The sequence below is a fragment of the Corynebacterium sp. HMSC070H05 genome, from assembly GCF_001837615.1.
GTDB classification, from domain to species: domain Bacteria; phylum Actinomycetota; class Actinomycetes; order Mycobacteriales; family Mycobacteriaceae; genus Corynebacterium; species Corynebacterium coyleae.
The window spans coordinates 1-41,292 of record NZ_KV833285.1 but is presented as its reverse complement, the minus strand read 5'-3'; the positions used below and the strand labels follow the sequence as shown (position 1 = coordinate 41,292).

The window sequence follows — 41,292 nt, the reverse complement described above, 5'->3', positions numbered from 1 at the left end:
TCCATGTCCAAAAAGTCATGAGACATGACAGAGCCGAACTAGACGATCAGCGCGCCCCGGTTCCCTCAAAATGCACAATATATTGCGCAAAGACCCCCTTTACAGCGCAGCAGTCGGGTGCAATATTGCCTACATGGGGGATTTACAGAAGAAACGCGAAGCAGAACTCGAACTCATTCAAGACGTCGCAGCAAAGTCCAGATCTGCAGTAATCACAGGTCCAGCCGCGGCCAGGTGGCTAGGACTCTCGACATACAACTGGGTCACCACAGTCGACCTCGCACTACCAGGAGAAACGAGGCCGTGGAAGCGCGGCGATGCCCATCGCATCTACAGAAGTGGAATCCTCACCGACCAGGAGTACCTCGTACACAAGGGGGTTCGCACTGCGACGGCGATCAGGGCGATGTTCGACTCGTTCAGGTACCACGGGCGCACCGAGGCGCTGGTACAGATCGAGTCGGCGAGGTGGAAGCACCGCCACCTGACCACGGAATACCTGCTGGATAAAACGGAAACGCTGCCGAAAGCACGCGGAATCGCGGGGTTCCGAAAACTCATCGAACACGCGACGGATACGTCAGCGAGTGCGTTGGAGACGATTGTGCGCGACGCAATCCTGCGTGCGATCGCAGACGGAACGCTTACCGGGGTGGTCACGCTCGAGTTCCAGGTTGGCCTGCAGATCCGGGAACGTGACGGCCGCCCGATGATGGCCTGGGCGGACATACTGATCAACGGGTTTCTCGTTGTGGAGGCAGACGGTCTCGAGAAGACGAGCGGGGTAATGGGAGATGCAGCGAGCATGCTTCGCGACGAACGCGAGCGCGAAACCCAGCTTCAAAACCAGGGCGCAGTTGTCAGGCGGGTGAGGTGGGACCGTGCAACGTCCACTGAGTTCATCGCGTCGCTGCAGACTGTGATCGACAGCAGCCCCGGCGTGAGGGAGTTACCGAATCGGGTGGACGTGAACTATCGCGACTGGTTGGAGGAGTTAGAACAACGCGCGGCATAATCTGCTCGTGCTCAAACCGCGCACGCCACCGCCTATGTATGCTCTACGTCACACTCATAACCTAGGAGGACACTATGTGGTTTGACGGATATCTACGGCAATTCGGAAACCGGCTGGAGGACTTCCTTTCAGTAGCAGTCCCCGAAGCGCTCGCAGAATTGACGCCTTCCCAACGGGAGCAAGTTACCAATGGCGTAGACGAGTTTCCCTTTGAAATCGTGCTCGAAATTCTCAACGCTAAACACAGCCATGAAGACACCGTCTCCCGCATCCTGGCCATAACCGGAACATGGATGAATGCCGCATCAGGGAGCCAGTGGACTGTTGGTCCTCTCAGCAGCACTGCTTACTCTGAGCGAGTAGGTGTAGGTGTTAGGTGGGGCGAGCTCGCAATTTCACCGTTGTTAGGTATCTCGGAGAACCTTGTCGATACATTTCCCACCTGGCCGGGCGTACTCATGGAATTTGCTCGCATGCAAGAGGACGATCGCGACTATTTCCGCCAGAGAATGCAGGAAATCCTCGAAGAGACCTAGTACCAGCGCTCGAGGACTGCGGCGACGCCGTGTTCGTCGTTGGTGGCGGTGACGTGGTCGGCGGCGTCTTTGAGTTCGGGTTTGGCGTTAGCCATGGCCACGCCGGTGCCCGCCCACTGGATCATCTCCAGGTCGTTGGGCATGTCGCCGAACGCGATTGTCTCGGCGGAGGTGAGGCCGTAGCGGTCGGCGAGGTATTGGGCGCCGGTGGCTTTGTTGGCGCCGGGTCGCGAGATTTCGATGAGGCCTTCGTCCATGGAGTAGGTGACGTGGGCGACGGTGTCGTCGATAAGCGGTGCGATGATGTCGTACATCTCGGCGGAGGTCATGTCGGGGCAGCGGACCAGCAGTTTCGCGGCGGGCACTTCGATGAGCGTTTGCTTATCGACGACACCAAACCGACTATCCCACGCATCCGGGTTGTACTCCGGCGTGATCAGGAAGCATTCGTCCTCCGGGTCGAGGGCCGACGAACCGACGCGTTCGACGCCGTAGCCGTGGTAAACGCCGGCAAGCGCCCGTTCGACGTCGTGGAGGATTTCGCCCATGGTGTCGGGGCTGAGTTCGTGGGCGTGGAGGACGCGGTCCTCGGTGGGGTCGTAGACCACGGCACCGTTGGCGCACACGCACACGGGTGCCACCGGGAGCTGCTCGAGCACCGGGATGAGCCAGCGGTGGGGACGGCCGGTGGCCAGGCCGAAGTGAGCGCCGCTGGAAATCGCACGGGACACCACGTTACGCAGGCGCGGGGTGACGCGACCGGCGGAGGTGATGAAGGTGCCGTCAATGTCAGAGATGATCAGGCGGGGTGCGGTGTCCGGCAGCGAGGTGGTCATGGTTTCCGGCCCTTCTTCGCGGCTTTCTCGGCGCGTTCTTCGGCGTGGATCCGGTCGGCCTCCTCAATGGTGGGTGCGGTGCCGCCGAGGGCGGCGGGCAGCCAGGGCTCACCTGTGCCGGGGCCGGCGAGTGCGGTGTATTCGGTGCGGGATTCGTCGAGAAGCAATTGCATCTGGCGTTTGAGTTCCGCGGTGTCGGCCTCGGCGTCCCCGGTGAGTTCGACGGGTGCGCCGTAGCGGACGATGACCGGCACATTGCGGAAGTGTTTCGGCAGGTCCTTGGTCCAAATGCGTTGGGATCCCCAGATCACACACGGGATGAGCGGCACACCGGCTTGATGGGCGATGCGTGCGGCGCCGGTTTTGAAACTGGCAAGTTCGAACGAGCGGGAGATGGTCGCTTCCGGGAAGATGCCCACCAGGTTGCCGCTGCGAAGTCGCTCCACGGCGGGCGCGATGGCGGTGCTGCCATGGGCGCGGTTGACCGGCACGTGATGCATCTTGCGCAGCAGACGCCCGAGGACGGGTACGTCGAAGACTTCCTGTTTGGCCATGAAGCGCACGAGGCGCTCGCCGCGCAGGTAGGGGCCGGTGCCCATGAGGATGAAGTCGGCGTAGCCGGTGTGGTTACCGGCGATGAGCGCGCCGCCCTCGGTGGGGATATGTTCCGCACCGATGACGGTGACGTCGATGTTCAACGCCCGCATCGCGCGCCGCAGCGTACCCACGAGGCCCTGGTAGAACCGCTCCACCGCCTCGATGCGGTGGGCAGGAGTTTCGGTAAAGCGGTGCGGGACGTTGAATCCGCGGTAGGCGCGCAGTTTCATTAGGGCGTGAGCACTTCCTTGCCCACCCACGGACGCAGCGCCTCAGGCACGCGCACGGAACCGTCGGCCTGCTGGTTGTTCTCCAGGATGGCGACGAGCCAGCGGGTGGTGGCCAGGGTGCCGTTGAGGGTTGCGGCGATCTGGGTCTTGCCGTCGGCATCGCGGTAGCGCGTCTGCAGACGACGAGCCTGGAAGGTGGTGCAGTTCGAGGTAGACGTCAGTTCGCGGTAGGTGTTTTGCGACGGCACCCACGCCTCCGTGTCGTACTTACGAGCTGCCGAGGAGCCCAGGTCGCCGGCGGCGACGTCGATGATGCGGTACGGCACCTCAACGGCGGCAAGCATGTCGCGCTCCAGGCCAAGGAGCTTCTGGTGCATCTCCTCTGCGTCTTCCGGCTTGCAGTACGCAAACATTTCGAGTTTGTCGAACTGGTGGACGCGCAGAATGCCCTTCGTGTCCTTGCCGTAGGAGCCGGCCTCGCGGCGGAAGCAGGAGGACCAGCCGGCGTAGAGCAGCGGGCCATCGGACAGGTCGATGATCTCGTCCTGGTGCAGGCCGGCAAGCGCGACCTCGGAGGTGCCGACGAGGTACATGTCGTCGCGCTCCAGGTAGTAAATCTCCTCGTCGTGCGCGTCGAGGAAGCCCGTGCCCTGCATGATGTCGGGGCGTACCAGCACCGGCGGGATCATGAGCTTGAAGCCAGCTTCGCGGGCCTTCTGCGCGGCGAGCATGAGCATGCCCAGCTGCATCCAGGCGCCGTCGCCGGTGAGGTAGTAGAAGCGCGCGCCGCCAACCTTGGTGCCGCGCTTCATATCGATCAGCCCAAGTGGCTCAGCAAGGTCCAGGTGGTCCTTGACCTCAAAGTCGAACTCGGGGACCTCGCCGACGTGCTCGAGCACCACGAAGTCCTCTTCGCCGCCAGCCGGGGCGCCCTCGATGACGTTGGCGATGGAGTACTGCAGCTTCTCCAGCTTCTCCTGCGCCTCGGCTTCCGCTGCCTCAGCTTCCTTCACGCGGGCCTTCAACTCGTTAGAGCCCTCCAGCAGCGCCGGGCGGTCCTCCGGGGCGGCCTGGCCAATCTTTTTACCGAACGCTTTCTGCTCGGCGCGCAGCTCATCCGCTGCTTGGATCGCAGAGCGTCGGGCTTCGTCGGCGGCCAGGAGCTCGTCGACAAGCGCTGGGTCCTCTCCGCGAGCTCGCTGGGACTCACGGACTGCCTCGGGGTTTTCGCGCACACGCTTCAGATCAATCACAGTTGCATACCTTACCTTGTCCGCCGACGCGCGTACGCCGATCCGCAATCCGGTCATAACCAGTGCGCTATGGTGGCCTTATGCCCACCCGGATCACAGACGGCCCCGTGCCCAAGCATGAGCAGCTGCGCGCGATTATCGACGAACTGATCTCCACCGAGCTCTCCCCCGGCGACCCCCTGCCTGGCGAGCGGGCATTAGAAGAGGCCTACGGCGTATCCCGCATCACGGTGCGCCGCGCGATCGGGGATCTTGTGTCCGCTGGACGTTTGCGCAGGGTACGCGGCAAAGGCACGTTTGTGGCGCCTGCCCCGCTGGTGAGCCGCCTGCACCTGGCGAGTTTTTCGGACGAGATGCGGGCGCAGCGGGTGGAGGCGTCGTCGAGAATCTTGCTCTCTGAGCGCACCACCCCGCCGGACGCGGTGGCGACGTTCTTCGGCACCCCGCCGACCACTGAGCACATCCGCCTGCGGCGCTTAAGGCTTGGCGACGGCGAACCGTACGCCGTCGACGACGCCTGGTACAACTCCATCCTTGTGCCTGACCTGCTGGAAAACGATGTCTACCACTCCGTTTACACCCTGCTGGAGAACGAATACGGGCTGGGCATCACAGAAGCGGAGCAGACCGTCACCGCCGTCACGGCCGGCCCCGACAACGCACCGCTTCTCGACGTCACCCCGGACACCGCCCTGCTCCACATCCTGCGCTACGCCCGCAGTGGCGGCAGCAACGTGGAGTATTGCTCCTCGGTGTACCGCACGGACCGCTACCGGCTGACTACACGGGTCGCCCGCGAAGTGGAATAATGGTGCGCCATGGCTTCGAAACAGACCGCGCTGCGCGCCTTTCTCATCGCCACTCTGGCGGGCACGGTGGGCGCTGGCACCTACGGACTGACCGCCGATAGTTCCGGCTCCGCGAACCCGGCGGGCGGCTCGTCTACCTCGAGTTCTGTTGCGGAGGCGGCGTCGTTCACCACCGCCGACGCCGGCTCGTGTTTGACGTGGCAGGTCGCCGAAGACGGCACCCATACCAACTTTGAGCAGGCGGATTGCGCCGGCGAGCACCGCTTCGAGGTTGCCGCGCGCGAGGACCTGGCCACCTACCCCACCTCCGAGTTCGGGCCCGAGGCGCCGCTGCCAAACCAGACCCGCCAGGCCCAACTGCGCGAGGAGCTCTGCGGCGCGGCGACCCTGCGCTACCTGGACGGCAAGTACGACCCGAACGGGCGTTACTCCATCGCTCCGATCCTGCCGCCAGCCGACGCCTGGCAAAACGGGGACCGCACCATGCTGTGCGGCCTGCAAGAAACCGACAGCAACGGCGAGCCGGTGCTCACCTCCGGCAAGGTTGCGGACGCGGACCAGGCCCGCGTGTTTGAGGCCGGCGAGTGCGTGGCCATCGACGCCGCCAACTCCCTGTCGGTGGTGCCATGCGACAAGCCGCACCAGTTGGAGATCACCAGCCGCGTCAACCTGGCGAAGCACTTCGCGGACCACACCCCGTCCGTCGAGGAGCAGGACAAGTACCTCGGCGACGTGTGCACTCAGGCCGCGCAGGATTACCTGGGCAGCGAGGAGGCGCTCTACCAGATCGCGCTGCGCCCCTTCTGGACCTCGCAGACCCCGGCCGCCTGGGAGGGCGGTTCCCGCAGCGCCAATTGTGCGTTGATGTTCTCGCGCCCGGAGGGCCAGTTTGCCAACCTCACCGGCTCTGCAACGCAGGGTCGCGAGCATTTGCGTATCGACGACGCCCCGCCACCCGAACGCCCCGAACGACGCCCGTTGCGCTCTGAGCAGCAGGCGAACCAGTCGCAGGCTCCAGCCCCTGAGGCTCCAGCCCCGGCTCCGGGTGCCGAGGCGCCTGCGCCGGAAGCGCCTGCCCCCGAAGCGCCTGCGCCCGAAGCGCCTGCGCCTGCACCTGAGGCTCCGGTGCAGTTCTGATGATGGCCCCGGTCAGCGACGAACTGTTCGAGGAGATGATCAACGACGCGTTGGACACCATCCCGGACCGCTTCGCCGAACACATGCAGAACATGGTGATTTTGGCCCGCGACTTCAACCCCGACGACCCAACACTGCTCGGGCTTTTCGAGGGCGTGCCGCTGACCGAGCAGCACTCCAACCATTCCGGGTTCCTTCCCGATGCGGTGTTCATCTACAAAAACGCACTCGAAGCCATCTGCGCTGACGAGGAGCAGTTGCGCCACGAGGTGAAGGTGACTGTCCTGCACGAGGTCGGCCACTACTTCGGGCTAGAGGAACACGAGCTGCACGCCCTCGGCTGGGGTTAGGCCTTCGGCCAGCTCCCGAGCATGCGTATCTGCGTCGCCTGCTCCCCCACGGCGGCAATCGCCTGGGCGATGGGGTCGTCGTCAATGTGGCCCACAAGGTCGACGAAGAAGTTGTACGTGTTGGGCTCTTTGCGGGTCGGGCGCGACTCGATGCGCGACATGTCCACCCCGCGCACCGCGAATTCCTGCAGCGCGCCGACCAGCGTGCCGGGCTTGTTGGGGGTGCGGAAGACGATGGCGGTGCGGTCGTTGCCTGTTGCGGCAGGTACCTTGCCTTGCTTACCGACGAGCACAAACCGCGTCCGCGCCGTCTCCATATCCGCCACCCCACGAGCGTGAACGTCCAGGCCCAACAGGTCCGCGGCGCGCTCGGGCGCGGCCGCCACGTCCGCTTTACCGTCGGCCACCATCTTCGCCGCGGCCGCGTTCGAGGACGCCGGGACGAACTCCACGCCCGGCGCGTGCTCACCAACCCAACGTTTGACCTGGCTGTACGCCACCGGGTGGGTGGTCAGGCGGCGGGCGCTGTCAAGGGTTTCGCCCGCGCGGGTCATGATGGCGAACGCGATGGACAATTCCGTCTCGGCGTAGATCTGCACGCCGGGGGTGTCCACGAGCGCGTCGGCGGTGGTGGTCACCGCGCCGTCGACGGAGTTCTCAATCGCGCACACCGCCCAATCGGTCTTGCCTTCCGCGACCGCTTTGAGCGCCGCCGCAGGCGAGTCGACCGGGACGAACTCGGCTTGGCCTGTGGAGTCGAAGCGGCGCGCCGCCTCCTCGGTGAAGGTGCCCTCGGGTCCGAGATACGCAATTCGTGTCATTTCTTCTCCTGTGCTGTTTCTTCAGCGAGTAGCGCGTAGGTGATCAGCCAGTGTGTGGCCATGAAGTTGGTGCCGGTGAGGTGGGGCACGGTGGCGTCGATAAGCATTTGCGTGCCCTCTGGCCTACCGATGACCCGCAGCAACCACGCCCGCATCAACATCAACCCGAGCAGATGGGCCTGCTGGCCGTCCTCGGGGTCGTTGACATGGATCTGGGTGGCGTAGAACTCCAGCGCGCCCGGGGTGAAGAAGCCGTCCAGCCAGGCGGGGAAATCCTCGCCGAGCACGCGCTGCATCAGGGCCGCCTGCGCCAGCCCGTTGGGGACGAAGTCGTGGCCGGACAGTTCCCAGGTGTGCGGGTAGGCGTGGTCGGTTTCGAACCAGGTGCGGGCGGTGTCGTCGCAAAGCAAGCGGAGCTTGTGGAGGCCGAGCGCGTCGGCGGCGTCGATGATCAGTAGCAGGGCGAGTGCGGAGTTGCTGTGCACGCCGTGGCGCACCGGCAACTGCTGCGTGCCCAGCCACGCGGTGATGTTCTCCTCCAGTTGGCGGGCCAGCGGCGCCATCGCGGCCTCCCATGGGGTGCCGAGCGTGACCTTGCACAACTGCAGCGCCCACGCCCAGCCATACGGCCGCTCGTACAGCGGGTGCTCGCGCAGGTAGGCGGCCTCGGCGGCGATGTTGTCGGCGGTCAGGCGCTGGTTGAGCAGGGCGGTGAGCGAGGGGTCGTCGACAAGCTTGTGCAACTTCACCCCGCTGGCCAGCATGTGCACGCACGAATGCCAGTCGAAAGACCCCCAAAACGCCGGGTGCAGGCGGCGCGGGGTGACATCCGTGTCGGCCGGCCCGAGGCTCGCGTGGTGCATCGCCGCCGGATACTCCCGGCCGACGACCTCGACGACAGTGCGCGCCCACATTTCGTGCATGGCGCTAAAGTTACCGCATGCAACGGCGCCTGAAGATAGAGATCCTGCTGGTCCTCGCCGTCACATTCGGCACCGCGGGCCTGCGCGCAGCCCTGCGCCTGATCGACTCGCTGCTCAAAGCCCCGCTCAACCAACAAACCACCACAATTTACGACGCCACCTCCACCATCCCGTGGCTCGACCTCGCCCTCCAGGCATGCTCGGCGCTGACCCTGTTCGCGTGGGGTGGACTCGCATGGTTTCTTCTCGACGACCGAACGCACCCACCGCGCCTACCTCGCCTCCCCGACCTCGCCCGCGGCGCCGGATTCGCAGCCCTGATCGGCCTGCCCGGGCTCGCGTTTTACGTCGCCGCCGTACACCTCGGCCTGTCCAAAGTTGTCGTACCGACCACCGAAGCCGTGCAGGTCCCGACCTCCCTGCTGTGGTCGTTGGCCAACGACTTCGGCGAAGAAATCGTCGTGGTGATGTACCTGGTCACCCGCCTGCGCCAACTCGGGTGGAAGCCCTGGCAGTTCATCGCCGCCTCAGCCGTACTGCGCGGGTCCTACCACCTGTATCAGGGCATCTCGGCGGGCCTGGGCAACATCGTCATGGGCGTGGTGTTCGCCTGGTACTTCCACAAAACCGGGCGCATCTGGCCGCTGATCATCGCCCACTTCCTCATCGACACCGTGGCGTTTATCGCCTACCCGCTCCTCGACCTGTCGTGGCTCGGAATCTAACCACACGCGTCACACTGGTTACACTGTTTTTATGTCAACGACGCCCCACTCCAACGACCCCCGCGACAACGCGGGCGAGTTCGTCCTGGGCAAAGACGGAAAACCCCTCGTCGACCGCTACGGCCGGCCCATCCGTCGCCGGCCCTCGCAGTCTGCGCGGCCTGCGGATTCCCGTGCTGAGCGGCCCGCACGGCCCGCCGAGCGACCCCCGCGCCGCGAAGAGTGGCGCCGGGAAGAGCGCCGCGTCGAACCCGGCCACACCGTGTACGAGTCTCGTCCCACCTACGAGCCGCGCCGCGCACCCCAGTACCCTCCGCGCGAAGCTTCACGGCCGGTGCAGTACCGGCCCGGACAGCGCCCAGCGCAGGGCCAGTACAGGCCCGCGCAGCGTCAGGCACCCCGTGATGAACGGCCGATGCCGCTGCAGGTGTCGAAGAGGAGGGAGAGGTCGGCGGGGCGTCGTCGTCAAGCAAAACGCCCTGGATGCGGCAGCATCATCGCCCTCATCGTCGTGATCGCGCTCGCGTCCGTCCTCCTTACCGACGCCCGCCTCAACCGCGTCGCCGCACTCCCCGACGAACAAATCGGCAATACAGCCGGCACCAACTGGCTCCTCGTCGGCTCCGACTCACGCACGGGCCTGAGCGAACAGGACGTCGAACGACTCGGTACCGGCGGTGACATCGGCTCCACACGTACCGACACCATCATGCTGCTCCACCTGCCGCTGCGCGGCAAAGCAACCCTGATGTCTATCCCGCGCGACTCCTACCTGCCAGTTCCCGGATACGGCTACGACAAGATCAACGCCGCGTTCGCCCTCGGCGGGCCCGAACTTCTGGTGCAGACCGTGGAGCAAAACACCGGGCTACACATCGACCGCTACGCTGAAATCGGTATGGGCGGCATCGCCGGAGTTGTCGACGCCGTCGGAGGCGTGGAAATCTGCGTCGCCGAACCTATCGACGACCCCCTCGCCAACCTGTTCGTCGAGCCCGGCTGCCAAGAGATGGACGGCCCCACCGCACTCGGCTACGTACGCACCCGCGCCACCGCCCAAGGCGACCTGGACCGCGTCGTCCGCCAACGCGAATTCCTCAGCGCATTGACCTCACGAGTGTTCTCACCTGCGGTGTTCCTCAACCCGTTCCGTGTTGGACGCCTGCTATGGGTCGCGCCAACCCTGCTCACCGTCGGTTCCGGCGACCACGTTTGGAACCTCGCCCGCATCGCCTTCGCTATGCGCGGCGGCCTTGACACCGAGACCGTGCCCATCGGCGGCTTCGACGACACCGAAGTGGGCAACGTGGTGCTCTGGGACGACGAGGCAGCCGAAGCCCTGTTCGCCCGGCTGCGGTAGCGGCTGGTTGGCGGCCGGTTGGCGGGTGGGCCGGCTGCGCCTCCTTTCCCCCGCCCCCGCCCCTCCCACACATGGTGAGAACACAACGGTGAAGACGCGTAAAAACTCGCAAGCTCTCCGTTGCGTTCTCACCATCTGTGGTGGTGGGGTCGGTGGGGGCGGCGTCGCAAAGCTAAACGGCGCCTCCTACACGGTGCATTTCGTCGAAAATCAGCGAAATGAGCTGTGTTGGATGTACCGTTTGGGGCCAGCACCCAACCGAACCACCCCGCCACGCACGAAAAAGCCGGCCACCGGGCGCAAACCCGGGGACCGGCTTAGAGCAGTAAGCGCTTACTGCTCGTCTGGTCGCACGACCGTCGAGCCAGAGCCAGCACCAGCAGCACCTGCGGTGCCTTCAACGCCTGGCCACTTGCCGGCGGCGATGAGCTCGTTTTTGCGCTCGATCCAGAAGTCAGCGTTCTTGATGCCGAGTGCTTCGGGGTCGAAGTGCGGGTCGATACCGGCCTTCTTCTGGCGGCGGTAGTCCCACAGGCACTTGAGGGCCGGGACCTGCAGGAAGAGGATGGCGACGATGTTGAGCCATGCGGTTGCGCCCACGCCGATGTCGCCGAGTGCCCACGCGTTGCCCGGGGTAGTGGTTGCGCCGATGAACACCGCAGCGATGATCAGGACGCGTAGGCCCCAGATGATGGCCTTGCGGGCGCCTTCGTTCTTTACCCAGCGGTTGAGGTAGACGGAGTTGGTTTCTGCCATGTAGTAGTACGCCAGCACGGTGGTGAAGGCGAAGAACATGATGGCCAGCGCGATGAAGGATGGGCCGAGGCCGGCGGAGAAGGAGTTCAGGCCTTCTTGGACGAAGCCGGGGCCGACGGGCACGCCGTCGGGAAGCGAGCCGTCGTAGACTACGGCGCCGTCTTCGGACTGGCCTTCGAACACCTTGTACATGTCGGTGGAGATGATGATGAAGGCGGTTGCGGAGCAGACGAAGAGGGTGTCGATGTAGACGGCGAATGCCTGGACGAAGCCCTGCTTGGCCGGGTGGGAGACTTCGGCGGCTGCTGCGGACTGCGGGCCGGTGCCCTGGCCTGCTTCGTTGGAGTAGATGCCGCGTTTGACGCCCCACATGATGGCTGCGCCGAGCATGCCGGAGAATGCTGCTTCCTTGTCAAAGGCGGAGCGGAAGATGATGCCGAAGACTTCGGGGATGTCGGAGGCGTTGGCGAAGAGGACGACGATGGCGATGATGATGTAGATGGCGGCCATGAACGGGACGACCATGGATGCGAAGTTCGCGATGCGCTTCACGCCGCCGATGATGATGAAGGCGAGGAGGATCGCCATGACGGCTGCGGAGATCTTGACGTCGATGCCCCATGCGTTGTCCACGGCTGCGGCTACGCCGTTGGCCTGGATGCCGGGGAGGAAGTAGGAGGTTGCCAGCAGCATGCAGATTGCGAAGATGATGGCGTAGACCAGCATGAATGGTGCGGCGGTGGTGTGCTTGTAGGCCTTTTCGATGTAGTAGGCCGGGCCACCACGGTATTCGCCGGTGTCGCGGTCGGTTTCCTTGTAGATCTGGGCGAGGCAGCACTCGATGAACGAGGTTGCGGAGCCGAGTAGGGCGACGAGCCACATCCAGAAGACTGCGCCGGGGCCACCGAAGGCGATGGCGGTGGCGACGCCGGCGATGTTGCCGACGCCGACACGGCCGGCCAGGGAGATCATCAGGGATTGGAACGAGGAGATGCCTTCCTCGGACTTTTCGCCGGATTTCAGTTGGCGGATCATGTCCGGCAGGCAACGGATCTGCAGGAACAGGGTGACGAGTGTGAAGTATGCGCCTGCGCCGAGGCACAGGAATACCAACCAGTTGGACCAAATGAGGCCATTGAGGGTGTCGATGAACCCTTCCATGGCGCCCTCCTTTTGTTTGTGTGCTGGGGTTTTCTTGAACGTCGTTTCAAGTAACTAGAGAATCTAGACCATCACTTTGTGCCGTGTGTCACTTTTTGTGTAAAAATTATTCTTCGGCACCAAAAATATTCGGCCCCAATTGTTGGGCAGACGTTGCGGACGCCGCTGCAGTATTGAAAGGATGTTTATGGAACCCGCTGGTAAGCGCACGAATCGCTTGCGTAAGTACTCGCCTGCTTGGCCGGTCAAAGATTTGCCCGCAAGTTCGCATGTGCTTGACGACGACTCCACGCCCCCGGCTGATACCAATCCCGACATCACCCCCGATGCGGATGTGAAGCCGAAGGCGGCGTGGCGTTTCTTTGTCTACAGCGCCATCGGTATCTTCGCGTTCTTCGTGCCGTTTTCGGTGAATGGTTCGAAGTCGACGATTTTGTTGGATCACATCGTCACGTGGATCACGACGACCCTCGGCGAGGGCACCCGTTTCCTGGCGCTGGCGGCGATCATCGCTGGCACGATCTACCAGTTCGTCTCCGGTCGCTGGAAAGAGGACTACGCACGCATGGCGTTTGCGGCACTGTCTGTTTTGGCGATTGTGCTGTGCGCGATGCTGACGTTTGGGTTCGGCCCGGAGTGGCTGTTCAACCCGGACATTGGCCCGTTCATCCTGGATAAGTTGGTGATCTCGGTCGGCCTGCTGATTCCGGTCGGCGCGATCTTCTTGGGTTTGCTGGTGGGCTTTGGCCTGATGGAGTTCATTGGCGTGATGGTGCAGCCGATCATGCGCCCGGTGTTCCGCACTCCGGGCAAGTCTGCGGTGGATGCGGTGGCGTCATTCCTTGGTTCCTACTCGCTGGGCCTGTTGATCACGGATCGTATGTATAAGAACGGCAGCTATAACGGGCGTGAGGCGTCGATTGTTGCTGCAGGTTTTTCTACGGTGTCGGCCACGTTTATGGTGATCGTCGCTAAGACGCTCGACATCATGGAGCACTGGATCGCGTACTTCTTTATCGCCTTCATCATCACGTTTATCGTGACGGCGATTACGGTGCGCATCCCTCCGATTTCGCGCATTCCGGAGGATTATTACCCGGGGGCGACGCCGCATCCGGAGAAGGAGATCACCGGTAACCGTTTCAAGGCGGCGTGGCGTGAGGCGAAGATTGAGCTCAACCGTGCGGATTCGCTGGGCAAGGTGTTGTGGTCGAATTTCCGCGACGGTTTGGTCATGGCGGTGCAGGTCACGCCGGGCATCATGTCGGTTGGCGTGATTGGCTTGGTGCTGGCGACGTACACCCCGGTGTTCAAGGCCGTTGGCGTGGTGTTCTACCCGGTGGTGTGGTTGCTGCGCCTGCCGGATCCGTGGGCAACCTCGGGTGCGCTGGCGACCGGCTTGGCGGAGATGTTCCTGCCGGCCACGCTGACGGCGGGTTCGGATGACATGGTGTTGAAGTTCACCATTGCTGTGGTGTGCGTGAGCCAGATTTTCTTCTTCTCGGCGATGGTGCCGGCGGTGTTGGCGACGGACATTCCGCTGAACATCGTGAAGATGGTCATCATTTGGTTCATCCGCGTGGTGCTCACCGTGATCATTACGGTGCCCGTCGCCTACCTGCTGTTCTAAGGGGCTTTTGCTTAGCGACGACGCCCTGCCGTCGCCGTTACCGCATCGTCGATAAGCCGTGCTGCGGCTTTGGCGGTGCGGTTATCTACGTCGAAATCGGGGTTGAGTTCGACAACATCCAGCAGCGCGACGCGGCCGGTGGCGGCGACGGCGGAGACCATGGCGCGCAGTTTCGCGTAGTCCACGCCGAAGCCCGCGGGGGCGGACACACCCGGCGCGACGGCGGCGGGAAGGACGTCGAGGTCGATGGAGAGGTGGATCGGCAGGTCGCCGTCGACGGAGGCGAGGGCGCGGTAGACGGCTTCGCGCATCGACATTTCAGCAAGTTCGGTGTCCAGCACGGTGGTCACACCGAGGTCGTCGGCGGTGTCGAAGAGCACCTTGGTGTTGTTGGGCTGGGAGATGCCGAAGACGGAGTAGTCGAAGTCGCTGCCCGCTAGGTCGGCGATCTGGCGGAAGGGTGTGCCGGAGGTGGGTCGGCTGGCGGTGCGCAGGTCGAAGTGGGCGTCGAAGTTGATGATGTGCATCGGGCCGATGGCCTCGTAGGCGCCGCGGTGGGTGGCAAAGGAGGTTTCGTGTCCGCCGCCAAGCACGACGGTCATGCCGTCTGCGCCTTGCGCGGTGACGAGGTCATACACCTTGTCGGAAAGGGTCCGTTGCGCGGTTTCGAGGTCGTCGTTTTGGGTGGTGACGGTGCCGGCGTCGATAAGCGTGCGCTCGTCGTGAATAGCGAGGGAGCCGAGTGCGGCGCGCAACGCGTCGGGGCCCTGGGCGGCGCCTTGGCGGCCGCCGTTGCGCTCAACGCCTTCGTCGGAGGCAAAGCCGATGAGGTGCACGGCTCCTTCGTGCGGTTCGGCGTTGGTGGAGACCTCGCTGTGCCAGCGGGCGTGCTCGGCGCCGGGGCCGTCGTCGCGGCCGGTCCAGTCGGGTGCGGGTGCGAAAAGTGGTGCTGTGACTGTATTCATGCCACACGAGCCTAGCGTCGGGGCATACTGAGAGGCGATGAATAAGCCCCAGGTTCCCGCTGCGCACAATGTGCTGCGCATCCTGTCGCTGCTGTCCACTACAGATGCGCCGATTTCTGCGACCCGTATTCAACGCGAGTTGGAGCTGCCCCGTTCGACGACGTACCACTTGCTGCGCGAGTTGGAGGATTCTGGCTTTGTAGTGCACCTGAAAAACCCGGGCACGTACGGGTTGGGGTTGGCGGCGTATCGCATGTCGCAGGCGTACACCACGCAGCAGCCGTTGGTGCGGCTCGCGGCGAAGCCTCTCGCCCGTATTGCTGCGCTTGCTGGGGGTTCGGCTCACCTGACGCGCCTGGCCGGGTCGGAGATTGTGTACCTGCACGAGGTGCGTGCGCCGGGGGCGGTGTCGTTGGTGACGGAGGTTGGTGTGCGTTTGCCAGCGTTGGCTACGGCGTCGGGTCGCATCATGCTTGCGTATTTGCCGGATGCGGAGTTGCGCGCGGTGTTCACGTCCTCCGGCGAGCGCCGTAGGTACAGCGAGGTCAAAGCGCAGCTTATCGACGTCCGCGAGCACGGCTGGGAAGGCGAATGCGAGGAAGTCTCGCGCGGGCAGGAGTCCGTGGCGGTTGCGGTGTTGGACCATCTGGAGCGACCGGCGGCGGCGCTTGCGGCGACGTTCCCGGTGGGAAGCACCGATAAGCAGGCACTTTTGGGGGCTTTGGAGGATGCCTCGGCACGCTTGCGCACGCAGTTTTTTGGTAATCGTTGAGCACTACACCGGTGTGATCTAGCATCGCACGCATGACAACTATTACCCCCGTCACAGTAGGCATCGGCGCGCTGTCCGTTGAGGACGTCGTCGCCGTCGCGCGCTACGGCGCAAACGTTGAGATCGATCCGGCGGCGCTCGAGGAAATCGCCGCTACCCGTGAGCGCATCGAGGAGCTCGCTGCGGACCCGACCCCGGTCTACGGCGTCTCCACTGGCTTTGGCGCCCTGGCCACGAAGCACATCCCGGAAGATATGCGCGCGCAGCTGCAGGTATCGCTGGTGCGCTCCCACGCCGCGGGCTCCGGCCCGGAGGTGGAAAAAGAAGTCATTCGCGCGCTGATGCTGCTGCGCCTGTCCACGCTGTGCACGGGCCGCACGGGTGTGCGCCCGGTGGTGGCGGAGACCTACGCCGCCGCGCTGAACGCTGGGATCACGCCGGTGGTGCGCGAGTTCGGTTCGCTGGGCTGCTCCGGCGACCTGGCGCCGCTGGCCCACTGCGCCCTGGCCCTGCTGGGCGAGGGCGAGGTCCGCGTCAAGGGTGGCGAAATCGTTCCGGCCGCTGACGCCCTTGCCCAGGCCGGCATCGAGCCGTTGGTTCTGCGCGAAAAGGAAGGCTTGGCGCTGATCAACGGCACCGATGGCATGCTCGGCATGCTGTGCCTGGCCATCGCGGACCTGCGCGAGGCGGCCAAGGTTTCGGACATCGCAACCGCGATGAGCGTGGAGGGTCTCAACGGCACGCTGTCTGTTTTCGACGACGACCTGCAGCAGCTGCGCCCACACCCGGGCCAGGCGGATGCCGCGTACAACATCCGCACCATTGCGGCAGATTCGCCGATTCTGACAGCTGCGCTCGAGGGCTTCAAGGCTAACGACGTGCAGGATGCGTACTCGATCCGTTGCACCCCGCAGGTCGCCGGCGGTTTCCGCGACACACTGACGTACGTGACCACGGTGGCGGACCGCGAGCTCGCCGCCGCGAACGACAACCCGGTGGTGGCCAAGGACGGCCGTGTCGCCTCGAACGGCAACTTCCATGGCGCACCAGTGGCGTACGTGTTGGACTTTTTGGCGATTGTGGTGGCAGATTTGGCGTCGATTAGCGAGCGCCGCACGGACCGCTTCCTCGACCCGGCGCGCAACCGCGGCCTCAACGCATTCCTCGCGGGCGACCCGGGCGTGGATTCCGGCCACATGATCGCCCAGTACACGCAGGCAGGCATTGTCGGCGAGCTCAAGCGCAACGCGGTGCCGGCGTCTGCGGATTCGATCCCGTCGTCCGCGATGCAGGAGGACCACGTTTCCATGGGCTGGTCGGCGGGCCGCAAGCTGCGCCGCAGCATCGATGGCCTGCAGCGCGTGCTTGCAGTGGAGATCCTCACCGCCGCGCGTGCGCTGGACATGCGCGAGGGTGAGCCGTCCGTCGGCACCGGTGCAGCTCTGGCCACGCTGCGTAAGCATGTGGAGGGCCCGGGCACCGATCGTTTCCTGGCCCCGGAGATTGAGCATTCCGTGCATTTGGTCAAGGGCGGCGATTACGTCACGGCCGTTGAGGCGGTTGTGGGCACACTTCGCTAAACCGCACTACTCAACGGGCGGCGCCGCAGCATCGGCGCCGCCCGTTTTCTATTACGCATCACCAATAGTCTGGGAACCCAGACAACTGGCGACACTGCCCCCTTTGTTACCACGGGAAACTCCATACACTGTCGCCTACATCATTAACCCCCGCAGATTGTGATTGGAGTCTCATCATGGCTGGCCGGTACCCGAATGGCGATTTCTACGACTTTGAAAGCGAACTGTCCACGGAGGAAAAGGACATCCTCTACAACGTCCGCGATTGGGCAAAGGAGAAGGTGCTTCCGATCGCGGTGGACTACTGGAACCGTTCGGAGTTCCCGCACGAGCTGCTGCCGTCGATAGGCGAGCTCAACATCATCAGCCTCGTGCGCGGCCAGGGTCGCTCCCGCCTACTCGCAGGCCTCGTCGCGGCGGAGATTCACCGCGCGGACGGTTCCGTAGGCACGTTTTTCTCCGGCCAGGACGGCCTGTTCACCGGCAGCATCGAGCTGCTCGGCTCCGAGGAGCAGAAGGAGCGCTGGCTGCCGGACCTCTACGCCGTGCGCAAGACTGGCGTGCTTGCGATCACGGAGCCGGAGGCCGGCTCCGACGTCGCCCAGGGCATGCGCACCACCGCCACCAAGGTGGATGGCGGCTGGATCCTCAACGGCGCGAAGCGCTGGATCGGCAACGCCACCTTCTCCGACTACGTCGCCGTCTACGCCCGCGACCCGGAGGATGAGCAGGTCAAGGGCTTCATCGTGGACACCACGTCCGAGGGCTACACGGCCACACTGATGGAAAACCGCATTGCCATCCGCGCGGTGCAAAACGCCGACATCACCCTGGACAACGTGTTTGTTCCGGACAGCGACAAGCTCGAGGGGGCGAACTCGTTCAAGGACATCAACAAGGTGTTCAAGAGTGCACGCTCCACGGTGGGTTGGCAGGCCGTCGGTACGCAGATGGGCGCGCTCGACGTGGCACTCGGCTACGCGGATGAGCGCATCCAGTTTGGCAAGAAGATCTCCTCGTTCCAGCTCAACCAGAACAAGCTGGCCACCATGCAGGGCAACCTCGTTGCCTCCGAGTCGATGATGGCCCAGTTGGCCCGCATGGAGGACCGCGGTTCCGCGAACAACGAGCAATCCGCGCTGGCCAAGGCGTTCACCTCGAAGCTAATGCGCGAGACGGTCGCGCTCGGCCGCGAGATCCTCGGCGGCAACGGCCTGATCTCGGATTACCGCATGGCGAAGATCTTCAACGACGCCGAGGCCATCTACTCCTACGAGGGCACCTACGACATCAACCAGCTCATCGTCGGTCGTTCCATCACGGGCGAATCGGCCTTCGTCTAGTCCACGCAGGAGGCAACACTATGAATGCACCACTCTCTGGAATCCGTGTCCTCGACCTTTCCCGCGTGCTCGCGGGACCGTTCTGCTCCATGATCTTGGCGGACCTCGGTGCTGAGGTGATCAAGGTGGAGTCGCCGTGGGGTGACGATTCGCGTCAGTTCGGCCCGTTCGTCGACGGCACGTCCGCCTACTACCGCCTGTTCAACCGCTCGAAGATGGGCATCACGCTGGACTTCAAGAACGACGACGACAAGGAAGTGTTGCGTGATCTGGTCCGCCGCGCTGATGTGGTCGTCGAAAATTTCCGCCCTGGTGTGCTTGAGAAGCTCGGCCTTGCGCCGAAGGATTTGCTGGAGATCAACCCGCGCCTCGTGGTCACGAGTATCTCCGGCTTCGGCCAGACGGGCTCGCTTGCCAAGGAACCGGCGTACGACCTGGTTGCGCAGGCGATGAGTGGCCTGATGTCGATTACGGGTTGGCCGAACAGCAAGCCGACGCGCGTGGGCATCTCGCTGGGTGATCTCATCCCGGGCCTCTACGCCGCGATCGGCACGGTTTCGGCGCTCTACCAGCGCGAATCCAGCGGTACCGGCCAGCATTTGGATCTCGCGATGTACGACTCGCTCATCTCCGTCATGGAGTCCGTGGGCATGCGCGCGCTTTACGACGACACCCCACCCACCCGCATCGGCAACGACCACGGCCTATCAGCGCCGTTTTCCACCTACGCCACGAAGGACGGCGACGTGGTCATCGCGATCACCACGAATCGCCTGTTCGAGCGCCTTTCCAACGCGCTTGGCATGCCGGAGTTGGCAACCGACCATCGCTTCGCGGAACCGGAGGCCCGCTCCGAAAACCGCGTTGCGCTGCGCGAACTGATCGAAGAAGCGCTAAGCACGAAGACACGCTCGGAGACCATCGCCCTGTTTGAAGAGCATGGCGTGCCCACCGCCCGCGTGTACGACCTGGACGAGGCGCTGCGTAGCCCGTTCGCCCAGGAGCGTGGCGTGGTGGTTGAAGAAACGGATGGGTTCCGCACCCTCGCCTCCCCACTCAAACTCGCCGGCATGGAAAAGCCGACGCCGGCGCCGGAGTTGGGGCAAGACAACGAACGTATCCAGTCCTGGTTGAGCGAAGATCCGCGCACCACCTGAGTTCCGTAAAGGAGCAGCACCATGGATAAAACGCAGACCCCACGTCGTGGTGGCAGCACCCGTTGGATTCCGGGCGACAATATTGCCGCCGTCCCGTCCCTTCCGCCCGAGCATGAGGTAGACAGCGCAGAGCCGAAGAACAAGTGGAGGTTTTTCCTCTACAGCGCGATCGGTTCCTTTGCGTTTTTCGTCCCGTTTACTGTCGGGGAGAAGAACACGATTCTGTTGGACCACATTGTGGGCTGGCTCCAGTCCTCACTTGCCGGCGCCCTGCCGTACATCACCCTGGTGATGATCACCGCCGGCGCCGTCTACCAATTCGCCACCGGTAAGTGGCGCGAGGATAAAGCGCGTGCCGTGTTCGCGTTCCTCTCCGCGTTGGCGGTGGTGTTGTGCGCGATGCTCGTGTTCAACTTCGGCCCCGCATTTCTTTTCGACGAACGCCTCGGCCCCTTCATCCTGAACAAACTCGTCATCCCCGTCGGCCTGCTTATCCCAGTGGGTGCCGTATTTTTGGGTTTGCTGGTTGGCTTCGGCCTGATGGAATTCATCGGTGTGATGGTGCAGCGGTTCATGCGGCCGGTGTATCGCACCCCGGGTAAGTCGGCCGTTGACGCAGTGGCGTCGTTTTTGGGGTCATACTCGCTGGGCCTTTTGATTACCAACCGCGTCTACCGCACCGGCGGCTATACGGCGCGCGAAGCGTCGATCATCGCGGCTGGGTTCTCCACCGCATCGGCGACGTTCATGGTGGTTGTGGCGCGAACGCTGGACCTGATGGAGATCTGGGGCGTGTACTTCGCGGTCACCCTCATCGTGTGTTTCCTGGTCACCGTGGTCATCGTCCGCATCCCGCCGCTGAGCACGATCCCGGACGACTACTACCCCGGTGCCACCCCGCAGCCGGAAGAGCGCGTGGAGGGCAACCTGATTGCTGCCGCATGGAAGGAAGCGAAGGCGTTCTTGGCGCAGGCGGAGTCGCTGCCGAAGACCATTTGGCGCAACTTCAAAGACGGCGTGATCATGACCATCCAGGTCATCCCGGGCATCATGGCTGTTGGCATCATCGGCTTGGCGCTGGCGTTCTACACCCCGGCATTCAAGATTCTGGGCGCGCTGTTCTACCCGCTCGCGTGGGTGTTCCAGTTGCCGGATCCGTGGCTCGCGTCCGAGGCGTTTGCCATCGGCCTCTCCGAGCTGTTCCTGCCGGCAACGTTGGCGGCTGGCAACGAGTCTGACGTACTGCGCTTCACCGTTGGTGTGGTCTCCATCAGCCAGGTGTTCTTCTTCTCCTCGATGATCCCGGCGGTGCTGGCCACGGACATCCCGTTGAAGATCAGCCACATGGTGATCATCTGGTTCCAGCGCGTGGTGCTGTCCATCATCCTGACGGTGCCGATTGCGTACCTGATCTTCTAACCCCCACTGCCCGGTCTGTCTCGTATCCGAGACAAACCGGGCAAAAACTGTATTCCAGCAACCACATTGCTCCCTTATCCTCAATGTAACGCGGGTTACATTCCTGTCGGATTGTGGTCCTGCATCACGAAACTCAATGAGCCGTAGAAAGGATTCCCATGGCGAAGAACTGGTCCGAAGGTGCACGCGAGGTCCGCTCCCCGCGAGGCACCGAGATCACTGCAAAGTCCTGGCAGACCGAGGCCCCGCTGCGCATGCTGCAGAACAACCTTGATCCGGAGGTTGCGGAGCGCCCCGATGATCTCGTCGTCTACGGCGGCACCGGTCGTGCGGCACGTAGTTGGGAGGCCTTTGACGCGATCGTCGATACGCTGAAGGACCTCGAGTCCGACGAGACGCTGCTGGTCCAGTCTGGCAAGCCGGTCGGTGTATGGAAGACCAACGAGTGGGCGCCGCGCGTGCTCATCGCCAACTCCAACCTGGTGGGCGACTGGGCGAACTGGGAGCATTTCCGCGAGCTCGAGGACGAGGGCCTGATGATGTACGGCCAGATGACGGCCGGTTCCTGGATCTACATCGCAACCCAGGGCATCCTGCAGGGCACCTACGAAACCTTCGCGGCTGTGGCGAAGAAGCGTTTCAACGGCACGCTCGCCGGCACCCTGACCCTGACCGGCGGCTGCGGCGGCATGGGTGGCGCACAGCCGCTGTCCGTCACCCTCAACGGTGGTGCCTGCCTCATCGTCGATGTTGACGAGGGCCGCCTGAAGCGTCGCCAGGGCAAGCGCTACCTCGACGAGGTCACCACCGACCTCGAGGAAGCGATCAAGCTGGTCACCGACGCGAAGAACGAGAAGCGCGCCCTGTCCGTGGGCCTCGTCGGCAACGCATCCGAGGTCTTCCCGGAGATGCTGCGCCGCCAGCGTGCGGGCGAGTTCACCGTGGACATCGTCACCGACCAGACCTCCGCACACGACCCGCTGTCCTACCTGCCGAGCGAGATCCCGTTCGCCGACTGGCACACCGAGGCAGACGCCGACCCGACCACCTTTACCAAGAAGGCCCGCGAAGCCATGGCCGCACAGGTCCAGGCAATGGTCGAGTTCCAGGACGAGGGCGCCGAGGTGTTCGACTACGGCAACTCCATCCGCGACGAGGCCCGCAAGGCCGGCTACTCCCGCGCGTTTGAGTTCCCGGGCTTCGTCCCGGCCTACATCCGCCCGCTGTTCTGCGAGGGCCTTGGCCCGTTCCGCTGGGTTGCACTTTCCGGCGACCCGGAGGACATCAAGGTCACCGACCAGGCCATCAAGGAGGCTTTCCCGGACAACGAGCACCTGCACCGCTGGCTCGATGCGGCCGAGGAGTACGTGGAGTTCGAGGGCCTGCCGGCACGTATTTGCTGGCTGGGCTACGGCGAGCGTGCCAAGGCCGGCGTGATCTTCAACAACCTGGTCAAGGAAGGCAAGGTCAAGGCACCGATCGTCATCGGCCGTGACCACCTGGACTCCGGCTCCGTGGCGTCTCCGTACCGCGAGACCGAGTCCATGCTTGACGGCACCGACGCTGTGGCTGACTGGCCGCTGCTCAACGCCATGACCGCTGTGTCCGGCGGTGCGACCTGGGTGTCCATCCACCACGGTGGCGGCGTGGGCATGGGTCGTTCCATCCACACCGGCCAGGTCACGGTGGCTGACGGCACCGAGCTCGCCGAGGCGAAGCTCAAGGCTGTGCTCACCAACGATCCGGGTATGGGCGTCATCCGCCACGTGGATGCCGGTTACTCCCGCGCCAACGAGGTCGCGCAGGAGCGCGGCGTGCGCATCCCGATGAAGTTCCAGGCACGCGACTAATCACGCGCCGTAGAGCGCTGACGTTTCCCCCACGGGCGCGTCAGCGCTTTTCGTTACCCTGGGCCCCACGAAGCCCCCGAAGAAAGGCACCCATGAGCACCTTTATTACTGGCATTTCCGAGCTGCGCACGGTCTCCGAGCTCGGCACCATTAAGAACGCAGCATTGCTTATCGACGACGACGTGATCGCCTGGGTCGGCCCCGCCGACGAAGCCCCCGCAGAGGCGAAAAACGCTGCCGAAACCGTCGACGTTGGCGGCCGCGCAGTCCTACCCGGCTGGGTGGATTCCCACTCCCACATGGTCTTCGACGGCAACCGCGCCGAAGAGTTCGAGGCCCGCATGGCCGGCGAGTCCTACGCCGCCGGCGGCATCGCCGTGACCATGGAGGCAACCCGCTCCGCAGGTGAGGAGCGCCTGGATAAGTTGGTGGCGGAGCGCGTCGCCGCAGGTCATGCGGGCGGCACCACCACGTTTGAGACCAAGACCGGCTACGGCCTGAACGTTGAGTCCGAGGCGGAAGCGGCTCGCGTTGCTGCCCGCCACGTGGATGAGGTGACGTTCCTCGGCGCACACCTGGTCCCGCCAGGGGCGGACGCTGACGAATACATCGACGAGGTCGTCGGCCCGATGCTGGATGCGGTGAAGGACCACGTGCAGTGGATCGACGTGTTCTGCGAGCGCGGAGCGTTTAACGAGGAGCAGTCCCGCCGCGTCCTCGAGGCCGGCAAAAAGGTTGGCCTGGGTGTGCGCGTGCACGGCAACCAGCTTGGGCAGGGCCCGGGCGTGAAGCTTGCGGTGGAGATGGGCGCGGCCAGCGTGGACCACGTCAACTACCTCTCTGATGAGGACTTCGAGCTGCTGGCCGGTTCGGACACCGTAGCCACGCTGCTGCCTGCCTGCGATCTGTCCACCCGCGAGGATCTTGCACCGGGGCGCAAACTTATCGACGCCGGCGCCACCGTCGCCATCGCATCCAACCTTAACCCGGGTACGTCGTTTACGTCCTCGATGAACTTCTGCGTGACCACCGCGGTGCTGCAGCAGCACCTCACCCTCGACGAGGCGATCGAGGCCGCCACCACCGGCGGCGCGAAGGCGCTGCGTCGCCACAACGTCGGCGACGGCAAGGACCCGCAGGGCCGCCCGGCCAAGGGCACGCTGGTGCCCGGCGCGGCCGCCGACCTGCACATCCTGGATGCAGAAAACGCCATCAACCTGGCCTACCGCCCAGGCATGGCGATTACGTGGCAGACCTGGGTGGCAGGCAAGAAGGTCTACGGCTAGCTAGATGGTCACCTGACGGGACTTAATGTTGTCCAGTTGTTTGCGCTCGTCTGCAGATAATGCAGCGTCGTTGGCGTACTCGGCGGTGATCTTCTTATCCAGTTCCGCCAGCGCCGCCTCGTAGGAGTCGGCCGCCACGGACGGGTCGAGGTCGAACACCGGAACAACCAGGCCGTGGGTGCGGAATGCGCCGGCGAACTTGGTGTCCTCGCCCAGGTTCAGCTCGCCACGTGCCGCGATGCGTGCCAGTGCGGACAGCATCTGCGCCTCGTTATCTTCGGTGCGCACCCAGCGGATGTGTGCCTTGCCGCCGCCCGGGTTAACCCACCAGATTGCGCCCGGCAGGTTCTCGCCGATCTTCTCAGACGGCAGGACGGCGTCGTTGGCCTGGCGCAGCGCCTGCTGGATCTGCGGCGGGACCGAAGCCCCCTCCGGGAACCACCAGGAGAAGTCCTGGTAGGTGGTGATGTCCAGGGTGGCGTCGTCGCTAAGAAGCTCCGACAGCTCCGGCTGCGAACCGTCGGCGACGGTGGACTGCAGCGTCTCGCCCGGCTTCGCATTCACAACCCAGTTCAGGGCGTACGCGAGGTCGCGGCCCGGGTTCTGGGAGTGGGAGGTGACCTGAAGCGCGACGAAACGCTCGCCGCCCTGGTCCTCCTCGCGCACGAGCGCAGCTCCCGCGCCCGGCAGGACGGTCACGATGTTGACCGGGGTGCCCTTCACATCCACCGTGGTCACGGCAGAGGGGACGAACTCCTGCAGCGCAACCAGGTCGGCTTCTGCTGCCAGACCGCCGTACGGGCGGGGGTCCTTCTGGAACTTCTCGCGCTCAGCGGCGCGGGCTGCGAGTTTTGCCTCGCGGCGCGACATGCCCTCGGGCAGGTCTGCGCGGTTCTTCTTTTTCTTCGGTTTGCGTTGCACCATGCGCGCAATCGTACCGGCGTGCACGACACCGGCGGGCAACAAGCTAGTCAGACACAACAGCGGTGTGGTTGCCAAAGATCTCCAGGGCAAGATCGGGAAGGTCCGTTGCCATCACATCCACGCCCTTGTCAGCGCACCACTGCATACCGCGAGGCGTGTTTACGGTCCAGGTGTACGTCTTCAAACCGCGGTATCCCAGCAGTTCCGTGCGCAGCTGCAGGTGCTGCAGCGCGGGGCCCACGCCGTACGGGCGGGAGAACATGCGGTTCTTCTTGTTCCACTTCATCTCGCGCACGCGGAACAGGTAGAAGGTTTCCAGTTCGGGTGCCATGTCGGTGAAGTAGCGCACCGCGCGGTGGGAGAAGGACGCGAGGTGGATGTTCGGGGAGTCGTCGAGACGCGCGTACCTGAGCATGCGGAAGGTCTGTTCGTCCACCTCAGGCCCGTGCGGGGTGGGGTGTTTGGTCTCTATGTAAATGTGTTTGTCGGGGTAATCCTGCATGAGTTCGAGCAGTTCTTCCAGCAGCATGATCCGCTGCGGGTCCTCTTTGGTGCCGACGTTCAGTTCGCGCAGGTCGTTGTAGTCGTTGAAGTCGATGCGCCCCGGCACGCCCGCAGTGCGGATCAGGGTGGGGTCGTGGAAGACGACAACTCTCCCGTCACGGGTGAGCCGTACATCGCATTCGATGCCGTGGATTGGAAGTTCGAGCGCCTTTTCAAACGCGCGTTGTGTAAGTTCTGGGTGGGCTCCGGAAAATCCCCGGTGGGCGACGATTTTTGGTGTGGTGTTGTGGCTCACGGCCCACAGGCTACTCGCCCTTGTGCCCGCCCGCGAGTGTAAGAAGTTTGGGACAATAGCAAGCGTGCTTATCGACGACACCCGCAACGCCATCCGCAACATCACCGCAAAACTGCCCGACGCGGTATGGCGCGCACGCCAGCGGTTTTCGTTCAGCCGCGACGGTTGGCTGGCGGTACCGATTGGTGCGGTGCAGGTGTTGGGGGACCTCTCCCCCGCGATCCGCCTGCTTGGCCCGCACCGGCTGCCGCCGGCGTTTCGCTCTGGCCTGGTCGGCGCGGAGGTGGCCACGTGGGGTGCGGTATCGCCGTCGTTGCTGCCGCACAACTGGTGGGCAACGGCGGCGAACGTGGCGGTGCTCCAGGGCATCGGCCACGGGGTTGCGACGGGCCTTGCGCGCGCGTTCGGGCCGACGACCCCACCAACCGGGACTGGACGTTTGCCCCGCCCAGCGCGTGTTGCGATGACGGCGACCACGGTTGCGGTGTTCGCCACCTCGATCCGCCGGCGCATTCGGCTGAAGCGCCTGGTACAAAGCGACGACACGTTCCGGGCCTCTGACCTGGCGGGCGGCGTGATGCTGGGCACGCTCGGCTACGGCACGGTGTTGCTGGTCGGCGATGCGATCCAGTCCTTCATCGACGCGCTCAACGTGCTGCTGGGCAAGAAGTTGCCGCCGGTGGCGTCGTGGCCAATCGCCATCGTGGGCGGTGGTGTGCTGCTGGTGTTAGTGAGCGACCGGGTGGTGCTGCGTCGGTTCCTCTCCAATGCGAGCCGGCGTGCCTTTGAGCTGGACCGTGAGTACATGCGTGGCGCGGTGCAGCCGCATCGCCCACAGCGTTCGGGTTCGCCGGAGTCTTCGGTGGATTGGAACCTCATGGGCCGCCAGGGCCGCGCGGTGGTTTCCGGCGGCCCGCGCAAAGAGGACATCGAGCGTGTCCTTGATCGGGAGGCACGGGAGCCGATCCGTGTCTTCGTCGGCCTGGATCTGGAGCGTGAGCAGGACGAGCCGGACTTTGAGCAGATGGCGCGCCTGGCCATTAAGGAGATGCATCGCACCGGCGCGTTTGAGCGCTCCCACATCGCGGTGATGTCGGCAGCCGGCACGGGCTGGATCAACGACTTCCACACGTCAGGGTTCGAGTTTGTCACCGGCGGCGATAGTGCGATCGTCGCTATGCAGTACTCGTATCTGCCCTCGGCGTATTCGTACCTTGCGGACCGCACGAACCCGGTGCGCTCCTCGCGCATGTTGATCGAGTACATCCTGCGCGAACTGGAAAACATCCCAGAATCCTCCCGCCCGAAACTCTTCGTCGGCGGCGAATCGCTCGGCGCCTACGGGGTGTCCGACGCGTTCGAGTCCATCGACGAACTCTTCGAGCTCACCTCTGGCGCCGTGTTCACCGGCACGCCCGGCTTCGCCCGCAACCACAGCGAGCTAACTAAGCAGCGCCAAAAAGGTTCTCCGGAGCGCCTTCCGCTTATCGACGACGGCCTCCACGTCCGCTTCACCGCCCACCCCGACCACCTCAACCACGACTTCCAAGGCGACGCCTACGCGCAGAAGTGGGAGGCCCCGCGCGTCGTGTTCGCCCAGCACGCCTCTGACCCGGTGGTGTGGTGGGACCACAGCCTGGCGTGGCGCCGGCCGGACTGGCTGAAGGAGCCGGGCTCGCGCGGGGTTCCGGCACCGAAGGCGCAGCACTTGGATGCGCTGCACACGATGCGGTGGATGCCGTTGGTCACCTACTGGCAGGTCGCCATCGACCAGTTGTCCTCCAAGGACTACCCGTCACCCCACGGGCACAACTACCACGAGGAAACCGTGGCGTATTGGAACGGCGTCATCCACGGCGAAGACTCAGGGGTGGCGCTTTCCAAGGACGAGATCAAGCGCGTGGCCGCCTGGATCCACAACGACGCCACCAAACTGCGCCGCCCCGTCGGAGGGTTCCCCTCCAAGCACGGCTACTAAATGCCGCAGGCCACGCCGGTGGAGTGGTGCGGGCAGTAGCCGTTGGGCACCTTGTGCAGGTACTGCTGGTGCTCCTCCTCAGCGAGGTAGTACGGCGCGCCGGCGCGCACTTCGGTGGTGATGTCGCCGTAGCCAGCGCTGTTCAGGTCCGCCTCGTACTGGCGGATCCACTCGCGGATCTGCTCGGCCTCTTCCTCTGTGTCGGTGTAGAAGGCGGAGCGGTACTGGGTGCCCACGTCGTTGCCCTGACGGTAACCCTGGGTGGGGTCGTGCGCCTCGAGCGCAATCTTGACGATCTCCTTCAGCGAGATCACCTCCGGGTTGTAGACCACCTCCACCAACTCCACGTGGTTGGTCTGGCCGGAGCAGACTTCGCGGTAGGTGGGGTTCGGGGTAATGCCGCCGCCGTAGCCGACCGAGGTCGATTCAACACCGTCGAGCTGCCAGAACATCTTCTCCGCACCCCAGAAGCAGCCAATCCCGATGAGGATGCGCTTCTGCCCCTCACGCCACGGGCCGGTAATCGGGGTGGTCAGCACGGCGTGCGGGCGGGGGTTGGCAAGGACGGGTTCGGGGCGGCCGGGGAGGGCCGTGGTGTCGTCGACAAGCTTTGGCTCAGGTGCGAAAAGAAATCCCATATCTGCTGTAACGAGTTTGGGCACAACACTGTTCCCAAATTTTCTCTACGATGGTTGCCGTACACGAAATCAAACGAAAGGAAACCATCATGGCTGTTTACGTGCTTCCTGATCTCCCGTACGCATACGACGCACTTGAGCCGCACATCTCCGCAGAGATTATGCAGCTGCACCACGACAAGCACCACGCTAACTACGTCAACGGCGCAAACACTGCACTCGAGGCTCTTGAGGCAGAGCGCAACGGCGACGCAAACGCCGATAAGATTCGCGCACTGACCAAGAACCTTGCGTTCAACCTCGGTGGCCACACGAACCACTCCATCTTCTGGAAGAACATGGCACCGAACGCTGGTGGCAACCCGACCGGCGCAATCGCCGAGGCTATCGACCGCGACTTCGGCTCCTTCGAGGGCTTTAAGAAGCAGTTCGCTGCCGTGGCTAACGGTCTGCAGGGCTCCGGCTGGGCAGTGCTTGGTTACGACCACATCGCTGGCCGTCTGATCATCCAGCAGATGACCGACCAGCAGGGCAACATCTCCGTGGACTTCACCCCGGTCCTGATGCTCGACATGTGGGAGCACGCTTTCTACCTGCAGTACAAGAACGTCAAGGCTGACTACGTCGAGGCTTGGTGGAACGTTGTCAACTGGGACGACGTCAACGAGCGCTACGCAAAGGCTTCTGCATAAACCTGCAGCAACCTAGCTCGCACAAGCGCCCGCCACTTCCTTTCGGAGGTGGCGGGCGCTTGTTGTTTTCCCTGTGATACGTCGAGTCCGCATGAACTCAAGAAGCAGTCTAAGTTAGGGTCGCCTTAACTGCAAGTATTTTCGCAAAGTTTTTGTTGCGTAATTCCCCGGCGGGAAGTTTCGTAACATAGACAGGGTGAGAAAAGGCAGTCCTGAATACCGCAAAGCAACGCTGGCAATGCTGGCGTTCGGCCTCGCCATCTTCAACACCCTCTACGCAACCCAGGCCCTGCTGCCCACGCTCACCACCGAGTTGGACATCACCCCCTCCACCGCCGCACTGACGGTCTCCGCCGCCACCGGCGCCCTTGCGCTGTGCGTAGTGCCAGCGTCGATCCTGTCGGAAAAGTACGGGCGCGGACGCGTCCTGGTCATCTCCGCACTGGCCGCCACCGGCATCGGATTGCTCCTGCCCATCGCCCAAAACGCCGAGCAACTCATCGCCATGCGCGCCCTCCAGGGCGCGATGATCGCCGGCACCCCGGCGGTGGCCATGACGTGGTTGTCCGAAGAACTCGACCAGCGGGACTTACCCGGCGCGATGGGGCTCTACATCGCCGGCAACAGCATCGGCGGGCTCACCGGTCGCCTCATCCCGGCAGGGCTTTTGGAGGTCACCTCCTGGCGGTGGGCGCTGTTAGGCAGCGGCCTCGTTGCCTTCCTGCTGGCAGTGATTGCCGTGTGGCTGCTTCCGGAGCAGCGCAATTTCGTACCAAAACTCTCCATCCGGCCGAGCGCGGAAATTCGCGCGATGGCCCGCCACCTGCGCAACCCCCGGCTGCTGGTGCTCTACGCCACCGCGTTCGTGGCCATGGGCGTGTTCGTGTCCATGTACAACTTCTTCGGCTTCCGCGCGGTGCTCGACTTCGGCCTACCCGCCGCACTGTCCGGCCTGGTGTACGTGGTGTACCTGTCCGGCACCTGGTCGAGCGCGCGTGCCGGAGTGCTGCTGAAGCGCCACGGGCACGGGGTGGTGGTGCTGGCATCGTCGATACTCATGCTCCTCGGTGCGCTTGCCGCAGCCAGCGGATCGCTGTGGGTCACGCTGCTTGGCCTGTTGGTGTTCACCGCCAGCTTCTTCGCGCTGCACTCCACGGCGTCCGGTTGGGTTGGGCTCATCGCTGAGCGCGACCGTGCGGAGGCCTCCAGCATGTACGTGTTCTGCTACTACATGGGCTCGTCGATCCTGGGCGCCGCCACCGGGCGCGCGTACGAGGCGTTGCCGTGGGCAGGCTTCGTCGGGGTGCTCGCTGGGCTACTTGCTGCCCTCGTGGCCACGGGTGCGGCGCTGTGGAAGGCGGAGCCCCGCTAAACCCCGCTAAACCTCGCCCAATCGTGGCACGCCCGGCGCGCCGGCGTCGAGGAAGTCGCGCACGGCACGGGTGGCCAGGCAGTCGTCTTCGTTGTAGCGGATGAGCATGTCGCGCGCGTCGATATCGCCAAGCCTGCCCGCGCGGCGCAGTGCCACGGAGCGTTCCCCATCCACGTCGTCGTCTTCCCACGCGAAGCCGACCACAGGCCCGAGTACTTTCAGGCCGAGCCCATCCGTGCCGACGAGCGAACGTCGCACCAGGGCGAACACGTCGACCCAATCCTCAGACGCGATGAACTCCGCAACCTCCGCCTCGTCCACCGAGGCAAACCTGCGTGCCGACGACCGCAGCCAGTGGTTCTCCCCACCCGCCGCATAACAGTAAGCGCGGAAGGTCTGGCCGGCCTCGCGCGCGTCGCGACGCCGCTGCATCAGCCACGACCAGAACGCGTTGAAGTTCGCCTCCTCGGCCGCACCACCAACGTCTTCCCAGGTGACAAACGCGCGGTACTCCTCGCCGTCGTACGCGCCCCACAAGTAGGCGCCCTGGTCGAGGTAGGCCTCCATGTCGATGTCGATCTCCACGTCGGCGCGCGGCACCGGCGCTAACTTCTCACGCCGCAGCACCGGGATACCGGCGCGCCAGGCGCGGGCGATGGCTGCGGGTTCGGCGGGGCCGTCGTCGATAAGCGACTGCACCGTGGTGATCCCTTCCTCGCGCCACACGTCCCCGCGGCCGCCCGGCAGGAGCAGCGAAATGTCATCGAGTTCCTCCAGGCGCGGCTTGCACAGCGGCCAGAATCGGCAGGATGCGCACTGCTTCATCCGCTTCGGCTCGTCCGGGATCTCCACGGCGAGCGCCTCACGCAACTGCGGGACGTAGCGGGCGGGGTCGACGACGTACACGCGCGCCCGATCCTGCCCAACCGCTCCGCCCCGACCATCCGCAAGCGTGCCCAGCAGGACATGCGCCATGGCCAGCCGGTACCCGTCGACCGTGTGGTGGCGGCCCTTCGCCTTCACCGTCATCGCCCGGCCCAGCCCAAGCCGGCCGGTGGGCACCATCAACATCTCGTTCGTCGGATGCTCCCGCGCTACCCGGTGGTTCGAGATGATCACCGGCGCGTACCCGCGGTCGGTGCGCACGAGGATGTCAACCTCCGCGAGTGCAGGCGCCCCATCGATCTCGCCTTCGAGCGCCGCGTTAGTGATCAGGTGTGCGCGCCGCTTCAGCGCCAACCGCGTATCGACGACCCGCGCATCCACCCCCGCACCCGGATCGATATCAATGCGCGTAAACGCCTTTCCACGGCCATCCCCAACCGCCCGCTTCACCGGCAACGCATCGAACACAGCAGCACGACCCCCATCAATCTGCGGTTGGCGCAGCAGCGCATCCGGCAGCTCAGGCGTATCCGGGTGCGCGCGTCGCTGACGCAGCCGGTAGCGGCACCCGACAAGATCGGACGCGCGCACCGGCTGCGCTGGTTGGGCAGTTCCGCCCACGGTGGGAGGTTTCACAATGCCTGCCACGATACCCGGGCGGTGTTGTCGGACCGGCAGGTACAGTTGTTTGGAGTTAACGCAAACGAAAACGCAAGGAGTACCGACCATGGGTGTCCTGGGCATCATCCGCAAAGCACGCCGCAACGTCAAGGCCGAAATTAAGGCCGCTGAGGTGCACGCACGCCAACTGGCCAAGGATCAGGCGAAGGCCGACAAGCGCACCGCCGAACTGCTGGACAAGGCAGAAAAGCGTCTGCTGAAGGAAGAGAAGAAGGGCCTCAAGCGCAAGCGTAAGCACGAAAAGGACCTGGCCAAGGCGCACCTGAAGCGCATCGAAGAAGCCGGCATTACCAAGAAGAAGGCCAAGCAGTGGACCGGCGCCGCCCGCGTCATTGTCCCCATCGCGCTGCCGCTGATCTACAAGGCGCTGACCTCCCTGCAGCAGAACCAGGTCAACGCCAACGCAGCAGGCCTCGGCCTATCCGCAGGTGATCTGGCGCGCCACTCCGGCCGCGGCGCCGAGCTCAAGGCCCGCATCGAGGCGATCCGCGCAAGCGTTGCCGGCTCCAACGACCTCAGCGAAAGCTTCAAGCGTGACGCGAGCGTGCGCCTCGACGAACTCGAGCAGGCCGTCCGCAACGCCGAACACGCCAACCCGGAGCAGCGCCGTCTGGCTCACAACTCCATCGACGAGGACCTCAACGTCCTCGCCGGCGATGTCCAGGAGCGCCTCTCCCGCTAGTTAGAGCACTCCCTGCTCGCGCGCCGACGCCACGGCCGAGGTGCGCGAGCGCACACCCAACTTGTCGTAAATGTGGACAAGGTGGGACTTCACGGTGGCCTCAGACAACATCAGTTCGTGGCCGATCTCCCGGTTCGACGAGCCAGCAGCCACCAGTTGCAGCACCTCCAACTCGCGCGGTGTGAGCGATGAACGCGGCGCACGCTCGCGGGTTTCCAGACGGTCGCGCACCACCGGCGACATGGTGGCATCACCGCGCGCGGTCGAGCGCACCGCCGCGACCAACTCCTCTGGCGGGGCATCCTTGAGCAGGTAGCCCACCGCGCCGGCCTCGATCGCGCCGAGGATGTCCGCATCCGTGTCGTAGTTGGTCACCACCAGCACCTTCGGCGGGTTGGTCATTCGGGAACGGATCTCCGCCGTCGCCTGCGCACCCGTGGTCACGCGCTGGCCTTCCGCACCGGCGCCGAAGCGCAGGTCCATCAACACCACGTCGATGCCGCCGGCTTGCGCTGCGGCGATCGCGCCTTCCGCGGTGGCAACTTCTGCCACGACCTCGATGTCGTCCGCTTCTTCGAGCACGGCACGCAGGCCAAGGCGAACGATCTCGTGGTCGTCTGCCAGCAGGACTCTAATCACCGGGGACCTCCTCGTTTACGTCTTTTGGTTGATATTAACCGGCACGGCGACAGAAAGGGCCGTAGGCCCGCCCGGCGCGGACTCAATGTCCAACTTCCCACCCAGTTCTGCCGCACGCGAACGCATCGCGTCCAGCCCCAAATGCCCCAACCCACTGGGTTTGAGTTCCTGACCGTCCACGTCGAAGCCGCGTCCGTTGTCCACCACGTCCAGGCGCACCTCGTCCGGCGCGTAGGTCAGCGTGATGCGGGTACGGGTGGCCTCGGCGTGGTTGACCACGTTGGACACCGCCCCCTGCGCGATACGCAGCAGGCCGGCCTCCACGCGCATGGGCAGCTGGATAGCCTCGCCGTCTGTCTCCACCTCAATGTCCAACTCGCCTGCCGCGGCAAAGTCACCCGCGACCCGCTCGAGCGCTTCACGTAACGACGACTCCGTCAACGGCGCCGGCGCCAACGCCGCAATCATCGCCCGCGTTTCTGCCAGGTTGTTCGACGCCGCCCGCCGCGCAGTTTCCATCTTGCGCAACGGCTGCGTCGCGTCCACACCCAACGCTTGGATGTCGCGCTCGGCGGAGTGCAGCAGCATCTGAATGGAGGACAGGTTCTGCGCCACCGTGTCGTGAATCTCGTGAGCCAATCGTTCGCGTTCCTGCGCTACACCGGCGGCGCGCTCAGTTTCGGCGAGACGGTCGCGGGTGGCCAGGAGTTCGTCGATAAGCTGCTGGCGCTCTTGGCTGACCTTATTGATCGTGAAAAACGCCCAATCAATCGCCATCACCACCACCGCCGACAGCGCCGGTCCCATCACCCCGCCGAGCGTGAGCCCCGCCGGGATCTGCACCGCGATACTGATCGCCAGCCCCACCACCACCCAGGCGTAGCCGAGCCAGCCGCGCATCGCCCGCAGGTACACGAAGAACAGCACAAATACCCAGTACACTGCCACCGGCGACACCGTCGTATCCGCCACCCACAGCGCAGTCGCGCTAAACGCCCACACGATGCGACCCCATTTGCCCCATCGGTACATCTCCACCATGCCGTAGAACAGCAGAAACGCGAACCCGGCGGTGAGCAAAATGTGCAGCAGCGCCTCGTTCAGCGGCATCCGCGCCAGCGCGCCCAGCGACACCACCATCAGGCACACGGCCAAAATGGTGATGCCGGAATCAAGCGCGCTGTTTTCGGTACGTTTTCCGGGGTGCTGCTCCAGCAGCACTAATCTGGAGCTCATGCGTTCGAGATTACCCATCGTGCTGCTCGTGCTCGCCCTCGCCGGTTGTGGGGAGCAATCGCTTAACGACGACACCCCCACCCCCGAACCCGCACCCGCCCCCGATTCCGGCCTGCCCGTCGAAGCACTGCCGGAAACCGCACGCGACGGATGGCAGGAATGCCCCTACCTGGACACCGAGTGGGTGGCGCGCACCAACGGCCAACGTGTCACCGGGGTGGGCACCGACACCCGCTTCGACACCCCAGCCTGCCAGTTCTGGTCCTACCCGGAAGAACCCCAACTGACCGTGATCGTGCGCCACATGGACTCCCCCGAACAGGCCATGGCTGTGGTGGACTGGGCTACCCCGATCGATTTCACCCAACCCGCTGACCAACCCGAAGGCTGGGACGGCGGCCGCCACGGCGGCGGGGACGTCCCCAACCGCATCGGCGCCGCATACTCCGTGGCCAAAGGCAACGTGGCCGTGACGGTGTTTACTAACCAGGATGAGTCGGTCAAAGCCGAAGCAGTCGCCGTCGAGGCGATCACTAACCTAGGGCTGTAATGAACACCATCAACGTCGCCGCCATCGTATTCACCGACAACGCCGGGCGCGTCCTGTGCGTACGCAAACACTCCAGCCCGCGCTTCCAACTCCCCGGAGGCAAGCCGGAAGGCGGCGAGACCCGCCTGCAAACCGCAATGCGCGAAACCCGCGAAGAAATCGGCATCGACGTCGACCCCGAACACTTGAGCTACCTGGGCACGTTTACCGCCGAGGCCTCCAACGAGCCCGGCCACAGCGTGACCTCCACTGTGTTCTTCCACCCCGGCCTGCCCGCCGACCCGGCCCCCGCCGCCGAGATCGCCGAAGCCACCTGGATCGACCCCACGAACCACGCCGACTTTGAAATCGCGCCCCTGCTGCGCACCCAAATCTTTCCCGCGCTTCACCCCGCGAACATCAACGCCATCGCCGTGTTCGCCGGCGCCCGCGAGGGCACCGACCCGAACAACGCCACGCTCGCCCGCAGTTTCGGCGAGGCACTGGCCCGCCACGACACCACTCTGGTCTACGGCGGATCCAAGCTCGGGTTGATGGGTGAGGTGGCGAGGGGGTCGTCGAAAAGCATTGGCGTCCTCACACACCACCTGGCGCAATACGAGATCCAGTACGACGGGCTCGAGCGCCTCGAAATGGTGGACACCCTCGCCGAGCGCAAAGCACGCATGAGCGAACTTTCCGACGCCATCGTGGCCCTGCCCGGCGGCGCCGGCACCCTCGACGAACTTTTCGACGAATGGACCAACCAACAACTCGGCCTCCACCGCAAACCCATCGGGCTGCTCGGCCGCGACTTCTGGGCCCCCTTCATCGCCATGGTGGACCACATGGTCGCCCACGGCTTTGTGCGCGCCACCGACCGGGCACACCTCATCGTCGCCGACGACCCCGACGAACTCATCGCAGCACTGCGCGCCTGGCACCCACCGGTACCGCGTTGGCTCTAAGGGCTACACCGCGACGTCGTTATACGGCATCTGCGCCGACACCCATGGGTAAATAACCTCCATGAGCAGGAGGAACAGCAACACCAAAATGACGGCGGTGAGCAGCCACTTCACCACCGGCGGGCCGGGCAGTTTACGCCACAACGCTGCATACATGGGCTAATCCACCTCCGTCATCGCCGGCGGGAGCGCGCCCGCCTGGTCCTTCGGCGTCACTTCCGTGCGCACCGCGTGAATGATCATGCGCTCGGCGTTAGAGAACTGTGGGTGACACGTGGTCAATGTAATCAAGCCCTCCATGCCGGGCTCCACCTTCGTGGACTTCGACCCAGGCATCGGGTTGACCACCTCAATGTTGCCCGGCAGCGTGATCTCCCGGCCAAGCACGTGCTGGTAATCGCCCGACGCGATGCGCTCATTCATCTGCTCCGGCAAGCATCCGGCGCCCTCCGCGTGACGAGCCGCCGGATCCGGCGACAACGGCATCACCCGGTACGTCACCCATTCGCGCTGCGTCTCCACCACGATCGCGTCACAGGCCTTCAGTGCGCCAAGGTCGTTAAACGGCGCACCCTTGCCCACACGGTGACCGGCAACCGCGAAGTTGCCATCTTGGCCCGGGAACTGCGTATCCGGGTAGTGGCCCGGACCCGTGAGCAACTGCGCCTCCTGCACGCCCTCGACGATGGCGAACTGGTAGTCCTGCCCAAACGCCGGGATATACATCTTCGCAAGCGCGTCCCCCAACTCGGCGTGCTTCGCCTGACGAGGGTTCACCCACTGCTCCTCAAGCTTCGACTGCACCTCGTCCTGCATCTTCGCCGACGCCAAGTTCGTCCAATAGGACTCATAAAACGCGAACAGCAAAAGCAGCACGCCAACCGTCAGCAGGACCTCGCCAATCACCTGCGAGAGACTAATCCGATTCTTCACAGCCCTACCTAAATGGAGTAATCCGGCGGCGGCGCACCCAGCTTCGACTTAGCCAAGGTCTTCGCAGTGTGCAAGGGGGCACTGTCACGCAAAATGCGCGCACCAGCAAGCCCACCCTCCAAAAAGATCAGCAGCTCATCCGTCAACGAGGACGAATCGTAGCCATTCTTCTCATTGAGCAACTCCGTGATCGTGGAATGCATCCACAGGCGATGATTCCTGCAGGTCTCCACAATCCGCTCCTCGGATTCCGTCTCCGGGCGCGGGTACTCGGCCGCAGCGTTGAGGAACGGCGAGCCACGGAACTCCTTCTGGGGCTCCTCCTCGATCGCCATATCGAACAAGGCGAGGATCTTCGAATCCGCATCCGGCGCCTTCGCCGCACGCTCACCCCAACGTGAACGGTACTGCTCGTCGAGCTCCTCCAGGTACGCAACAACCAGGTTGTCCTTCGACCCCAGCAGCGAGTACAACGACGCCTTCGCCACATCCGCCTCACGCAAAATGCGGTCAATGCCGATGACGCGGATGCCTTCTTCTGTAAACAGCTTCGTCGCGGCATCCAGCAGACGCTGCCGAGGACTCGGACGATCGCGACGGCGCGCAGGCGCCTTCTTCTTACTCGTGGCGGCGGCCAATAGGAACTCCTTTCGCGCGCCTAAAACAGGACCATCTCAATATAGACAAAACGGTTCGTCTATTCCAGCGAAAAGCCCCCGGAGCAGCTCACTCCGGGGGCTCAAAGCAGATTGCTTATCGACGACTACCTGTCACCTTATTCACAATCCACAGCAGAATCACCGCACCGATCAGGCAGGTCAGGAAACTAAAGAAGCGTCCACCGCCTTCCACATCAAAGCCGAGCAGGCCAAGCAGCCAGCCGCCGATGAAACCACCGATAACACCGACCAGAATGTTCAGGCCGATGCCCATCTGTGCGTCACGGTTCTGCATCTTGGATGCGATCCAGCCAGCAAGGCCGCCGATAATAATCCAGCCGATAAAACCAAGTGTTGGAGTCATGTTGAAATCCGTCCTTATAAATAGAATTTGTCAGTTACCCCTACCATTGTCCCTCGTTTTTCGGACTTTTGGGTAACGAATCTATTACTCCTCCGGACGGACCACCATCATCGGGCACGGCGCCGACTGCAGCAGCGCACGCGAAGTGGACCCAAGCAGCATGCCCTTGAAGCCGCCGCGCCCGTGCGAACCGGTCACCAGCAACTGGGCGTTCTCTGCCGCGTTGGTCAGTGCGCGCACCGGACGGTCACGTGCAATAACCTTCTTCACCTGGACATCCGGGTACTTCTCGATCAGTTCGGCCAACAACTCGTCGAGAAGCTGCTGCTTATCCTGCTTCACAGCTTCCCAGTGATCCTCAGCCACCGCGTATCCAGCACCAGGGCCCTGGATGTGCGTATCCACCCAAGTGTGCACCGCAACCAGCTCCGCACCACGCGCCGCCGCCTCCTCGAAGGCAACTTCTGTTGCGCGCTGCGAAACCTCAGAGCCATCCACACCGACCACGACCGGGCCGTACTTGTTCTCTTCGGTCACCGCGCTATCCTCGCGCACCACCACAACCGGGCAGTTCGCGTGCGACACCACAGCACCAGAAACGGAGCCCAGCACCATGCCAGACAGGCCGCCCAGACCACGGGAGCCCATCACGATCATCGTGGACTCATTCGACATACGCAGCAGCATGTCAATCGGAGAACCCTCAGCCACCGCGTGGCCAATGTGCAGGTCCGGCGCCACTTCAAGTGCGATATCGCGGGCACGATCCACGGACTGCATCGTCTCGCGCTGGAGTTCGTCGAAAATCTCCGCCGGCGGAACCATGCCCTCCGCGTACAGGAACTGCGGCATGGTGTAGCTCGCAGCCAAACGCAGCGGAATACCACGCTTCATCGCCGTATTCGCCGCCCAACGCACCGCATTATCTGAAGCGGGGCTGCCATCGACAGCAACAACGACGATGTCTTCGCGGGTCTCTTCCTGGGTCATTATCTCAGCCTTTCTGAGCTAGACAGCTGGTTATACCCACATTCTAGTCGCGCAAGCGCAAGTTAGCGGGGAATCTCCACCGGGGTTGCTGCCGGCGCATTCGCCGGATACAGCAAGTTGTAAATCAGGGTCAACGCGTCCGCGATCGCCTTACCAATGCCCTGCGAAAAGAAGCCCATCAATGGCTCAACCAATGCTCCAAGATCCATGCGGGCTAATCTACTACACACTATGGCGAGAAAGAAGGGTCCACCAGCAATGCCGCTGCCACCCCGCGGCGGCCTCGGCGCATCCCGCGCCCGCGTCCCCGAAGGCGACGGCATCCGCGCCATCGACTTCATCTGGCACCTCGTCTCCACTCAGCGCCACCGCCACCCCGAAGACAACTTTTCCGCAGTACAACAGCGTTTCGACGAATCCCTCGTCGTTCACCGCGACACCACCCCAATCTCTCCCGAGGACTGGCTGGCCCCGGGCACCGACGTCTTCTTCTACCGACGTCCCGCCCCCGAAACCGCCGTCCCCTACGACATCGTTCCAGTCTTCGAAGACGACAACATCCTCGTCGTGGACAAGCCACCATTCCTGGCGACGATGCCGCGTGCCTCCCACATCACCGAAACCGCCACCGTGCGTCTCCGTCGCGCCACCGGGAACGAAGAACTCACCCCCGCTCACAGGTTGGACCGCGGCACTTCTGGTTTGCTGCTGTTGACCAAACGCCGCGAAGTCCGTGGCGCCTACCAGGAACTTTTTGCCCGCCGGGAGGTGGACAAGATGTACGAGGCGATCGCACCGTATGTTGCACTGTCCGTACCTGCAGACTGGTCCCACCACCTGGTCAAGGTTGCTGGCGAAGCCGCTGGTTCTGTACTCGTGGGTGAGGAGCCGAACTCCCACACCGAGGTAGCTTCCGTTACTCGGCTGCCTGCCGAGCAGGAGCAGGGGTTGCAGTCACTCTATGGCGTCACCGTTCCTCTGGCACGCTACGTCCTCCACCCAACGACCGGCCGCACCCACCAACTGCGCCTCCAGATGATGACCGAAGCCGCCCCCATCCTTGGCGACACCATCTACCCAGTCCTACTCCCCGCCGACGCCGAAGACTTCTCCCGCCCCATGCGTTTACGTTGCATCGGCTTAGGGTTCGTAGATCCATTGACCGGCGAAGATCGCTCCTTCGCACTGAACTAGAGGCGGGAAGGCCTGACAGCTCCTTCGTTGGCCAGTCCGGCTGTCACAATCTGTCGGGACCATTTCTGACTTACCGGAACCCCGAATGCAAAACTGCACATCACACCTTTCGCTGACCTGGGCGGAGTGTAAAACCCTGCAGCCGATGAGGCATCATTTTGCATCGATAGCTGTTCGCGCCAGACATGAAGTATCTACGGGCGGGTGGAAACCGCTTGGCTCCGCATTGCGGACTAGTGGGGGTGTACCCATTAACTATGCAGCGGCATAGTCATGCCCGATCCCCTCCTTACTCTGCATTGCGGACAAGTGGGTGGACACCAACTATGCAGTGGCATAGTGAGCCTCATTCCGAATCTCACTTCGCGTTGCGGACAACCTGGTGGACACCAACGATTCTGTTGCCTCAGCCAGGTCACGGGCGGTTGGGAACCCAGCCGTTGACTATGCAGTGGGATAGTGACGCCGGTTTTGTCGTTGATTCCGCATTGCAGACATTCCGACTCCGCATTGCGGACAAGTTGGTGGTCACCAACGAAATGTAGAGGGATGGGAATGTGAAAAAACACCCGTAGATGAAACTGGGTGGTTTCGTCTACGGGTGTTTGTGTGTGAAGT

41 protein-coding genes are annotated in these 41,292 nt (G+C 63.9%); 22 read left to right on the top strand and 19 right to left on the bottom strand.

The annotated features are described in order from the left end of the window. Positions 1 to 133: 133 nt before the first annotated feature. Both HMPREF2617_RS02225 and HMPREF2617_RS02220 read left to right on the top strand, forming a co-directional pair. The gene (locus HMPREF2617_RS02225; protein WP_168168322.1) at positions 134 to 1,015 is read left to right on the top strand and encodes a hypothetical protein; all 882 of its coding nucleotides are present in this window, start codon (positions 134 to 136) and stop codon (positions 1,013 to 1,015) included. Positions 1,016 to 1,089: 74 nt separating this feature from the next. Then, positions 1,090 to 1,551 (top strand): hypothetical protein, encoded by a 462-nt coding sequence (locus HMPREF2617_RS02220; RefSeq protein WP_070839565.1) that lies wholly within the window; start codon positions 1,090 to 1,092, stop codon positions 1,549 to 1,551. On the opposite strand, the gene HMPREF2617_RS02215 is transcribed toward HMPREF2617_RS02220, so the two are convergent. Genes HMPREF2617_RS02215 through serS form a run of 3 tightly spaced genes read right to left on the bottom strand, consistent with a single transcriptional unit; the run spans position 1,548 to position 4,467 of the window. Then, positions 1,548 to 2,387, bottom strand: a complete 840-nt coding sequence (locus tag HMPREF2617_RS02215; RefSeq protein ID WP_070839562.1) for a Cof-type HAD-IIB family hydrolase — start codon at positions 2,385 to 2,387, stop codon at positions 1,548 to 1,550. The genes HMPREF2617_RS02220 and HMPREF2617_RS02215 overlap by 4 nt on opposite strands. Beyond that, the gene (locus HMPREF2617_RS02210; protein ID WP_070839560.1) at positions 2,384 to 3,214 is read right to left on the bottom strand and encodes a lysophospholipid acyltransferase family protein; all 831 of its coding nucleotides are present in this window, start codon (positions 3,212 to 3,214) and stop codon (positions 2,384 to 2,386) included. The genes HMPREF2617_RS02215 and HMPREF2617_RS02210 overlap by 4 nt, the downstream gene beginning before the upstream one ends. Further along, the gene (gene serS, locus HMPREF2617_RS02205) at positions 3,214 to 4,467 is read right to left on the bottom strand and encodes a serine--tRNA ligase (RefSeq protein ID WP_070839557.1); all 1,254 of its coding nucleotides are present in this window, start codon (positions 4,465 to 4,467) and stop codon (positions 3,214 to 3,216) included. Before serS ends, HMPREF2617_RS02210 begins: the two co-directional genes overlap by 1 nt. An 80-nt stretch (positions 4,468 to 4,547) precedes the next feature. On the opposite strand from serS, the gene HMPREF2617_RS02200 reads away from it, so the two are divergent. From HMPREF2617_RS02200 to HMPREF2617_RS02190, 3 genes are read left to right on the top strand one after another with little or no spacing between them, the layout of a single operon-like run. Beyond that, on the top strand, positions 4,548 to 5,276 hold the full coding sequence (locus tag HMPREF2617_RS02200) for a GntR family transcriptional regulator (RefSeq protein ID WP_070483168.1): 729 nt from the start codon (positions 4,548 to 4,550) through the stop codon (positions 5,274 to 5,276). Between the two features lie 9 nt (positions 5,277 to 5,285). Beyond that, a complete protein-coding gene (locus HMPREF2617_RS02195) occupies positions 5,286 to 6,413 on the top strand; it encodes a septum formation family protein (protein WP_070839555.1) in 1,128 nt (375 codons plus the stop codon). Between the two features lie 2 nt (positions 6,414 to 6,415). Beyond that, positions 6,416 to 6,763 carry a metallopeptidase family protein gene (locus HMPREF2617_RS02190; RefSeq protein WP_070568884.1) on the top strand — a complete coding sequence of 116 codons (348 nt, stop codon included), beginning with the start codon at positions 6,416 to 6,418 and terminating at the stop codon, positions 6,761 to 6,763. On the opposite strand, the gene pheA is transcribed toward HMPREF2617_RS02190, so the two are convergent. Both pheA and HMPREF2617_RS02180 read right to left on the bottom strand, forming a co-directional pair. After that, on the bottom strand, positions 6,760 to 7,584 hold the full coding sequence (gene pheA, locus HMPREF2617_RS02185) for a prephenate dehydratase (RefSeq protein ID WP_070839552.1): 825 nt from the start codon (positions 7,582 to 7,584) through the stop codon (positions 6,760 to 6,762). The genes HMPREF2617_RS02190 and pheA overlap by 4 nt on opposite strands. Next, positions 7,581 to 8,507 (bottom strand): DUF2891 family protein, encoded by a 927-nt coding sequence (locus HMPREF2617_RS02180; protein ID WP_070839549.1) that lies wholly within the window; start codon positions 8,505 to 8,507, stop codon positions 7,581 to 7,583. The genes pheA and HMPREF2617_RS02180 overlap by 4 nt, the downstream gene beginning before the upstream one ends. 17 nt (positions 8,508 to 8,524) lie before the next feature. Between HMPREF2617_RS02180 and HMPREF2617_RS02175 the strand changes: the two genes are divergently transcribed. Together HMPREF2617_RS02175 and HMPREF2617_RS02165 are read left to right on the top strand one after the other, a co-directional pair. Continuing rightward, positions 8,525 to 9,232 carry a CPBP family intramembrane glutamic endopeptidase gene (locus HMPREF2617_RS02175; protein WP_070839546.1) on the top strand — a complete coding sequence of 236 codons (708 nt, stop codon included), beginning with the start codon at positions 8,525 to 8,527 and terminating at the stop codon, positions 9,230 to 9,232. Positions 9,233 to 9,263: 31 nt separating this feature from the next. Then, positions 9,264 to 10,592, top strand: coding sequence for an LCP family protein (locus HMPREF2617_RS02165; RefSeq protein WP_083323165.1), 1,329 nt, complete (start codon positions 9,264 to 9,266; stop codon positions 10,590 to 10,592). Positions 10,593 to 10,925: 333 nt separating this feature from the next. Here HMPREF2617_RS02165 and HMPREF2617_RS02160 read toward each other — a convergent pair whose 3' ends face one another. Further along, the gene (locus HMPREF2617_RS02160) at positions 10,926 to 12,509 is read right to left on the bottom strand and encodes an alanine/glycine:cation symporter family protein (protein ID WP_083323164.1); all 1,584 of its coding nucleotides are present in this window, start codon (positions 12,507 to 12,509) and stop codon (positions 10,926 to 10,928) included. Between the two features lie 187 nt (positions 12,510 to 12,696). Between HMPREF2617_RS02160 and HMPREF2617_RS02155 the strand changes: the two genes are divergently transcribed. Continuing rightward, positions 12,697 to 14,139 carry a YjiH family protein gene (locus HMPREF2617_RS02155; protein WP_083323163.1) on the top strand — a complete coding sequence of 481 codons (1,443 nt, stop codon included), beginning with the start codon at positions 12,697 to 12,699 and terminating at the stop codon, positions 14,137 to 14,139. 11 nt (positions 14,140 to 14,150) lie between these two features. Here HMPREF2617_RS02155 and hutG read toward each other — a convergent pair whose 3' ends face one another. Next, a complete protein-coding gene (hutG, locus tag HMPREF2617_RS02150; protein WP_070483180.1) occupies positions 14,151 to 15,104 on the bottom strand; it encodes a formimidoylglutamase in 954 nt (317 codons plus the stop codon). A gap of 37 nt (positions 15,105 to 15,141) precedes the next feature. Here hutG and HMPREF2617_RS02145 point away from each other — a divergent pair, with 37 nt between their 5' ends. The 7 genes from HMPREF2617_RS02145 to hutI all read left to right on the top strand — a co-directional run bounded on the left by HMPREF2617_RS02145 (position 15,142) and on the right by hutI (position 24,511). Next, on the top strand, positions 15,142 to 15,876 hold the full coding sequence (locus tag HMPREF2617_RS02145; protein WP_070839540.1) for an IclR family transcriptional regulator: 735 nt from the start codon (positions 15,142 to 15,144) through the stop codon (positions 15,874 to 15,876). A 32-nt stretch (positions 15,877 to 15,908) separates the two neighbouring features. After that, the gene (hutH, locus tag HMPREF2617_RS02140) at positions 15,909 to 17,456 is read left to right on the top strand and encodes a histidine ammonia-lyase (RefSeq protein ID WP_070615634.1); all 1,548 of its coding nucleotides are present in this window, start codon (positions 15,909 to 15,911) and stop codon (positions 17,454 to 17,456) included. Positions 17,457 to 17,632: 176 nt separating this feature from the next. Further along, positions 17,633 to 18,799: an acyl-CoA dehydrogenase family protein gene (locus HMPREF2617_RS02135; RefSeq protein WP_070422648.1), complete on the top strand. Its 1,167-nt coding sequence runs from the start codon at positions 17,633 to 17,635 to the stop codon at positions 18,797 to 18,799. A 20-nt stretch (positions 18,800 to 18,819) separates the two neighbouring features. Continuing rightward, positions 18,820 to 19,956 (top strand): CaiB/BaiF CoA transferase family protein, encoded by a 1,137-nt coding sequence (locus tag HMPREF2617_RS02130; RefSeq protein WP_070839538.1) that lies wholly within the window; start codon positions 18,820 to 18,822, stop codon positions 19,954 to 19,956. Between the two features lie 21 nt (positions 19,957 to 19,977). Then, complete coding sequence (locus HMPREF2617_RS02125; RefSeq protein ID WP_141760970.1) at positions 19,978 to 21,375, top strand: YjiH family protein; 1,398 nt, start codon at positions 19,978 to 19,980, stop codon at positions 21,373 to 21,375. Positions 21,376 to 21,533: 158 nt separating this feature from the next. After that, a complete protein-coding gene (hutU, locus tag HMPREF2617_RS02120; protein WP_083323162.1) occupies positions 21,534 to 23,225 on the top strand; it encodes a urocanate hydratase in 1,692 nt (563 codons plus the stop codon). Between the two features lie 92 nt (positions 23,226 to 23,317). Next, complete coding sequence (gene hutI / locus HMPREF2617_RS02115; protein ID WP_070839535.1) at positions 23,318 to 24,511, top strand: imidazolonepropionase; 1,194 nt, start codon at positions 23,318 to 23,320, stop codon at positions 24,509 to 24,511. Here the strand turns inward: hutI and HMPREF2617_RS02110 are convergent, their stop codons facing one another. Beyond that, positions 24,512 to 25,435 (bottom strand): DUF5926 family protein, encoded by a 924-nt coding sequence (locus tag HMPREF2617_RS02110; protein WP_070453414.1) that lies wholly within the window; start codon positions 25,433 to 25,435, stop codon positions 24,512 to 24,514. A gap of 43 nt (positions 25,436 to 25,478) precedes the next feature. Further along, entirely contained in the window at positions 25,479 to 26,234 is a 756-nt protein-coding gene (locus HMPREF2617_RS02105; RefSeq protein WP_070839532.1) for a glycerophosphodiester phosphodiesterase, read from the bottom strand. A gap of 64 nt (positions 26,235 to 26,298) precedes the next feature. Here HMPREF2617_RS02105 and HMPREF2617_RS02100 point away from each other — a divergent pair, with 64 nt between their 5' ends. Beyond that, positions 26,299 to 28,212 (top strand): alpha/beta-hydrolase family protein, encoded by a 1,914-nt coding sequence (locus tag HMPREF2617_RS02100; RefSeq protein WP_246821675.1) that lies wholly within the window; start codon positions 26,299 to 26,301, stop codon positions 28,210 to 28,212. Here the strand turns inward: HMPREF2617_RS02100 and msrA are convergent. Then, positions 28,209 to 28,850, bottom strand: coding sequence for a peptide-methionine (S)-S-oxide reductase MsrA (gene msrA / locus HMPREF2617_RS02095; RefSeq protein ID WP_070839530.1), 642 nt, complete (start codon positions 28,848 to 28,850; stop codon positions 28,209 to 28,211). The genes HMPREF2617_RS02100 and msrA overlap by 4 nt on opposite strands. An 89-nt stretch (positions 28,851 to 28,939) precedes the next feature. Between msrA and HMPREF2617_RS02090 the strand changes: the two genes are divergently transcribed. Next, the gene (locus HMPREF2617_RS02090; RefSeq protein ID WP_070422653.1) at positions 28,940 to 29,542 is read left to right on the top strand and encodes a superoxide dismutase; all 603 of its coding nucleotides are present in this window, start codon (positions 28,940 to 28,942) and stop codon (positions 29,540 to 29,542) included. 238 nt (positions 29,543 to 29,780) lie between these two features. After that, complete coding sequence (locus HMPREF2617_RS02085; protein ID WP_083291957.1) at positions 29,781 to 30,914, top strand: MFS transporter; 1,134 nt, start codon at positions 29,781 to 29,783, stop codon at positions 30,912 to 30,914. 6 nt (positions 30,915 to 30,920) lie between these two features. On the opposite strand, the gene HMPREF2617_RS02080 is transcribed toward HMPREF2617_RS02085, so the two are convergent. Further along, positions 30,921 to 32,420 (bottom strand): TM0106 family RecB-like putative nuclease, encoded by a 1,500-nt coding sequence (locus tag HMPREF2617_RS02080; RefSeq protein WP_246821674.1) that lies wholly within the window; start codon positions 32,418 to 32,420, stop codon positions 30,921 to 30,923. A gap of 106 nt (positions 32,421 to 32,526) precedes the next feature. Between HMPREF2617_RS02080 and HMPREF2617_RS02075 the strand changes: the two genes are divergently transcribed. After that, positions 32,527 to 33,162, top strand: a complete 636-nt coding sequence (locus HMPREF2617_RS02075; RefSeq protein ID WP_070839527.1) for a DUF6474 family protein — start codon at positions 32,527 to 32,529, stop codon at positions 33,160 to 33,162. On the opposite strand, the gene HMPREF2617_RS02070 is transcribed toward HMPREF2617_RS02075, so the two are convergent. Then, entirely contained in the window at positions 33,163 to 33,801 is a 639-nt protein-coding gene (locus tag HMPREF2617_RS02070) for a LuxR C-terminal-related transcriptional regulator (protein WP_070483198.1), read from the bottom strand. Positions 33,802 to 33,816: 15 nt separating this feature from the next. Continuing rightward, entirely contained in the window at positions 33,817 to 35,037 is a 1,221-nt protein-coding gene (locus HMPREF2617_RS02065) for a sensor histidine kinase (protein WP_070839524.1), read from the bottom strand. On the opposite strand from HMPREF2617_RS02065, the gene HMPREF2617_RS02060 reads away from it, so the two are divergent. Continuing rightward, positions 35,036 to 35,587 (top strand): DUF2020 domain-containing protein, encoded by a 552-nt coding sequence (locus tag HMPREF2617_RS02060; protein ID WP_070839521.1) that lies wholly within the window; start codon positions 35,036 to 35,038, stop codon positions 35,585 to 35,587. The two genes, HMPREF2617_RS02065 and HMPREF2617_RS02060, sit on opposite strands and share 2 nt — an antisense overlap. Further along, positions 35,587 to 36,534: a TIGR00730 family Rossman fold protein gene (locus tag HMPREF2617_RS11565; protein WP_083323159.1), complete on the top strand. Its 948-nt coding sequence runs from the start codon at positions 35,587 to 35,589 to the stop codon at positions 36,532 to 36,534. Before HMPREF2617_RS02060 ends, HMPREF2617_RS11565 begins: the two co-directional genes overlap by 1 nt. A 3-nt stretch (positions 36,535 to 36,537) precedes the next feature. On the opposite strand, the gene HMPREF2617_RS11985 is transcribed toward HMPREF2617_RS11565, so the two are convergent. The 6 genes from HMPREF2617_RS11985 to HMPREF2617_RS11980 all read right to left on the bottom strand — a co-directional run bounded on the left by HMPREF2617_RS11985 (position 36,538) and on the right by HMPREF2617_RS11980 (position 39,689). Beyond that, positions 36,538 to 36,690: a hypothetical protein gene (locus tag HMPREF2617_RS11985; protein ID WP_167617510.1), complete on the bottom strand. Its 153-nt coding sequence runs from the start codon at positions 36,688 to 36,690 to the stop codon at positions 36,538 to 36,540. Positions 36,691 to 36,693: 3 nt separating this feature from the next. Continuing rightward, positions 36,694 to 37,467, bottom strand: a complete 774-nt coding sequence (locus tag HMPREF2617_RS02050) for a class E sortase (RefSeq protein WP_070839518.1) — start codon at positions 37,465 to 37,467, stop codon at positions 36,694 to 36,696. A gap of 8 nt (positions 37,468 to 37,475) precedes the next feature. Further along, positions 37,476 to 38,105: a TetR/AcrR family transcriptional regulator gene (locus HMPREF2617_RS02045; RefSeq protein WP_070615663.1), complete on the bottom strand. Its 630-nt coding sequence runs from the start codon at positions 38,103 to 38,105 to the stop codon at positions 37,476 to 37,478. Positions 38,106 to 38,220: 115 nt separating this feature from the next. Continuing rightward, positions 38,221 to 38,490, bottom strand: a complete 270-nt coding sequence (locus HMPREF2617_RS02040) for a GlsB/YeaQ/YmgE family stress response membrane protein (RefSeq protein ID WP_070422660.1) — start codon at positions 38,488 to 38,490, stop codon at positions 38,221 to 38,223. A gap of 84 nt (positions 38,491 to 38,574) precedes the next feature. Further along, entirely contained in the window at positions 38,575 to 39,480 is a 906-nt protein-coding gene (locus HMPREF2617_RS02035) for a universal stress protein (RefSeq protein WP_070422661.1), read from the bottom strand. A gap of 62 nt (positions 39,481 to 39,542) precedes the next feature. Continuing rightward, positions 39,543 to 39,689 carry a hypothetical protein gene (locus HMPREF2617_RS11980; RefSeq protein WP_167594476.1) on the bottom strand — a complete coding sequence of 49 codons (147 nt, stop codon included), beginning with the start codon at positions 39,687 to 39,689 and terminating at the stop codon, positions 39,543 to 39,545. On the opposite strand from HMPREF2617_RS11980, the gene HMPREF2617_RS02030 reads away from it, so the two are divergent. Beyond that, positions 39,625 to 40,674 (top strand): pseudouridine synthase, encoded by a 1,050-nt coding sequence (locus tag HMPREF2617_RS02030; RefSeq protein WP_141761611.1) that lies wholly within the window; start codon positions 39,625 to 39,627, stop codon positions 40,672 to 40,674. The two genes, HMPREF2617_RS11980 and HMPREF2617_RS02030, sit on opposite strands and share 65 nt — an antisense overlap. Positions 40,675 to 41,292 lie beyond the last annotated feature (618 nt).

Bases quoted from the DNA above. Each gene is read 5' to 3' on its own strand.
- HMPREF2617_RS02090 (WP_070422653.1), top strand. From the start codon at position 28,940: ATGGCTGTTTACGTGCTTCCTGATCTCCCGTACGCATACGACGCACTT.
- HMPREF2617_RS02180 (WP_070839549.1), bottom strand. From the start codon at position 8,507: ATGCACGAAATGTGGGCGCGCACTGTCGTCGAGGTCGTCGGCCGGGAG.
- HMPREF2617_RS02160 (WP_083323164.1), bottom strand. From the start codon at position 12,509: ATGGAAGGGTTCATCGACACCCTCAATGGCCTCATTTGGTCCAACTGG.
- HMPREF2617_RS02145 (WP_070839540.1), top strand. From the start codon at position 15,142: ATGAATAAGCCCCAGGTTCCCGCTGCGCACAATGTGCTGCGCATCCTG.
- hutG (WP_070483180.1), bottom strand. From the start codon at position 15,104: ATGAATACAGTCACAGCACCACTTTTCGCACCCGCACCCGACTGGACC.
- HMPREF2617_RS02035 (WP_070422661.1), bottom strand. From the start codon at position 39,480: ATGACCCAGGAAGAGACCCGCGAAGACATCGTCGTTGTTGCTGTCGAT.
- HMPREF2617_RS02215 (WP_070839562.1), bottom strand. From the start codon at position 2,387: ATGACCACCTCGCTGCCGGACACCGCACCCCGCCTGATCATCTCTGAC.
- HMPREF2617_RS02220 (WP_070839565.1), top strand. From the start codon at position 1,090: ATGTGGTTTGACGGATATCTACGGCAATTCGGAAACCGGCTGGAGGAC.
- HMPREF2617_RS02110 (WP_070453414.1), bottom strand. From the start codon at position 25,435: ATGGTGCAACGCAAACCGAAGAAAAAGAAGAACCGCGCAGACCTGCCC.
- pheA (WP_070839552.1), bottom strand. From the start codon at position 7,584: ATGACACGAATTGCGTATCTCGGACCCGAGGGCACCTTCACCGAGGAG.
- hutU (WP_083323162.1), top strand. From the start codon at position 21,534: ATGGCGAAGAACTGGTCCGAAGGTGCACGCGAGGTCCGCTCCCCGCGA.
- HMPREF2617_RS02175 (WP_070839546.1), top strand. From the start codon at position 8,525: ATGCAACGGCGCCTGAAGATAGAGATCCTGCTGGTCCTCGCCGTCACA.
- hutI (WP_070839535.1), top strand. From the start codon at position 23,318: ATGAGCACCTTTATTACTGGCATTTCCGAGCTGCGCACGGTCTCCGAG.
- HMPREF2617_RS02135 (WP_070422648.1), top strand. From the start codon at position 17,633: ATGGCTGGCCGGTACCCGAATGGCGATTTCTACGACTTTGAAAGCGAA.
- HMPREF2617_RS02165 (WP_083323165.1), top strand. From the start codon at position 9,264: ATGTCAACGACGCCCCACTCCAACGACCCCCGCGACAACGCGGGCGAG.
- HMPREF2617_RS11565 (WP_083323159.1), top strand. From the start codon at position 35,587: ATGAACACCATCAACGTCGCCGCCATCGTATTCACCGACAACGCCGGG.
- HMPREF2617_RS02190 (WP_070568884.1), top strand. From the start codon at position 6,416: ATGGCCCCGGTCAGCGACGAACTGTTCGAGGAGATGATCAACGACGCG.
- msrA (WP_070839530.1), bottom strand. From the start codon at position 28,850: ATGGGATTTCTTTTCGCACCTGAGCCAAAGCTTGTCGACGACACCACG.
- HMPREF2617_RS02195 (WP_070839555.1), top strand. From the start codon at position 5,286: ATGGCTTCGAAACAGACCGCGCTGCGCGCCTTTCTCATCGCCACTCTG.
- HMPREF2617_RS02200 (WP_070483168.1), top strand. From the start codon at position 4,548: ATGCCCACCCGGATCACAGACGGCCCCGTGCCCAAGCATGAGCAGCTG.
- hutH (WP_070615634.1), top strand. From the start codon at position 15,909: ATGACAACTATTACCCCCGTCACAGTAGGCATCGGCGCGCTGTCCGTT.
- HMPREF2617_RS02210 (WP_070839560.1), bottom strand. From the start codon at position 3,214: ATGAAACTGCGCGCCTACCGCGGATTCAACGTCCCGCACCGCTTTACC.
- HMPREF2617_RS02225 (WP_168168322.1), top strand. From the start codon at position 134: ATGGGGGATTTACAGAAGAAACGCGAAGCAGAACTCGAACTCATTCAA.
- HMPREF2617_RS02155 (WP_083323163.1), top strand. From the start codon at position 12,697: ATGGAACCCGCTGGTAAGCGCACGAATCGCTTGCGTAAGTACTCGCCT.
- HMPREF2617_RS02125 (WP_141760970.1), top strand. From the start codon at position 19,978: ATGGATAAAACGCAGACCCCACGTCGTGGTGGCAGCACCCGTTGGATT.
- HMPREF2617_RS11985 (WP_167617510.1), bottom strand. From the start codon at position 36,690: ATGTATGCAGCGTTGTGGCGTAAACTGCCCGGCCCGCCGGTGGTGAAG.
- HMPREF2617_RS02085 (WP_083291957.1), top strand. From the start codon at position 29,781: ATGCTGGCGTTCGGCCTCGCCATCTTCAACACCCTCTACGCAACCCAG.
- HMPREF2617_RS02130 (WP_070839538.1), top strand. From the start codon at position 18,820: ATGAATGCACCACTCTCTGGAATCCGTGTCCTCGACCTTTCCCGCGTG.
- HMPREF2617_RS02075 (WP_070839527.1), top strand. From the start codon at position 32,527: ATGGGTGTCCTGGGCATCATCCGCAAAGCACGCCGCAACGTCAAGGCC.
- HMPREF2617_RS02060 (WP_070839521.1), top strand. From the start codon at position 35,036: ATGCGTTCGAGATTACCCATCGTGCTGCTCGTGCTCGCCCTCGCCGGT.
- HMPREF2617_RS02040 (WP_070422660.1), bottom strand. From the start codon at position 38,490: ATGACTCCAACACTTGGTTTTATCGGCTGGATTATTATCGGCGGCCTT.
- HMPREF2617_RS11980 (WP_167594476.1), bottom strand. From the start codon at position 39,689: ATGGATCTTGGAGCATTGGTTGAGCCATTGATGGGCTTCTTTTCGCAG.
- HMPREF2617_RS02065 (WP_070839524.1), bottom strand. From the start codon at position 35,037: ATGAGCTCCAGATTAGTGCTGCTGGAGCAGCACCCCGGAAAACGTACC.